The 54,129-nt window shown below is 69.3% G+C and carries 58 protein-coding genes, 1 tRNA gene and 1 pseudogene (2 of these 60 running past the window's edge); 36 read left to right on the top strand and 24 right to left on the bottom strand.

The annotated features are described in order from the left end of the window. Positions 1–1,334, top strand: partial view of a transglycosylase domain-containing protein gene (locus AB4Z18_RS13350; protein ID WP_441783221.1) — the 3' portion only. Its footprint begins 952 nt before the window's first position; 1,334 of the gene's 2,286 nt are visible here — the last part of the coding sequence; its start codon lies off the left edge, out of view; it ends in the stop codon at positions 1,332–1,334. An 85-nt stretch (positions 1,335–1,419) separates the two neighbouring features. Continuing rightward, positions 1,420–2,004 (top strand): TetR/AcrR family transcriptional regulator, encoded by a 585-nt coding sequence (locus AB4Z18_RS13345; RefSeq protein ID WP_441783220.1) that lies wholly within the window; start codon positions 1,420–1,422, stop codon positions 2,002–2,004. A gap of 19 nt (positions 2,005–2,023) precedes the next feature. On the opposite strand, the gene AB4Z18_RS13340 is transcribed toward AB4Z18_RS13345, so the two are convergent. From AB4Z18_RS13340 to AB4Z18_RS13325, 4 genes are read right to left on the bottom strand one after another with little or no spacing between them, the layout of a single operon-like run. Further along, a complete protein-coding gene (locus tag AB4Z18_RS13340; RefSeq protein ID WP_441783219.1) occupies positions 2,024–2,500 on the bottom strand; it encodes an SRPBCC family protein in 477 nt (158 codons plus the stop codon). Between the two features lie 41 nt (positions 2,501–2,541). After that, entirely contained in the window at positions 2,542–4,245 is a 1,704-nt protein-coding gene (locus AB4Z18_RS13335; RefSeq protein ID WP_441783218.1) for a glycoside hydrolase family 13 protein, read from the bottom strand. A gap of 9 nt (positions 4,246–4,254) precedes the next feature. Next, positions 4,255–5,163 carry a Gfo/Idh/MocA family protein gene (locus tag AB4Z18_RS13330; RefSeq protein ID WP_441783217.1) on the bottom strand — a complete coding sequence of 303 codons (909 nt, stop codon included), beginning with the start codon at positions 5,161–5,163 and terminating at the stop codon, positions 4,255–4,257. Continuing rightward, the gene (locus AB4Z18_RS13325; RefSeq protein ID WP_441783216.1) at positions 5,160–6,347 is read right to left on the bottom strand and encodes an ROK family protein; all 1,188 of its coding nucleotides are present in this window, start codon (positions 6,345–6,347) and stop codon (positions 5,160–5,162) included. Before AB4Z18_RS13325 ends, AB4Z18_RS13330 begins: the two co-directional genes overlap by 4 nt. Before the next feature lie 162 nt (positions 6,348–6,509). On the opposite strand from AB4Z18_RS13325, the gene AB4Z18_RS13320 reads away from it, so the two are divergent. The 13 genes from AB4Z18_RS13320 (at position 6,510) to AB4Z18_RS13260 (ending at position 18,989) form a co-directional block, all read left to right on the top strand. Continuing rightward, positions 6,510–7,262 (top strand): amino acid ABC transporter ATP-binding protein, encoded by a 753-nt coding sequence (locus AB4Z18_RS13320; protein WP_441783215.1) that lies wholly within the window; start codon positions 6,510–6,512, stop codon positions 7,260–7,262. Positions 7,263–7,356: 94 nt separating this feature from the next. Beyond that, positions 7,357–8,295, top strand: a complete 939-nt coding sequence (locus AB4Z18_RS13315; protein WP_441783214.1) for a glutamate ABC transporter substrate-binding protein — start codon at positions 7,357–7,359, stop codon at positions 8,293–8,295. A gap of 118 nt (positions 8,296–8,413) precedes the next feature. Continuing rightward, complete coding sequence (locus AB4Z18_RS13310; RefSeq protein ID WP_441783213.1) at positions 8,414–9,058, top strand: amino acid ABC transporter permease; 645 nt, start codon at positions 8,414–8,416, stop codon at positions 9,056–9,058. Continuing rightward, positions 9,055–10,023, top strand: coding sequence for an amino acid ABC transporter permease (locus AB4Z18_RS13305; RefSeq protein WP_441783212.1), 969 nt, complete (start codon positions 9,055–9,057; stop codon positions 10,021–10,023). Before AB4Z18_RS13310 ends, AB4Z18_RS13305 begins: the two co-directional genes overlap by 4 nt. After that, entirely contained in the window at positions 10,016–11,032 is a 1,017-nt protein-coding gene (locus tag AB4Z18_RS13300) for an asparaginase (RefSeq protein ID WP_441783211.1), read from the top strand. The genes AB4Z18_RS13305 and AB4Z18_RS13300 overlap by 8 nt, the downstream gene beginning before the upstream one ends. Continuing rightward, the gene (locus AB4Z18_RS13295; RefSeq protein WP_441783210.1) at positions 11,029–11,802 is read left to right on the top strand and encodes a copper homeostasis protein CutC; all 774 of its coding nucleotides are present in this window, start codon (positions 11,029–11,031) and stop codon (positions 11,800–11,802) included. The genes AB4Z18_RS13300 and AB4Z18_RS13295 overlap by 4 nt, the downstream gene beginning before the upstream one ends. Continuing rightward, positions 11,799–12,701 (top strand): ROK family protein, encoded by a 903-nt coding sequence (locus AB4Z18_RS13290; RefSeq protein WP_441783209.1) that lies wholly within the window; start codon positions 11,799–11,801, stop codon positions 12,699–12,701. The genes AB4Z18_RS13295 and AB4Z18_RS13290 overlap by 4 nt, the downstream gene beginning before the upstream one ends. 54 nt (positions 12,702–12,755) lie before the next feature. Next, positions 12,756–14,246 (top strand): FUSC family protein, encoded by a 1,491-nt coding sequence (locus AB4Z18_RS13285; protein WP_441783208.1) that lies wholly within the window; start codon positions 12,756–12,758, stop codon positions 14,244–14,246. A 61-nt stretch (positions 14,247–14,307) separates the two neighbouring features. Then, positions 14,308–14,763, top strand: coding sequence for a MarR family winged helix-turn-helix transcriptional regulator (locus AB4Z18_RS13280; protein ID WP_441783207.1), 456 nt, complete (start codon positions 14,308–14,310; stop codon positions 14,761–14,763). 20 nt (positions 14,764–14,783) lie between these two features. Next, entirely contained in the window at positions 14,784–15,206 is a 423-nt protein-coding gene (locus AB4Z18_RS13275; RefSeq protein WP_441783206.1) for an organic hydroperoxide resistance protein, read from the top strand. Between the two features lie 3 nt (positions 15,207–15,209). Then, positions 15,210–16,187, top strand: coding sequence for a zinc-binding dehydrogenase (locus tag AB4Z18_RS13270; protein WP_441783205.1), 978 nt, complete (start codon positions 15,210–15,212; stop codon positions 16,185–16,187). Positions 16,188–16,225: 38 nt separating this feature from the next. After that, on the top strand, positions 16,226–18,364 hold the full coding sequence (locus AB4Z18_RS13265; RefSeq protein ID WP_441783204.1) for a S9 family peptidase: 2,139 nt from the start codon (positions 16,226–16,228) through the stop codon (positions 18,362–18,364). A gap of 10 nt (positions 18,365–18,374) precedes the next feature. Continuing rightward, positions 18,375–18,989, top strand: coding sequence for a GyrI-like domain-containing protein (locus AB4Z18_RS13260; RefSeq protein ID WP_441783203.1), 615 nt, complete (start codon positions 18,375–18,377; stop codon positions 18,987–18,989). 18 nt (positions 18,990–19,007) lie between these two features. On the opposite strand, the gene AB4Z18_RS13255 is transcribed toward AB4Z18_RS13260, so the two are convergent. Beyond that, a complete protein-coding gene (locus AB4Z18_RS13255) occupies positions 19,008–19,832 on the bottom strand; it encodes an aldo/keto reductase (protein ID WP_441783202.1) in 825 nt (274 codons plus the stop codon). A gap of 124 nt (positions 19,833–19,956) precedes the next feature. On the opposite strand from AB4Z18_RS13255, the gene AB4Z18_RS13250 reads away from it, so the two are divergent. Further along, the gene (locus AB4Z18_RS13250) at positions 19,957–20,238 is read left to right on the top strand and encodes a Fe-S cluster assembly protein HesB (RefSeq protein ID WP_441783201.1); all 282 of its coding nucleotides are present in this window, start codon (positions 19,957–19,959) and stop codon (positions 20,236–20,238) included. Positions 20,239–20,300: 62 nt separating this feature from the next. Here the strand turns inward: AB4Z18_RS13250 and AB4Z18_RS13245 are convergent, their stop codons facing one another. After that, entirely contained in the window at positions 20,301–20,726 is a 426-nt protein-coding gene (locus tag AB4Z18_RS13245; RefSeq protein ID WP_441783200.1) for a hypothetical protein, read from the bottom strand. Between the two features lie 158 nt (positions 20,727–20,884). Between AB4Z18_RS13245 and AB4Z18_RS13240 the strand changes: the two genes are divergently transcribed. Both AB4Z18_RS13240 and AB4Z18_RS13235 read left to right on the top strand, forming a co-directional pair. Beyond that, the gene (locus AB4Z18_RS13240) at positions 20,885–22,033 is read left to right on the top strand and encodes a zinc-dependent alcohol dehydrogenase (protein ID WP_441783199.1); all 1,149 of its coding nucleotides are present in this window, start codon (positions 20,885–20,887) and stop codon (positions 22,031–22,033) included. Between the two features lie 13 nt (positions 22,034–22,046). Further along, complete coding sequence (locus AB4Z18_RS13235; RefSeq protein WP_441783198.1) at positions 22,047–22,613, top strand: hypothetical protein; 567 nt, start codon at positions 22,047–22,049, stop codon at positions 22,611–22,613. Positions 22,614–22,622: 9 nt separating this feature from the next. Here the strand turns inward: AB4Z18_RS13235 and AB4Z18_RS13230 are convergent, their stop codons facing one another. The 4 genes from AB4Z18_RS13230 to AB4Z18_RS13215 all read right to left on the bottom strand — a co-directional run bounded on the left by AB4Z18_RS13230 (position 22,623) and on the right by AB4Z18_RS13215 (position 28,085). Continuing rightward, positions 22,623–23,339, bottom strand: a complete 717-nt coding sequence (locus tag AB4Z18_RS13230) for a DUF4190 domain-containing protein (RefSeq protein WP_441784006.1) — start codon at positions 23,337–23,339, stop codon at positions 22,623–22,625. Between the two features lie 238 nt (positions 23,340–23,577). Further along, a complete protein-coding gene (locus AB4Z18_RS13225; RefSeq protein WP_441783197.1) occupies positions 23,578–25,671 on the bottom strand; it encodes an ABC transporter ATP-binding protein in 2,094 nt (697 codons plus the stop codon). Between the two features lies 1 nt (position 25,672). Further along, the gene (locus AB4Z18_RS13220) at positions 25,673–27,406 is read right to left on the bottom strand and encodes an ABC transporter ATP-binding protein (RefSeq protein ID WP_441783196.1); all 1,734 of its coding nucleotides are present in this window, start codon (positions 27,404–27,406) and stop codon (positions 25,673–25,675) included. A gap of 121 nt (positions 27,407–27,527) precedes the next feature. Next, the gene (locus AB4Z18_RS13215; RefSeq protein ID WP_441783195.1) at positions 27,528–28,085 is read right to left on the bottom strand and encodes a dihydrofolate reductase family protein; all 558 of its coding nucleotides are present in this window, start codon (positions 28,083–28,085) and stop codon (positions 27,528–27,530) included. Positions 28,086–28,387: 302 nt separating this feature from the next. Here AB4Z18_RS13215 and AB4Z18_RS13210 point away from each other — a divergent pair, with 302 nt between their 5' ends. Continuing rightward, complete coding sequence (locus AB4Z18_RS13210; protein ID WP_441783194.1) at positions 28,388–29,167, top strand: MBL fold metallo-hydrolase; 780 nt, start codon at positions 28,388–28,390, stop codon at positions 29,165–29,167. 9 nt (positions 29,168–29,176) lie between these two features. Here the strand turns inward: AB4Z18_RS13210 and AB4Z18_RS13205 are convergent, their stop codons facing one another. Both AB4Z18_RS13205 and AB4Z18_RS13200 read right to left on the bottom strand, forming a co-directional pair. Beyond that, positions 29,177–30,808 (bottom strand): RecQ family ATP-dependent DNA helicase, encoded by a 1,632-nt coding sequence (locus AB4Z18_RS13205; RefSeq protein WP_441783193.1) that lies wholly within the window; start codon positions 30,806–30,808, stop codon positions 29,177–29,179. Between the two features lie 23 nt (positions 30,809–30,831). Then, positions 30,832–31,347 carry a DUF2231 domain-containing protein gene (locus AB4Z18_RS13200; protein WP_441783192.1) on the bottom strand — a complete coding sequence of 172 codons (516 nt, stop codon included), beginning with the start codon at positions 31,345–31,347 and terminating at the stop codon, positions 30,832–30,834. Positions 31,348–31,505: 158 nt separating this feature from the next. Here AB4Z18_RS13200 and AB4Z18_RS13195 point away from each other — a divergent pair, with 158 nt between their 5' ends. Further along, entirely contained in the window at positions 31,506–32,513 is a 1,008-nt protein-coding gene (locus AB4Z18_RS13195; protein ID WP_441783191.1) for an SDR family NAD(P)-dependent oxidoreductase, read from the top strand. Here AB4Z18_RS13195 and AB4Z18_RS13190 read toward each other — a convergent pair. Beyond that, positions 32,507–33,517, bottom strand: coding sequence for an SDR family NAD(P)-dependent oxidoreductase (locus AB4Z18_RS13190; protein WP_441783190.1), 1,011 nt, complete (start codon positions 33,515–33,517; stop codon positions 32,507–32,509). The genes AB4Z18_RS13195 and AB4Z18_RS13190 overlap by 7 nt on opposite strands. A 174-nt stretch (positions 33,518–33,691) precedes the next feature. Between AB4Z18_RS13190 and AB4Z18_RS13185 the strand changes: the two genes are divergently transcribed. Next, a complete protein-coding gene (locus AB4Z18_RS13185; RefSeq protein ID WP_441783189.1) occupies positions 33,692–33,916 on the top strand; it encodes a hypothetical protein in 225 nt (74 codons plus the stop codon). Positions 33,917–33,995: 79 nt separating this feature from the next. After that, positions 33,996–34,361, top strand: coding sequence for a hypothetical protein (locus tag AB4Z18_RS13180; RefSeq protein WP_441783188.1), 366 nt, complete (start codon positions 33,996–33,998; stop codon positions 34,359–34,361). Positions 34,362–34,370: 9 nt separating this feature from the next. Here AB4Z18_RS13180 and AB4Z18_RS13175 read toward each other — a convergent pair whose 3' ends face one another. Together AB4Z18_RS13175 and AB4Z18_RS13170 are read right to left on the bottom strand one after the other, a co-directional pair. Further along, positions 34,371–35,369, bottom strand: a complete 999-nt coding sequence (locus AB4Z18_RS13175; RefSeq protein ID WP_441783187.1) for a quinone oxidoreductase family protein — start codon at positions 35,367–35,369, stop codon at positions 34,371–34,373. 7 nt (positions 35,370–35,376) lie between these two features. Continuing rightward, positions 35,377–35,670 (bottom strand): GNAT family N-acetyltransferase, encoded by a 294-nt coding sequence (locus tag AB4Z18_RS13170; protein WP_441783186.1) that lies wholly within the window; start codon positions 35,668–35,670, stop codon positions 35,377–35,379. Positions 35,671–35,841: 171 nt separating this feature from the next. Here AB4Z18_RS13170 and AB4Z18_RS13165 point away from each other — a divergent pair, with 171 nt between their 5' ends. The 3 genes from AB4Z18_RS13165 to AB4Z18_RS13155 all read left to right on the top strand — a co-directional run bounded on the left by AB4Z18_RS13165 (position 35,842) and on the right by AB4Z18_RS13155 (position 37,124). Beyond that, entirely contained in the window at positions 35,842–36,621 is a 780-nt protein-coding gene (locus tag AB4Z18_RS13165) for a dienelactone hydrolase family protein (protein ID WP_441783185.1), read from the top strand. 15 nt (positions 36,622–36,636) lie between these two features. Continuing rightward, positions 36,637–37,023 carry an MmcQ/YjbR family DNA-binding protein gene (locus AB4Z18_RS13160; RefSeq protein WP_441783184.1) on the top strand — a complete coding sequence of 129 codons (387 nt, stop codon included), beginning with the start codon at positions 36,637–36,639 and terminating at the stop codon, positions 37,021–37,023. A 28-nt stretch (positions 37,024–37,051) separates the two neighbouring features. Next, a tRNA-Arg gene (locus AB4Z18_RS13155) sits at positions 37,052–37,124 on the top strand. A gap of 207 nt (positions 37,125–37,331) precedes the next feature. Here the strand turns inward: AB4Z18_RS13155 and AB4Z18_RS13150 are convergent. Continuing rightward, positions 37,332–38,408: a LacI family DNA-binding transcriptional regulator gene (locus AB4Z18_RS13150; RefSeq protein WP_441783183.1), complete on the bottom strand. Its 1,077-nt coding sequence runs from the start codon at positions 38,406–38,408 to the stop codon at positions 37,332–37,334. Between the two features lie 116 nt (positions 38,409–38,524). Here AB4Z18_RS13150 and AB4Z18_RS13145 point away from each other — a divergent pair, with 116 nt between their 5' ends. The 4 genes from AB4Z18_RS13145 (at position 38,525) to AB4Z18_RS13130 (ending at position 43,624) form a co-directional block, all read left to right on the top strand. Beyond that, the gene (locus tag AB4Z18_RS13145; RefSeq protein WP_441783182.1) at positions 38,525–39,448 is read left to right on the top strand and encodes a carbohydrate ABC transporter permease; all 924 of its coding nucleotides are present in this window, start codon (positions 38,525–38,527) and stop codon (positions 39,446–39,448) included. Next, complete coding sequence (locus tag AB4Z18_RS13140) at positions 39,448–40,395, top strand: carbohydrate ABC transporter permease (protein ID WP_441783181.1); 948 nt, start codon at positions 39,448–39,450, stop codon at positions 40,393–40,395. The genes AB4Z18_RS13145 and AB4Z18_RS13140 overlap by 1 nt, the downstream gene beginning before the upstream one ends. Positions 40,396–40,433: 38 nt before the next feature. Continuing rightward, the gene (locus AB4Z18_RS13135) at positions 40,434–41,783 is read left to right on the top strand and encodes an ABC transporter substrate-binding protein (protein WP_441783180.1); all 1,350 of its coding nucleotides are present in this window, start codon (positions 40,434–40,436) and stop codon (positions 41,781–41,783) included. A 71-nt stretch (positions 41,784–41,854) separates the two neighbouring features. Further along, positions 41,855–43,624, top strand: coding sequence for a glycoside hydrolase family 35 protein (locus AB4Z18_RS13130; RefSeq protein WP_441783179.1), 1,770 nt, complete (start codon positions 41,855–41,857; stop codon positions 43,622–43,624). A 4-nt stretch (positions 43,625–43,628) separates the two neighbouring features. Here AB4Z18_RS13130 and AB4Z18_RS13125 read toward each other — a convergent pair whose 3' ends face one another. Then, positions 43,629–44,390 carry a COG4705 family protein gene (locus tag AB4Z18_RS13125; protein WP_441783178.1) on the bottom strand — a complete coding sequence of 254 codons (762 nt, stop codon included), beginning with the start codon at positions 44,388–44,390 and terminating at the stop codon, positions 43,629–43,631. Between the two features lie 64 nt (positions 44,391–44,454). Then, the gene (locus AB4Z18_RS13120; RefSeq protein WP_441783177.1) at positions 44,455–45,072 is read right to left on the bottom strand and encodes a TetR/AcrR family transcriptional regulator; all 618 of its coding nucleotides are present in this window, start codon (positions 45,070–45,072) and stop codon (positions 44,455–44,457) included. A 102-nt stretch (positions 45,073–45,174) separates the two neighbouring features. Here AB4Z18_RS13120 and AB4Z18_RS13115 point away from each other — a divergent pair, with 102 nt between their 5' ends. The 3 genes and pseudogenes from AB4Z18_RS13115 (at position 45,175) to AB4Z18_RS13105 (ending at position 48,486) form a co-directional block, all read left to right on the top strand. Beyond that, positions 45,175–46,173 (top strand): NADP-dependent oxidoreductase, encoded by a 999-nt coding sequence (locus AB4Z18_RS13115; protein WP_441783176.1) that lies wholly within the window; start codon positions 45,175–45,177, stop codon positions 46,171–46,173. A 57-nt stretch (positions 46,174–46,230) separates the two neighbouring features. Continuing rightward, positions 46,231–47,084 (top strand): annotated as a pseudogene (locus AB4Z18_RS13110) (alpha/beta fold hydrolase). Positions 47,085–47,121: 37 nt separating this feature from the next. Then, positions 47,122–48,486, top strand: a complete 1,365-nt coding sequence (locus tag AB4Z18_RS13105) for a GH1 family beta-glucosidase (RefSeq protein WP_441783175.1) — start codon at positions 47,122–47,124, stop codon at positions 48,484–48,486. 24 nt (positions 48,487–48,510) lie between these two features. Here AB4Z18_RS13105 and AB4Z18_RS13100 read toward each other — a convergent pair whose 3' ends face one another. Then, positions 48,511–48,765, bottom strand: a complete 255-nt coding sequence (locus AB4Z18_RS13100) for a DUF3072 domain-containing protein (protein WP_441783174.1) — start codon at positions 48,763–48,765, stop codon at positions 48,511–48,513. A gap of 109 nt (positions 48,766–48,874) precedes the next feature. Here AB4Z18_RS13100 and AB4Z18_RS13095 point away from each other — a divergent pair, with 109 nt between their 5' ends. Both AB4Z18_RS13095 and AB4Z18_RS13090 read left to right on the top strand, forming a co-directional pair. After that, positions 48,875–49,069, top strand: coding sequence for a hypothetical protein (locus tag AB4Z18_RS13095; RefSeq protein ID WP_441783173.1), 195 nt, complete (start codon positions 48,875–48,877; stop codon positions 49,067–49,069). Positions 49,070–49,148: 79 nt separating this feature from the next. Next, a complete protein-coding gene (locus tag AB4Z18_RS13090) occupies positions 49,149–49,586 on the top strand; it encodes a VOC family protein (protein ID WP_441783172.1) in 438 nt (145 codons plus the stop codon). A gap of 33 nt (positions 49,587–49,619) precedes the next feature. Here the strand turns inward: AB4Z18_RS13090 and AB4Z18_RS13085 are convergent, their stop codons facing one another. From AB4Z18_RS13085 to AB4Z18_RS13075, 3 genes are read right to left on the bottom strand one after another with little or no spacing between them, the layout of a single operon-like run. Further along, entirely contained in the window at positions 49,620–50,150 is a 531-nt protein-coding gene (locus AB4Z18_RS13085) for a hypothetical protein (protein ID WP_441783171.1), read from the bottom strand. Positions 50,151–50,200: 50 nt separating this feature from the next. Further along, complete coding sequence (locus AB4Z18_RS13080; RefSeq protein ID WP_441783170.1) at positions 50,201–50,476, bottom strand: hypothetical protein; 276 nt, start codon at positions 50,474–50,476, stop codon at positions 50,201–50,203. A gap of 39 nt (positions 50,477–50,515) precedes the next feature. After that, a complete protein-coding gene (locus AB4Z18_RS13075) occupies positions 50,516–51,133 on the bottom strand; it encodes a TetR/AcrR family transcriptional regulator (RefSeq protein WP_441783169.1) in 618 nt (205 codons plus the stop codon). A 73-nt stretch (positions 51,134–51,206) separates the two neighbouring features. Between AB4Z18_RS13075 and AB4Z18_RS13070 the strand changes: the two genes are divergently transcribed. Further along, positions 51,207–51,659, top strand: a complete 453-nt coding sequence (locus AB4Z18_RS13070; RefSeq protein WP_441783168.1) for an SRPBCC family protein — start codon at positions 51,207–51,209, stop codon at positions 51,657–51,659. Between the two features lie 4 nt (positions 51,660–51,663). On the opposite strand, the gene AB4Z18_RS13065 is transcribed toward AB4Z18_RS13070, so the two are convergent. Both AB4Z18_RS13065 and AB4Z18_RS13060 read right to left on the bottom strand, forming a co-directional pair. Further along, positions 51,664–52,536: a class I SAM-dependent methyltransferase gene (locus AB4Z18_RS13065; protein ID WP_441783167.1), complete on the bottom strand. Its 873-nt coding sequence runs from the start codon at positions 52,534–52,536 to the stop codon at positions 51,664–51,666. A gap of 38 nt (positions 52,537–52,574) precedes the next feature. Next, a complete protein-coding gene (locus tag AB4Z18_RS13060) occupies positions 52,575–53,543 on the bottom strand; it encodes a DMT family transporter (RefSeq protein WP_441783166.1) in 969 nt (322 codons plus the stop codon). A gap of 68 nt (positions 53,544–53,611) precedes the next feature. Between AB4Z18_RS13060 and AB4Z18_RS13055 the strand changes: the two genes are divergently transcribed. Continuing rightward, positions 53,612–54,129 carry the 5' portion of a CGNR zinc finger domain-containing protein gene (locus AB4Z18_RS13055; RefSeq protein ID WP_441783165.1) on the top strand. 37 nt of this gene lie beyond the right edge of the window, so the window shows 518 of its 555 coding nt (coding positions 1–518); the start codon lies at positions 53,612–53,614; the stop codon falls past the right edge of the window.

Here is a 54,129-nt window from a genome sequence, read left to right as displayed (position 1 = left end):
AGCAGTACAACGCAGCGTTCTTCTGTGATTACGTCGAGCGGATCATCGAGCAGGACGGCATCTTCGGAAAGACCGAGGACGACCGCTCGAACTTCCTCACCCGCGGCGGCCTGAAGATCTACACCACGCTCAACCTCGACCTGCAGAACCAAGCGCAGGCAGCGGTGAGCGCGTACATCCCGCCGGCTCACCCCAACCTCGACATCGGGTCGTCGAACGTCTCCGTCGAGGTTGGCACCGGCCGCGTCGTGACGATGGTGCAGAACAGACCGTACGACAACACGGCCGATCCGGCGCCGGCCACGACAGCGGTGAACTACAACACCGACTACGACTACGGCGGGTCGGAGGGCTTCCAGACCGGGTCGGCGTACAAGGCGTTCGATCTCCTGGAGTGGCTTCAGGAGGGCCACTCGCTCTACCAGACGGTGAGCGGGACGCAGCACCTCTTCCCGCAGACGCTCTTCCATGCCAGCGACCCGTGCAATGACATCGGCGGTGCTCCCTGGCCGGTCTCCAACGACGAGGGCGAATCCGTGACGGCGACGACGGTCATGAACGCCACCGCCCAATCGATCAATTCGATCTTCGCCAAGATGGCGACGCAGCTCGACCTCTGCGGTATCAAGCAGCGCGCGAAAGACCTGCTCGTGCACGGCGCCGACGAAGCGGCCAACCCGTTCATGGCGAACCCGTCCTCGGTGCTCGGCACCAACTACATCGCCCCGATCACGATGGCGACCGCCTATGCCGGGATTGCGAACAACGGTGTCGCGTGCAGCCCGATCGCGATCGACAAGATCGTGGACGCGAACGGCGCTGCGCGCGCCGTCCCCAAGACGCAGTGCTCGACGACACCGATCGACCCCCAGGTCGCGGCGGCGGCGATCTTCGCCCTGCAGGGCGTGCTCCGCGGTGGAGGGACGGCGGCCTCCGCCAACCCCGGTGACGGCATCCCCATCTTCGGCAAGACCGGAACGACCGACAACTCGGTCGAGAACTGGCTTGTCACCTCCACGACGAAGGTGGCCCAGGCCACTTGGGTCGGCAACGTCCAGGGAGGCGTGGCCCTGCGCAGTCAGAGCTTCCAGGGCATCGGCGGCGGCAACGTCAAGTTCGCGATCGCGAAACGCATCATCACCTCGCTCGACGCGGCGTACGGAGGCGGCGCATTCCCGTCACCGAGCGGCAAGTTCACCACAGCGCCTCCCGCGCCGAAGCCTGCCGCGCCGAAACCCGGTGCGCCGGCCGCCCCGGCGCCAGGAGCGGGTGCGGGAAACGGAAACGGAAACGGGAACGGAAACGGCGGTCCGGGCAATCCCAAGAAGCCCTGACGTTCGCGACAGGGCCCGAAACCATTAGGTCATGGCGCCATAAGTGTCTATCCATCTGGACCGATATTCGGACTAGTGTTATGCCGTGGGACGCACTCCAGATCCGAACCGAAAGCCGGAGCTCCTCGGCCGCATCATGGACCACGTCGCGACCGAGCCGCTCTCACGCATGACCTTCCGTTCTCTCGCGAGCGCGCTGGGCGTGAGCACCTACTCCTTCGTCTACCACTTCGGGTCGCGTCAGGAGATGATCGACGCCATCCTCGAAGAGGGCGTCCGTCAGCAGTCCGACTCCCTGGCCGGCATCGATGTGACGGCCTTCGACCGCGAGCAGTTCCGCGACTGGTACAAAGAGGCCTTCCGGCACTCCCTCCGCGAGAACAACCGCACCGGCCTGCGCCTCCAGTTCGAAGCGGGCGCCCTCGAACCGATTGACCCGGATATCGGCAAGCGCGTCACCACCGCGTTCACGCAGTGGCGCGACACGGTCAAGTCGTGGCTCAAGAAGCAGGGCGTCGAGTCCCGCCGCGCCGGAGTGCTCGCCCACTGGCTGGTCGACTCGGCGGCCGGTCTCCACTTCGGATTCCTGATGACCGGCGACCGGACCGCGACGGTGCAAGCCTTCGACGTCTTCCTCGGCGCGTTCCTGCGCGAAGCGTTCGGCGACTGACCGCTTACCGACCGACCCGCTACCGCAGCTCGCGGTCGCGCTCGGCCACCGTCTTCACGCCCTCGAGCATCTGGACCCAGTTGGCCCGGGAGTGCTCCGCCGCCTCCCGCGTCGGGTTGTTGTCCTGATCGAGGGTGACGCGTGTGCCGCCCGGGATCTCATCCAACTCGTAGCGCAGCGTGTGGTAGTTCTCGGGTACGTCGGGCTGCCCGCTGAGGGGACTGAAGTGGGTGAGGGCGATGCGCCACGGCTCCTGACGGTCGTCCAGTTCGATCACGCGACCGTGATCTTCGAACTGCTTGCCCTGCCATTCCCCGCGCCAGATCACCGCCGACCCGAGGCGCCAGTCGGAGACCAGCTCGGCGCCGAACAGGATTTCCGGATGCGACCCGTTGCTGGTGAGCACCTCCCACACGGTGCGCCGGGGCGCCGCGATGTCGATCTCCGCCCGCGCCACATAGTTGCCCATCGTCGCCTCCCGTATCGTGTCGCCCATCCCACACCCCACGGGCTCCGCGCACAAGACGGCGTTTCGGCTCAGTCGCGGGAGTAGACGACCGCCTCCCAGGGCCGCAGGATCCCGGATGCCGCGGCGGTCGCGCCGTCGAGGTTGGCGAGCACGAGCGTGGCGCCCGCCCAGCCAGGGAGGTCTGCGGGGTCGAAAGTGGCGGTCGACCCGCTCAGATTCGCGAGGACGAGGAGCGACTCCTCGCCGGCGCTGCGCGTGTAGGCGAAGACCTGGGGATGCTCGGCCAGCACCAGTGTGTAGTCACCGGTCGCCACGACCTCCGACCGGTGGCGCAGGTCGATGAGGGCACGGTAGTGCGCGAAGACCGAGTCGTCATCGGCGACCTCCGCTTCGGCGTTGATCTCGGCGGCGTTCGGGTTGAGCGTGATCCATGGGGTCCCGGTGGTGAACCCGGCATGCACTCCGGACGTCCACTGCATCGGCGTTCGCGCGTTGTCGCGGCTGGTCCGGCGGAGCGCCGCGAGCACCTTCTCCGCGGGCTCTCCGAGGATGTCGACCGCCTCGGCGTAGTGATTGAGCGACTCGATGTCTCGGTAGTCGTCGATGGACGCGAACGGCACGTTCGTCATCCCGAGCTCCTCGCCCTGGTACACGTAGGGCGTCCCGCGCATCAGGTGCAGCACGGTGCCGAGCGCCTTCGCCGAGGGGATGCGGTGCTCGCCGTCGTCGCCGAACCGGCTGACGACGCGGGGCTGGTCGTGATTGTTCCAGTACAGGCTGTTCCAGCCGACCTCGCTCAGGCCCTCCTGCCATTTGGACAGGTTGCGCTTGAGGTCGAGCACGGTGACCGGGCGGTAGTCCCACTTGCCGCCTGGGCCGTGGTCCAGGTCGACGTGCTCGAACTGGAACACCATGTCGAGCTCACGGTTGCGCGGGTCCGTGAACCGCTGGGCCTGCTCGATGTCGACCCCCGGCATCTCGCCGACGGTGAGGTAGCGGTCGCCGCGACCGGCGAACACCCGCTGGTGCATCTCGTGGATGAACTCGTGGATGCGCGGGCCGCGCGAGACGAGCGGGAAGGTGTCGCCGTACAGGCCGCCCGGCGGGATCACGCCGTCCGGCAGGTCGGTGACCTTGGAGATGAAGTTGATCACATCCATCCGGAAGCCGTCGACGCCGCGGTCGAGCCACCAGTTCATCATCTCGTAGACGGCGTCGCGCACCTCCGGGTTCTCCCAGTTGAGGTCCGGCTGCTTCCGCGAGAACAGGTGCAGATAGTACTCGCCGGTCTGCGGGTCGAGCTGCCAGGCGGGGCCGGAGAAAGCCGACCCCCAGTTGTTCGGCTCGGCTCCGTGCTCACGCGGCTGCAGGCCGTCGCGCGGGGGACGCCACCAGTACCAGTCGCGTTTCGGGTTGTCGGTCGAGGATGCGGACTCGATGAACCACGGATGCTCGTCGGAGGTGTGGTTGACGACGAGGTCCATCACCAGCTTCATCCCGCGCGCGTGCACTCCCGAGAGCAGCTCGTCGAAGTCGTCGAACGTGCCGAAGAGCGGGTCGATCGCGCGGTAGTCGCTGATGTCGTAGCCGTTGTCGTCGTGCGGCGACGCGTAGATCGGCGACAGCCAGATGACGTCGACGCCGAGCTCTTTCAGGTAGTCGAGGTGCTGGATGATGCCCTGCAGGTCACCGATCCCGTCACCGTCGCTGTCCGCGAAGCTGCGCGGATAGACCTGATAGACGACCGCCGACTGCCACCACTTGTCGCTCACGCGCCCACCCTACCGGGCGATGTGGACCCGTCGTCCGCTGCGCACCGACTCGCGGGCCGCCAGTGCGACGCGCAGCGCCTCGACCGCTGCGGACACAGGAGCACGGGAGGGTGCGGTGCCGGATGCGATGCACTCCAGCAGGTACCGCGCCTGCTCGGCGAATGCCTCCCCCGCCGCAGCCGACGCCGCATCCACTCCGGTGTCGCCGATCACCTCGAAGCCGGTTCGGAAGGGCTCACCCTCGGGCAGGTCGGAGACGCTGAGCAGCTGGGCTACCCCGCCCGCGGCGTACTCGATCGTCGTCGCGACCGGCGACCCGAAGCCGGCGCCGTCGAGCGCCACACTGGTCACGGCCACCGCGTCGCCCAGGTAGCCGGCCGCCTGGTCGATGTCGTGGATGGCGAAGTCGACGAGCATCCCGCCGGAGCGGGCGTCGTCGGCCAGCCAGTCGTATCCGACCGGCGCTGCCGAGATCCGCGAGGCGCGCACAACGCGCGGCCGCCCGACCGACCCGCCCGCGACGCGTTCGGCGAGCGCCGCGTAGCCCGGGAAGAACCGCACGACATGTGCGACCAGGAGGATCCCCGAGGCGCGGGATGCGGCTTCCTCGACGCGCACGGCGTCCTCAAGGGTCAGCGCGATCGGCTTCTCGAGCAGCACGCTGCGTCCCGCCTCCAGCGCCTGGATCGCGAGCTCGGCATGGGACGGCGTCGGCGTGCAGATCGAGACGATCGTGACGGCGGGATCGGCGAGCACCTCTTGGATCCGCGTGGCCCAGCGGGCCGCGGGCGCATCCACCAGGGAAGGCTCGCGCCGCGGCGACACCGCCCAGAGCACCGGGACGCCGTTGGCCGCCCACGCCGAGGCGTGCGCCTGCCCCATCCGCCCGGCGCCGACGATGGCGACCCCGTGCGTCATCGCACGACGAGGTCGACCCGCGACGGGTCGAACACCGAGTCGAGGATGAGCCTGCCTGCGCCGCGGATGCCCGCCTGCTCCTTGGCGACGCTCACGGCGATGTCCAGCTGGTCGGTGATCATCGGCAGGCAGTCGGAGTAGATCGCCGACCGCACTCCGGCGACGAACGCTTCAGCCTCGCCGAGGATGCCGCCGAGGACGAGCCGCTGCGGGTTGAAGAAGTTCATGATGGTCGCGAGGACCGCGCCGGTGCGCAGGCCCGCCTCCCGCAGCTCCTGCGTGGCACGGGGATGCGCATCCCGGGCGAGCGCCAGCACCTCGCGGGTGTCGGAGATGTCGAAGCCCGAGGAGCGGAGCGCCTGGACGATCGCGGCACCGCCGGCGACCGCATCCAGGCACCCGATGCGACCACACGAGCACAGCACCGCGGGCGCGCCCGGAACGGTGACGTGGCTGATGTCGCCGGCCATGCCGTGGTGGCCGTGGTAGACGCCGCCGAAGGCGACGATCCCGCAGCCGATGCTCGATCCGGCTTTGACGAAGACGAGTTCGCCGACGTCGGCACCGAGGGTGTCGTACTCGCCGAGCGCCATGAGGTTGGCGTCGTTGTCGGTCGCAGCGGGCAGCCCGGTGATCGCCGTGAGTTCGGCAGCGACGTCGACGCCGTTCCAGCCCGGCATGCGCGAGGGCGACACCATGCGACCGGTCGTCGAGTCCACGGGGCCGGGAAGGCCGATGCCGAAGCCGCGGAGCGTCTGGCCCGGCTGCGCGTGCGCCTCCGTCAGGTCGGCGGCGACCTCCGCGATCCAGCCGAGGACGGCCGCTGGGCCGGTGGCGATGTCCATCGGCTCGGTGCGGGACGCGAGCACGCGCCCGCTCAGATCGATGAGCCCGAAGGTGGCGTGGTGCGAGCCGAGGTCGGCGGCGCACACCACTCCGGTGGACGCATCCACTTCGAGCGCGCGCGGGCGGCGACCGCCGTGCGAGACGCCGGCACCGGCCTCGCGGAGGTAGCCCGCCGAGATCAGCGCATCCACCCGCTGGGAGACGGTGGACGGGGACAGTCCGGTACTGCGAGCGAGGTCGGCTCGCGAGCGGGAGCGGCCGGAACGCACGAGGTCGAGGATGCCACCCGGCGTTCCGGGGCCGGCAAGCGCCGACGTCCCCTCGATCGTGCTCGTCATCGCGGCGTCCCCTCCGGGCGGCGGGCTCCGTGCCCTCCGCTGCGTTGAGGATACTGTACCGACTTCGTTCGATATCGCATTAACTAAATTCGATATTGCGGTCAACCTGTATCACTTAGTACGCTCATCGGAACCTGCCCGACAACGATGCGAGGACCCCCGATGACAGCAACGGACGCCCGGCCGATGGTGAGCCTGCGCGCGGTCGACAAGCACTTCGGCGACCTCCACGTGCTGCAGAACATCGACCTCGACGTCGCCGAGCGCGAGGTCGTCGTCGTGGTCGGGCCCTCAGGCTCCGGCAAGTCGACGCTCTGCCGCTCCATCAACCGGCTCGAGACCATCGACTCCGGCGAGATCCGGGTCGACGGCGAACTGCTGCCCGAGGAGGGCGCTCCCCTCGCGAAGCTCCGCGCAGAGGTCGGGATGGTGTTCCAGTCGTTCAACCTCTTCGCGCACCGCACCATCCTCGAGAACGTCACGCTCGCTCCCCTGAAGGTGCGCAAGCTCGGCAAGGACGCGGCGCGAGTCCAGGCCATGCAGCTGCTCGACCGCGTCGGGATCGCCGACAAAGCGGACAGCCACCCGGCCCAGCTCTCCGGCGGGCAGCAGCAGCGCGCCGCCATCGCCCGCGCGCTCGCCATGCAGCCGAAGGTCATGCTGTTCGACGAGCCCACCAGCGCACTCGACCCCGAGATGGTCGGCGAAGTGCTCGACGTCATGACCTCGCTCGCCAAGGAGGGGATGACCATGATCGTGGTTACGCACGAGATGGGCTTCGCCCGCCGCGCAGCCGATCGCGTCGTCTTCATGGACCGCGGGCAGATCGTCGAACAGGCGCCCCCCGCACAATTCTTCGACTCGCCGGCTACCGCTCGTGCGCAGTCGTTCCTGGCCTCCGTGCTGTCGCACTGACACGCTCCCGCACGAGGACGCGCACCACCTGCTCCACATCACACCCCATCACACCCCCGCCCCACCGAAGTCCAATCAGAAAGGGATGCATCCCATGACCCGCAGCATCCGCAGGAAAGGCGCCGTCGCCGGCGTCCTGCTCGCGGCCGTGACGCTCGCCGTCACCGCCTGCTCCGGAAACACGGCACTGCCCGGCAACGACGCCAGCTCCACCGCGTCCGGTGACTCCGTGCTCTCCGGCGCTCCCGTCGCGAAGGCCGACCTCATCCTCTCCGGCTCCACCATGGAGAAGATCAAGAAGCGCGGCAAGCTGATCGTCGCCGAGGCCCTCGATGCCCCGCTGCTGTCGCAGCAGGACCCGACCGACCCGTCCCAGGTCAACGGCTTCGACGCCCAGCTCGCCAAGCTCCTCGCGACCTACATCATCGGCAAGCCGAACGTGGAGATCGTGCCGCCGGCGTCCGAGACCCGTGAGGCGATGCTGCAGAACGACACCGTCGACGTCGTCTTCAACACCTACACGATCACGGAGGAGCGGGCCAAGCAGGTCGACTTCGCCGGACCGTACTTCGAGTCGGGCCTGGCCGTCGCGGTCAAGAGCGACAACAAGGACATCAAGAGCTACAAGGACCTCGACGGCAAGAACGTGATCGTCGGCGCCAACACGCCAGCAGTCACCGAGGTGCCGAAGATCGCCCCGAAGGCGACCGTCACCGCGTTCGGCACCGACCCGGCCGCCGTGCAGGCGCTCATCCAGGGCCGCGGCGACGCCTACGTGCAGGACTACACCCTGCTCGCCAGCGACGCGGCCAGCGAGAAGCAGATCAAGGTCGTCGGCCAGCCGTTCACGAAGGAGCCGTACGGCATCGGGCTCAAGCACGGTGACGACGACTTCAAGAAGTTCGTCAACGAGTGGCTGAAGACCATCCAGAAGGGCGGCCAGTGGGGCAAGGCGTGGAAGACCACGCTCGGCACCGTGACCGACTCCGACGTGCCCACGCCGCCGGAGATCGGGTCGGTCCCCGGCTCCTGACGCTCGGGCTCCCAGCCCTTCTGCACCAGACCGGTCGGATGCGCGTGGAGGCGACCCCCACGCCCGCGCGCATCCGGCCTTTCCACCCCCACCATCCGGACCGTCGGACGAGAGAACGATGAACCCCCTGATCGACAACCTGGGACCGTTGCTCCAGGCACTCGGCACCACCCTGCTGATGGCCGTCGTGGCCGGCATCGGGTCCATCGTGCTCGGCGTCCTGGTGACGATCGCGCGCGTCAGCCCCATTCCGGTGCTGCGCGCCGCGGCCTTCCTCTACGTCCAGTTCTTCATCAACGTGCCGCTGCTGGCCCTGCTCCTGCTGGCGGTGTTCGCGCTCCCGGATGCCGGGATCCTGCTGCCGTTGACGCCGACCGCCATCATCGTGCTCACCGTGTACGAGGCGGCGTACGTCGCCGAAGCAGTCCGCTCGGGCGTCAACACGGTCGCCGTCGGTCAAGTCGAGGCCTCCCGTGCCCTCGGGCTGACCCTGTGGCAGTCGCTGCGGTACGTCGTCGTTCCGCAGGCGCTCCGCGCGGTCGTCCAGCCGATCGGAAACGTGATGATCGCCCTCGCCATGAACACCGCCCTCGCCGCGGCTGTCGGCGTCGTCGAACTCACCGCCGAGGTCAACAAGGTCAACCTCGTCGCGGCCCAGCCCATCCTGATCTTCTCCAGCGCGGGCCTGCTCTACATGGCCATCGCCCTCGCCATCGGGCTCACCGCCGGCTGGGTCGAGCGAAAGGTGGCGATCGCCCGATGACCGCACAACTCATCCCCGACGTCCCGGCGCCCGTCCGCGCGAGGCGCGCCAAGCGCCGCTACGACGCCGCCTTCATCTACGACGCACCCGGACCGCGCGGCCGTCGCCGCATCCTGCTCGGCTCGATCGTCAGCGTCGTGCTCTTCGCGCTGATCATCGGGCTGGGGCTCTGGCAGTTCGCCGCCCATGGCCAGCTGGATCCCGCGCGCTGGGCGCCGTTCACCGAATGGGCGATCTGGCAGTACCTGCTCGTCGGGCTGCTCGGCACGCTCGAGGCTGCGGCGATCGTCGCGGTCCTGGGCGCCGCGCTCGGCGTCCTCCTCGCGCTCGGTCGTGTCAGCCACGTGCGCTGGGTGCGTTTCGTGTGCGGCCTCTACATCGAGATCGCACGGACCGTGCCGGTGCTGCTCGTCATCTACCTGATGCTTTTCGGCCTGCCGCAAATCGGGATCAACCTCCCGACGCTGTGGAAGCTCGTCGTGCCGCTGACCATCGCCAACGCCGCCGTCTTCGCCGAGATCATCCGCGCCGGCATCCTGAGCCTGCCCCGCGGTCAGCGCGAGGCGGCTTTGAGCCTCGGGATGCGGCCGGTCCAGGCGATGACGTACGTGGTGCTCCCGCAGGCGTTCCGGAACGTCACGCCGTCGCTCGTCACCCAGTTCGTCAGCCTTCTCAAGGACACCTCCCTCGGCTACATCGTCGCGTTCACCGAGCTGCTGTACCGCGGCCAGGTGCTCGCCTCCTACCTGCACCTCCTCATCCCCACCTATGTCGCGGTGACCGTGATCTACCTGATCGTCAACGGCAGCCTGTCGGCGTTCGCGTCGCGGCTGCAGCGCGGATCGCGGCGGCGATCGTCGCCGCAGCCGATCCTGCCGACCCTGCCTGCCGTCGCCGCGGTCGAGCACGAGGGCGACCTGCCCCGAACCAACTCGACGGACCCCACGAAAGCCGACCATGCCTGACGCCGCTCCCACCGTCTCCCTGCGCACCTCCGAGCACGCCCAACTGGCCGAGCTCGCGATCGTGCGCCGCTCCGGCCTCATCGAGAGCCGTCACTTCGGAAGCCTCGTCGCGCTCGATCCCGCAGGTCTGCCGATCATCGAACTGGGCCAGCCGGATGCGGTGATCCTGCCGCGCAGCACGGTCAAGCCGTTGCAGGCGCTCGGCTGCCTGACGGCCGGCGCACCGCTCGCGGGCCCGGAGCTCGCGATCGCGGCGGGCAGCCACACCGGCGAGGACGAGCACGTCCGCCTGGTGCGCGAGTTGCTCGCCCGCGCGGGCGTCGACGAGTCGGCGCTCGGCTGCCCCGTCGACCGGCCGGAGGACGAGGCGACCTTCGAGCGGATGCTGCGCGCCGGCGAGGGCCGTTCCCGCGTTCGCATGAACTGCTCGGGCAAGCACGCCGCGATGCTCCTCGCCGCGGCGACGAACGGGTGGCCGACCGAGGGATACCTTGACCCGGCGCATCCCCTTCAGCAGCACATCCGGGACACCATGGCGGAGTTGACCGGCGTGCCCGTCGCCCACGACGCGATCGACGGCTGCGGCGCACCGCTGTTCGGCACGAGCGTCCGCGGGATCGCCCGTGCGTTCGGCCGCCTGGTGCAGGCGGGGGCCGGTACAGCGCCGCGCGAGGTGGCCGACGCGATGCGCGAGCACCCCTACTACGTGGGCGGATCGGGCCACCAGAACACGACGCTCATGGAGACCGTTCCCGGCGCTCTCGCCAAGGGCGGCGCCGAGGGCGTCATCGGTGTGGCGGCCGCTGACGGCACCGCGGTCGCCATGAAGATCGTGGACGGCAGCCCCCGCGCGACGACCCTCATCGCCCTTCGCGTCCTCGAAGCGCTCGGCACCCCCATCACCGACGCCCGCTCCCTGGTGGACCTCCCGGTGCTCGGCGGCGGCGCGCCGGTCGGCGCGATCGAGCTCGGCGCCGACCTGACGGCCGCGCTGGAGCGCCTCGCGTGACCCTCGTCGAGATCTGCCTGGACGACCTCGCCGGTGTCCGGGTCGCGGAAGACGCCGGCGCGGATCGCATCGAGTTGTGCGCCGCGCTCGGCGAAGGCGGCATCACGCCGTCAATCGGCACGGTGGGCGCTGCGCTCCGTGCGGCGAGCCGCATCGGCATCCAGGTGCTCATCCGCCAGCGGCCCGGCGACTTCGTCTATACGGAGGACGAGCTGCAGGCGATGGTCGACGACATCCACTCGATCAGGGCCCTCCCCAACCCGTCGGCCGTGACCCTCGGCTTCGTTATCGGTGCGCTGCGCAGCGACGACCGGATCAACGTGGATGCGACGCGCCGGCTCGTCGCCGCGTGCGGCGATGCGCCGGTGACCTTTCACAAGGCGTTCGACCAGGTGGCCGATCGCCCGGAGGCCCTCGAGCAGCTGGTGGACGTGGGCGTCGCGCGGGTGCTCACGTCGGCCGGGGCCGCGACGGCGCTCGAGGGTGCGGACGCGCTGCGGCGGCTGGTGGAGCTCGGCGGCGAGCGGATCAGCGTGCTGGCCGGAGGCGGCGTGCGACCTGTCAACGCGGCCGAGGTCGTGGAACGGACGGGAGTGCGCGAAGTGCACCTGCGGGCGGCGCGGCCGGTTGCGACCGCGGGCGCGGGTGCGCCGACGGCGTACGACTCGGGCGAGCGCGACGTCACCTCCGGCGAGGTGGTGCGGGCTGTCGTGGCGGCGGTGCGCGGCGCCGGCGCTGTCGTCGATGCGGATCGCGAGCCCGTCGCATGAGCGGCCTTCCGGTCGTCCTGGCCGTCGACCTCGGCGGCACCGCCATGAAGGGCGCCGTCGTCGCTGAGGACGGCGTGACCGTCGCCGAGTCGACACTCGCGACCCCCGCCGACGGCATCCTGACCGCGCTCGTCGCCCTGTTCGCCGACCTGCGCCGAACGGCATCCGAAGACGGGCACGACGTGGTGGGCGCCGGTGTCGCGACGCCCGGGATGCTGGACGAGCAGCGCGGGCTGGTGCACTACGCCTCCAACCTGGGTTGGCGCGACGTTCCCCTGCTCGACATCCTGCGGTCGGAGCTGAGCCTGCCGGTCGCCGTCGGGCACGACGTGCGTGCGGCGGGACTGGCGGAGCGCAACACCGGAGCTGCGCGCGGTTTCGGCGACTTCGCGCTGGTGCCGATCGGCACGGGGGTCGCCGCGGCCCTGGTCTCGTCCGGCGGCGCCGTCACCGGCGCGACCGGCGCCGCTGGCGAGTTCGGCCACATCCCCGTCGTCCCCAGAGGGGAGCCCTGCACCTGCGGCCAGCGCGGCTGCCTCGAGGTGTACATGTCCGGCGCGGGCGTCGCGCGGCGTTACCGCGCAGCGGGGGGCGAAGCCCTCAGCACGCGCCGCATCGTCTCACGGCTGGGGCAGGACCCGCTCGCCGACCGGATCTGGTCGGAGGCGCTCGATGTGCTCGCGCAGGGGCTCAACATCCTGACCCTGCTGCTCGACCCAGGACTCATCGTTCTCGGCGGCGGAGTCTCGCATGCGGGCGACGCGCTGTTCGGTCCGCTCGGCGAGCGCATGACCGCCGGGCTGGCGTGGCGGGAGCGGCCGCCCGTGGTCCGCAGCGCCTTGGGCGGCGACGCCGGGCGGGCGGGCGCGGCCCTGCTGGCTTTCGACGCCGCGCGATAGTCGCATCCGGCTGTTCCTCCATCGCTGGCGGCCACGCGGTGAGAGGATGTGGCGGTGAACACGCCACGCGCCGCATCCCTCGCGCGCGACGGCGTGGCCGCCCTGATCGTGACGCTCGCGGCGGCCGGGGCCTGCGCGACGACGTGGTGGATTGGGACAACGCTCGCCTCGACCGGTTCGGCGGCGGTCCTCGCCACGGTGGTGGCCCTGTCGCTCGGCCGGCGGACATTCGCCTCGCGTGCTGAGTTCACCCACTCGGCAGTTCTCCTCCCGGTGATCGGCCTGGCCGCCGGGGCGGTCGGCTGGCTCCTCCTGGTCGTACCGCCCGTGGGGGCAGCCCTCTTCGTCGCGGGGATGAGCGTGCCGATCTGGATGCGCCGGTTCGGCCCGCACGCAGCACGCCTCGGCGGTCTGATCGCCCTCCCGCTGACGGCCGTTCTGGTCGCGCCGGTCCCGCCGTCCCCGGGTGTCCCGGTATGGCTGTCGGCTGTGCTCGTGCTGATCGCCGGCGTCGTCGCCACGCTGTGGGTGGCCGTCGCCCGCGAGGTGCTCCGGCTGATCCCGGCGGAGCGCGGCCGGAGCGAACCCCCGGCCGCCGCCCCTGCCGCCGCCCCGACCGCCGGTCCAGGCGCCAGCCCGGCGGGCGCCCGCACCCGCCTCCCGGCCAGCACCCGCATGGCGCTGCAGATGGCGGTCGCCCTGATGGCCGCGTTCATCGTCGGCTGGGTGGTGTTCCCGGAGCATTTCATGTGGGTCGTGCTCACCGCCTTCCTGGTCTGCTCGGGCAACCGGGGGCGCGCGGACGTGCTGCACAAGAGCGCCCTCCGCGTGGTGGGTGCGCTGGGCGGAACCCTCGGCGCGGTCGCTCTGGTCGCCGTCCTCCCTCGCGCGACCGGCCCGGGCGTCGTGGTGGCGATCTTCGTCGCGTTGTTCGTCGGCACCTGGCTCCGCCCGGTGAGTTACGCCTTCTGGGCGGTCGCCGTCACCCTCGCGCTGTCGCTGCTGCAGGAGTTGACGGGAACGGCGACCCTCACAGGGGAAGCGGGTCTGCTGGCCGAACGCCTCGTCGCGATCATCGTCGGTGCCGCCCTCGGGATCGCCGCCAGCTGGTTCGTCCTGCCCGTGCGCAGCACAGACGTTCTGCGGCGGAGGCTGTCGCAGATGCTGGTCGCTCTCGGTGCCGTGTTCAGCGCCCCGGGCGGGGCCGGTACCGGGCCGGATCGGGACGAACTGGTGGCGGAGTTCCGAGCCGCCGTCGCGCGCGTCGAGCAGCTGGCGCCGGCTCATCGCGCGGCCCGGTTCGTCCGTGGTCGCCGACGCCGTAGCCCGATGGCGATCGACTGCATCGAACTGGCCGGCGAGCTGCCTGCGGCGCTCGAGCTCCGCCTCGCGCACGACGCGGACGCGCCCCGAGAGACGACCGGCCGGCTCCGCGCGGCCATCGGCGAGGCACGACGCAGCCTCGCGGCTCCGGCGGATCTCGGGCGCATCCACGGGGCGCTCTCGGCCCTCGTCGCGGTGCTGGGCGGCACGGCCGAGTCCTGAATACAGGACCGCGCATCCACGTTAAGTTGTGCACAATCTAATTGCGTGCAATGATCGGATCATGCCGGTGACCGATGAGATGGTGTGCTTCTCCCTCTATGCCGCCACGCGCGCCACAACGCAGGCGTACCGCACGCTCCTCGAACCGTGGGGGCTCACGTACCCGCAGTACCTGGTGCTGGTGACACTCTGGGTCGAGGGAGAGCAGACGGTCGGATCGCTGGGCGAGCACCTCCAGCTCGACTCGGGAACGCTCTCGCCGCTGCTGCGCCGCATGGAGCAGTCCGGTCTCGTCCGACGCGAACGCCGCCCCGGCGACGAGCGCGTCGTGACCGTGACCATCGGCGAGCGCGGGCATGAGCTGCGTCCGCAGTTGGCGCACATCCCTGGGCGCATCGCCGCAGGCACCGGCCTGCCGGACGAGCAGGCCGCGGCCGCCCTCATCGACACACTCCACCGGCTCACGGAGACCATGCACGCCGCTTCGGCGCAGCAGCCGGCCCCCGCGACGAACTGAAACACCCTCGAAAGGCACCGATGAACGTCCTCTACACCGCAGAAGCACTCTCCACGGGGGCGGGCCGCGACGGCCGCGTCGCCACCAGCGACGGCTCGTTCGCGCTCGACCTGGGCATCCCCCGTGAGATGGGCGGCTCCGGAGCGGGCACGAACCCTGAGCAGCTGTTCGCCGCCGGCTACGCGGCGTGCTTCCACTCGGCGCTGCAGGCGGTCGCCCGCAGCCAGAAGGTGAGGCTGGAGGACTCCTCGGTCGGCGGCCGCGTCCAGATCGGCCCGAACGGCGAGGGCGGCTTCCAGCTGTCCGTGCTGCTCGAGGTCGTCCTGCCCGGCATCGAGAAGGCGCAGGCGGAGGCCCTGGCCGAGGCGGCGCACCACGTGTGCCCCTACTCCAACGCCACGCGGGGCAACATCGACGTCACCATCACCGTCTCGGAGGACTGAGCCATGAAAGCACTCGTCCACAAGACGTTCGGCGACCCCGCCCAGGTTCTCGCCGTCGCGGAGCGCCCGCTTCCCGAGCCCGGACCGGGCGAGGTCCGCGTGCGGACCCTGCTCTCCCCCATCCACAACCACGACCTCTGGACCGTCCGCGGCACCTACGGCTTCAAGCCCGAGCTGCCCGCCCAGGCCGGCACCGAGGCGGTCGGAGTGGTGGATGCGCTCGGCGAGGGCGTCGAACAGCTAGCAGTCGGCCAGCGGGTCGTCACCGGCGGAACGTTCGGCGTCTGGTCCGAGTACTTCGTCGCCCGCGCCGCCGCCCTCGTACCCGTGCCTGAGGGGCTGCCGGACGAGTCCGCCGCTCAGCTCGTCTCGATGCCGTTCAGCGCGATCAGCCTGATCGACTCGCTGGGCTTGCGCGAGGGCGACTGGCTCATCCAGAACGCGGCGAACGGCGCGGTCGGGCGGATGGTCGCCCAGCTCGGCGCCGCGCGTGGTCTGAACGTCGTGGGCTTGGTCCGACGGTCTGCAGGCGTCGACGAACTGCGCGCACAGGGCATCGACCGGGTCGTCGCCACCGACGACGACGGCTGGCGCGAGCGTCTCGCGGAGATCACGCGCGGCGCCCCGATCACCGCGGGCGTGGACTCCGTCGGCGGTTCGTCCGCGGGCGACGTGCTCTCTACCCTGGCGGAGAACGGGACGCTCGTGGTGTTCGGCGCCATGGCATCCCCGACACTGGAGCTCGCCTCCGGCGACATCATCTTCAAGCAGGTCACCGTGAAGGGATTCTGGGGCAGCGTCGTCAGCCGCGAGATGCCGGCCGACCAGCGCGGCCGGCTCTTCCAGGAGCTGTTCGCCCGCCTGCTCGACGGCACGCTGACGCTGCCGGTCGCGGGCATCCACGACCTCGACGACATCGCTGCCGCGGTCGCGGCGAGCGGCGAGGCAGGACGCGTCGGCAAGGTGCTGCTGCGTCCCTGACCCGGCCCGGGGTGGGCGGCTCCCGGTAGCCTGAGGGCATGCTCACCCCGCCGGTCACGCCGAAGAAGCCTGTCGAACGCATCCACCACGGCGACGTCTACGTCGACGACTACGAGTGGCTGCGCGAGAAGGACGACCCGGCGGTCGTCGCCCACCTCCACGAGGAGAACGCGTTCACGAACGCGCGGACCGAGCACCTCGCGGTGCTGCGGGAGCAGATCTTCGACGAGATCAAGGCACGCACCCGCGAGACCGACATGAGCGTCCCCGTGCGCGAGGGCGACTGGTGGTACTACACCCGCACGGTCGAGGGGAAGCAGTACGGCATCCACTGCCGCGCCCCCATCGCCTCGGCGGACGACTGGGTGCCTCCGGAGCTCGATGAGGAGGCGCAGCGGAGCGGCCTGCCCGGCGAGCAGGTGCTGCTCGACGACAACGCCGAAGCCGAGGGCCACGACTTCTACTCTCTCGGCAGCTTCGACGTGAGCGCCGACGGCACGCGCCTCCTGTGGGCGGTCGACACCGAGGGCGACGAGCGGTACACGATCCGGGTGCGCTCGCTGGTGGATGACGGGGTCACCTTCCCCGACGAGATCGAGGGCACCGGAGGCGGCGCCCTCTTCGACCAGACCGGCGCGTATGTCTTCTACACGACCGTGGACGAGTCGTGGCGGCCCGACACCGTCTGGCGGCACCGGGTCGGCGACGCCCCGGGGACGACCGACGTCGAGGTGTTCCACGAGCCCGACGAGCGGTACTGGATCGGCGTGGGCCTCACCCGCAGCCGCCGGTTCCTGGTGATCGAGGCCGGATCCAACATCACGAGCGAGACGTGGCTGCTGCGCTCCGACGACCCCACCGGCGAATTCACGGTCGTCTGGCCGCGCGTGGAGGGCGTCGAGTACGACGTCGAGCACGCGGTCGTCGGCGGGCACGACCGCCTCCTCATCGTGCACAACGACGGCGCGGTCAACTTCGAGCTGGTCAGCGTCGCAGCCGAGGACCCGCAGGGGCAGCGCCGGATGCTCCTTCCCCACGACCCGGCCGTGCGGCTGGAGGGAGTGGATGCGTTCCGCGACTTCGTCAGCGTCGAGTACCGCCGCGACGGGATGACCCGGGTCGCCGTCGCCCACGTTCCCGACCCCCACAGCGACCGGCCCCGCGACGACACCCCGCATGAGCTGCACTTCGACGAGGAGCTGTTCACCGTGGGTGTCGGCGGCAACCCTGAATGGACCCAGCCGTTCCTGCGCCTCGGCTACGGAAGCTTTGTCACGCCGTCGACCGTGTACGACTACGACGTCCGCACCGGCGAGCTCGCCCTCCGCAAGCAGCAGCCCGTGCTCGGCGGGTTCGACCCGTCGCTGTTCGAGCAGCGCCGGGAGTGGGCGACCGCGGCCGACGGCGCGCGCATCCCGATCTCGCTGGTCTACCGCCGCGACCTGGTCACGCCCGGCGAGCCGGCACCGCTCGTGCTGTACGGCTACGGATCGTACGAGGCGAGCATGGACCCATCGTTCGGCATCCCGCGCCTGAGCCTGCTCGATCGCGGCGTCGTGTTCGCCATCGCGCACGTGCGCGGCGGCGGCGAACTCGGCCGGCTCTGGTACGAGAACGGCAAGAAGCTGCACAAGAAGAACACGTTCACCGACTTCGTCGCCGCCGCCCGGCACCTCGTCGACCGCGGCTGGACCGAGCCGGCACGGATGGCCGCACAGGGCGGCAGCGCCGGCGGCCTGCTGATGGGCGCGGTGGCGAACCTGGCTCCGCGCGACTTCGCAGGCATCCTTGCCGAGGTGCCGTTCGTCGACCCGCTGACGAGCATCCTCGACCCGTCCCTCCCTCTCACGGTGATCGAGTGGGATGAGTGGGGCGACCCGCTGCACGACCCGGAGGTCTACGACTACATGAAGTCGTACTCCCCGGTCGAGAACGTGCACTCGACGCACTACCCGCGCATCCTGGCGGTCACGAGCCTCAACGACACCCGTGTGCTCTACGTCGAGCCGGCCAAGTGGGTGGCGAAGCTCCGCGAGGCGGATGCGGACGCCCTGCTCAAGATCGAGATGGCCGCCGGTCACGGTGGCGTCTCAGGCCGGTACGCCGCCTGGCGCGAGCGGGCGTTCACGCTGGCGTGGCTGCTCGACGTGGTCGGGGCTCACCCGTCCGGCGAGTGAAAGGGAGCCGGTGAAGGTCGACCTGAAGAAGGAGCTCGCGACCTATCGTGCAAAGCGCGGGCGCTTCGACGTCGTGACCGTGCCGCCGCTGCGCTACCTCGCGATCGACGGCGAAGGCGACCCGAACACGGCCGAGGCCTATCGGGATGCGCTGCAGACCATCTATCCCGTGGCCTACGCCCTCAAGTTCCTCAGCAAGCGCGTCCTCGAACGCGACTACACGGTCATGCCGCTGGAGGCGCTGTGGTGGGCGGACAACCTGGAGTCGTTCACGAGCGCGCGCGACAAATCCCGGTGGCACTGGACCGCGCTGAACCTCGTGCCCGACTGGATCGATGACGAACACCTCGACTCCGCCCGCGACACCGTCGCACGCAAGGGCGAGGCGCCTGCCCTCGATCGCCTGCGGGTGGAGACCCTCGACGAAGGCCTGTGCATCCAGACGTTGCACGTCGGTTCGTACGACGACGAGGCGCCGGTGCTGGAGGCGATGCACAGCACCGTCATCCCCGAGTCAGGCCTGCGGATGACCGGACGCCACCACGAGATCTACCTCAGCGACGCGCGCCGCACCGCGTCCGAGAAGCTGCGCACCATCCTGCGCCAGCCGGTCGAGCGCGCCTGACCTCGGCGGCTGTCGCGCTCAGCCCAGGTCGTCGGGGTCCTTGCCCGTCCGCTCCCCCGACTCCAGGGAGGCGATGGCCGCGAGGTCGTCCGCATCCAACTCGAACCCGAACACGTCGATGTTGGCGCGGATGCGTTCGGGCGACGTCGACTTCGGGATGACCACGTTGCCGAGCTGCAGCTGCCAGCGGATGACGACCTGCGCCGGGCCGACCCCGTGTTTCGCCGCGAGCCGGTCGAGCGTCGGATCGCCCAGGATGCGTCCCCGCGCCAGCGGCGACCACGCCTCGGTCACGATCCCGTGCGCCGTGTCGTACGCGCGCACCTCCCGCTGCGGCAGCCACGGATGCAGCTCCACCTGGTTGACAGCGGGAACCGTCTCCGTCTCGCGCGCCAGCCGATCGAGGTGGTGCGTATGGAAGTTGGCGACCCCGATCGAGAGCGCCCGGCCCTCATCCCGCACCCGTTCGAGTGCACGCCAGGTCTCCACATACTTGTCGCTCTGCGGAGCCGGCCAGTGGATGAGGAACAGGTCGACCGCATCGAAGCCCAGCCGCTCGAGGCTGGCGTCGAACGAGCGCAGTGTCGAGTCGTACCCGTTCTCCGTCCACCACACCTTGCTGGTGACGAACACCTCCGCGCGTTCCAGGCCGCTGCGGCGAACGCCCTCGCCCACACCGCGCTCGTTCGCATAGAACGCCGCCGTGTCGATGTGGCGGTACCCCGCATCCAGCGCTGCCAGGACCGCATCCGCCGTCTCGGCATCCGGGATCTTGTAGACGCCGAAACCCAGCTGCGGGATGGTGCGGCCGTCGTTGAGGGTGCGCTGCGGGATGCTCGCCATGGCTTCATTCTGCCGCGCAGAGGGCGGTGAGCGTTCCCTGGCAATGGCCTCCATGGCGGTTGCGCCCCGGCGGCGCACGCGGGAATGTAGGCGACTCCTGGAACATCGAGAGGAAGGAGAGCGCATGCTCACCCTCACTGAGAACGCCAGCACGATCGTCAAGACCCTGACCGAGCAGTCCCCGGACGAGTCCGCCGGACTGCGCATCAGCAGCAACAACCCCGACAACACGGCTTTCGCCGCGGCGGTCGCGCCGGAGCCGGAGGCTTCCGATCAGGTGGTCGAGTCGGGAGGCGCCCGGATCTTCCTCGAGACGCAGGCGGCCGAGGTGCTCGACGACAAGGTGCTCGACGCCCAGGTCGACGACCAGGGCGCGGTCAGCTTCGCGATCGGCGTGGCCGCGTAGCGGACGCCGCTCGCCGAATGCGCGAAGGGCCCGGAGCCATCGGCTCCGGGCCCTTCTCCACGTCAGACCGCCCGTGTCGAGTCGGTTGGGCTGTCCTGTCCCTCGCGGCCGGGCGCCGACCCGTCCTCAGAATCGGGATCAGGATCGGGAAGCGCGTCCGCCACGATCGGTTGCGGGGCAGTCCGTTGCTCCGGGAGCCCCCACAGCGCTTCGCCCTGGCCCGCATCCAGCAGGAATTCGACCGCGAGCGTCCACAGCGGCACGATCTTCATCGGAGGAATCTCCTCCTCGCCGGGGAAGTGCGCCGCAAAGTGCACCTCCGGCTCCCCGTGGATGGGCTCGGCCGCCGTGACGAGCCCGTAGTAGTTGTCGTCGTCCACCACCCGCCAGCGCCCGGTGCGTCCGTGCTCCGGCTCCAGCCGCACGTTGTACCCGCCGTACGAGAACTCGGGTCCGGGTGGCAGCGAGGCGCGCGCATCGTTCGTCATGCTCCCGTTGTACGACCGAACCCCGCGGGAGACAACTCGTTCACTTGCCTAGCGAAACGGTGTACGGCTACACCCGCCTCCGCGGCTGTCAACGCCTCGACTGCCGGCGCTGTTCGGCATCGACTGGGCGGAGCGAAAAGGCGAAGGGAAGGATCCACATGCTGGCGATGACGTACCGCGGGCCGTACAAGATCCGCGTCGAGGAGAAGGACAGGCCCAAGATCGAGCATCCCGGCGATGCGATCGTCCGGGTGACCCTGGCCGCGATCTGCGGCTCGGACCTGCACCTGTATCACGGGATGATGCCGGACACCCGGATCGGCCACACGTTCGGTCACGAGTTCATCGGTGTGGTGGACGAGGTCGGCCCGGACGTGCAGAACCTCAAGGTCGGCGACCGGGTCATGGTGCCGTTCAACATTTTCTGCGGAAGCTGCTACTTCTGCGTCCGCGGCCTGTACTCGAACTGCCACAACGTCAACCCGAACGCGACCGCCGTCGGCGGCATCTACGGTTACTCGCACACCACCGGCGGCTACGACGGCGGACAGGCGGAGTACGTGCGCGTGCCGCTCGCGGACGTCGGGCCGACCATCATCCCCGATTGGATGTCGGACGAGGATGCGGTGCTCCTCACCGATGCCTTGCCCACCGGCTACTTCGGCGCCCAGCTCGGCGAGATCGCCGAAGGTGACACGGTCGTGGTGTTCGGCGCCGGCCCGATCGGCCTGTACGCGGCGAAGTCGTCGTGGCTCATGGGCGCCGGGCGGGTCATCGTGATCGACCACCTCGACTACCGGCTGGAAAAGGCGCGGCAGTTCGCTCAGGCCGAGACGTACAACTTCGTCGAGGTGGGCGACGTGGTGCGCACGCTCAAGTACGCCACCGACGGACTCGGCGCGGACGTCGTGATCGACGCGGTCGGCGCGGAAGCCGATGGTTCGGCGCTGCAGCACATCACGGCCTCCAAGCTGAAGCTGCAGGGCGGGTCGCCTGTCGCGCTCAACTGGGCGATCGACTCGGTCCGCAAGGGCGGGACGATCTCGGTGATGGGCGCCTACGGGCCGCTCTTCAGCGCCGTGAAGTTCGGCGACGCCATGAACAAGGGCTTGAGGATCAACACCAACCAGTGCCCGGTGAAGCGGCAATGGCCGCGCCTGTTCGAGCACGTCAGGAACGGGTACCTGAAGCCGAGCGAGATCGTCACCCACCGCATCCCGTTGGAGCACATCCAGGACGGCTACCACCTGTTCTCGACGAAGCTCGACGGGATCATCAAGCCGCTCGTCGTGCCGAGCGCAGCGTAGAGAGGACGCCGTCATGCCGTACGTCGCAAGCGACCACACGAAGAATTTGGACCGGGAGGCGCTCCGCCAGCGTATCCCCGGCTGGGGCGTCGACAGCGACCCCGCCGACCGTCCCTCCCACCCCCGGGAGCGGACCGTGCCGGAGGACACGGGCGCCCACTGGACCCTCCCCGTGCTCCAGGAGCCGCGGGAGGGCAGGGAGAAGTCGGTCGAGCACTCGATGCTGACGCCGGTGTTCGGAACGGCCCAGCCGCTCCACGGCGTCTCGGGCGCGATCCGCCGGTACGCCTACGACCGGTACAGCGAAGGTCAGACCGCGCACTGGCTGCTGCTGGTGGTCGGTGACCGGGTGGATGCGATCGGTGCCCACGTGAAATCGCTCGCCAGCCGCAGACCCGACGACCCGATCACCGAGTCGGGAGTGCTGTCGGAACTGGGACACCGTCCACTGTCTTCTCGGTTCGGCAATCAGCGGGCGGACGTCAAGCACAACTGGCTCGATCCGATCATCGTGCTCGGACCGTGGGTGCTCGCCGGGGTGGTCGCCGTCCGTGTCGTGGCGAAGGTCGTCAAGCACTGAGGCTGCAGGTCACTTGCCTGATGAACATGCTTTCTGGAAGCCATCAAACGCTTCGAGGATCGCCTCGACGTGCAGGAGGTACGTGTACTGCACGTCCGGCCCATCGGCCGTCGAGTTCGCCTGGATCACTTTGAGATAGGCCAGCATGTCGTTCAGTTCATCGGAGACGCCGTCGGCCGCAACAGCGACTTTGCTGTCGGTGACTTCTGCCGCGGACCTTTCGAACTGTGCGACGACCACGGAGACATCGTCGACCGCCGCCTCGGGGTCGCTGGCGAAGGTCGAAGACACGCCCTGAATCGATAGCACGGCCGCCTGGAAGTCGTTGCCGACCTGCGCGCACTGAAACGACTTACCTCCATCCAGGTTTTGCGGGAATTGGCCGAGGGCAAGTGCGGCGGACCCCGTCGTTCCCAGCAAGGCCCCCGCGGCGATCACGGCGATGGTCGCGATGACCGAGATCACGATCTGAACACCGCCTATCACGACGCCCGCGATCGCGAACCCGCGGCCCTTCTGGCCGGTGCGCTTGAGCTGCGTCAGTGAGATGATGCCGCAGATCACGCCGGCGAGGCCCACGAAGAAGGCGGCGACGAAGGCGACGATGGCGAGGACGTTCGTGGTGTTCGCCGGAGGTGCCGGCGGGGCGGGCGTTGCCGCATCGTCGGCGTAGGTTGTGGGCGCTCCCGTGTGCTGCTGCTGCGTCGGGTCGTTTTCGAAGGTCATCGGCACTCCATGGCGGGTCAGATCGCCAGGCGCGATTCGCCTGATCCCCTGCCTATGAAGACGAGCGATGCGTACATTCGTGACGCCGGGTTGACCGCCGACGCGGACGCATCGTTCTAGCCGCACCCCGCGGCGCCGGTGTCAATCGACTGGCGCCGGCGCCGGCGGGGTCGTTCGATGGTCCCCGGTGCGCGGGCCTCCGCAACCCCGCTAGGCGGCTCGCGCACCACCTTCGCGTTTACGGTGCCGCGACCTCTTCCGGGACACCCGGGTTCTGCTGCTGCCCAGCCTCGTGCTCGGCCTCCGCCTCGGCGTCGTCCCCGCGGAACTGCGTCATGTAGAGGTCGTAGTACGCACCGCGCCGCTCCAGCAGCGTGGCGTGGTCGCCCTGCTCGACGATCCGCCCCTGCTCCATCACCAGGATGGTGTGCGCATCCCGAATGGTGGAGAGCCGGTGCGCGATGACGAACGACGTCCGGTCGGTGCGCAGAGCCGCCATCGCGTGCTGCACGAGCAGCTCGGTACGCGTGTCGACGGACGACGTCGCCTCATCGAGGATGAGCAGCGACGGGTTCGCGATGAAGGCACGCGCGATCGTGAGGAGCTGCCGCTCACCGGCCGAGACGTTTCCGCCTTCGGCGTCGATGACCGTGTCGTAGCCGTCGGGCAGCTGGCGCACGAAACGGTCGACCATGGTCGCCTTCGCTGCGGCGATCACCTCGTCGTCCGTCGCGTCGAGCCGGCCGTAGCGGATGTTCTCGCGGATCGTGCCGGAGAACAGCCAGGCGTCCTGCAGCACCATGCCGACCTGGCCGCGCAGCTCGTCGCGCGACAGATGCGTGGTGTCGATCCCGTCGAGCCGGATCGTACCGCCGGTCAGCTCGTAGAACCGCATGATCAGGTTCACGAGGGTGGTCTTGCCCGCACCCGTCGGCCCGACGATGGCGACCGTGCTGCCCGGCTGGACGCTGAGCGACAGGTCGCGGATGAGCTCGTTTTCCGGGTCGTACGAGAAGTCGACGTGGTCGAGCTCCACGCGGCCGTCCGCCCGCTCCGGCAGGTGCTCGGTCGCCGTATCGGCCGTCTGCTCCTCCGAGTCGAGGAACTCGAAGGTCCGCTCGGCGGACGCGACACCGGACTGCAGCATGTTCGCCATACCGGCGATCTGGCCGATGGGCTGCGAGAACTCGCGGGAGTACTGGATGAAGGCGGTCGCGTCGCCGATCGTCAGCTGTCCGGCGGCCACCTTGAGTCCGCCGACCACGGCGATGAGCACATAAGAGAGGTAGGACACGAAGTTCATCGCCGGCATGATGCTGCCGGACACGAACTGTGCGCCGACCTGCGCCTGGTGCAGCTTCGAGTTGCGGGCGTCGAACTCGTCGAGCATCACCGCGTCCCGGCCGAAGGCCCGGACGAGGTCGAGGCCGGAGTACGACTCCTCGATGTGGCCGTTCAGCGATCCCGTGGAGGCCCACTGGGTCGTGAACAGCTTCTGGGAGCGCGAGCCGATGACACCGGCGATCACGCCGGAGAGCGGGATGGAGACCAGCGCGATCAGGGCGAGCTGCCACGACACGATGAACATCATGATCCCGATGCCGATCACCGTCAGCACGGACTGGATCAGCTGGGAGAACGCCTGCTGCAGTGCCGTCTGGATGTTGTCGACGTCGTTGGTCACCCGCGACATGAGGTCGCCGCGCTGACGGGTGTCGAAGTAGCTGAGCGGAAGGCGGTTGAGCTTGTCCTCGACGTCCTTGCGCAGCCCGTAGACGACCCGCATTACGAGTGCGTTGAGCAGGAAGCCCTGCCACCACTGCAGCAGCGAGGCCACCAGATACATCGTCAGCACGATCAAGAGCAACCGGCCGAGTTCGGTGAAGTCGATACCCTGCCCGGTGGTCACCCCGGAGCCGGCGATGACGTCGGCGAGCTGGCTCTGTCCGCTGTCGCGGAGCTGCTGGACGACCTGGTCGACGGGCACACCCGGGGGCAGCTGCGAGGAGATGACGCCCTGGAAAATCACGTTCGTCGCGTCGCCCAGGATCTTCGGCGCGATCACGACGAGCGTGACCGACACCACCGTCAGCAGCGTCACCCAGGCCATCCCGAGCCATTCAGGCTTGAGAAGGCCCAGCAGGCGCTTGAAGGAGGGCCAGAAGTTCTTGGCCTTCTTCGCGGGGGCGCCGCCGAACATGTCGCCGTCGGCCTCGCCAGGCGTGAAGTCGTACTCCTCCTCGAGTTCATCGAGGACGATGTCCTTCGCGGTCGGGTTCTGCCCCTCCTCGGGGCGGCCGCCGCGCTTCTTGCGGTCTGTGGTGCGTGCCATCTCAGGCCACCTCCAAGCTCAGCTGCGACTCGACGATCTCGCGGTACGTCTCGTTCGTCTCCAGCAGTTCGTCGTGCGTGCCGCGGCCGACCACCCGTCCGTCGTCCATGACGATGATCGTGTCGGCCTCGCGGATGGTGGAGACGCGCTGTGCGACGACGATCATCGCCGCATCCCCGGTGGAGTCGGCAAGCGCACGGCGGAGACGCGCGTCGGTCGCGACGTCCAGCGCCGAGAACGAGTCGTCGAACAGGAACACCTTCGGGTCGGAGACGAGCGCCCGGGCGATACAGAGCCGTTGGCGCTGCCCGCCGGAGACATTCGTGCCGCCCTGAGCGATGCGCTCCTCGAGCCCGTGCTCCTTGGCACGCACGAAGTCTTCCGCCTGGGCGATGCGCAACGCCTGCCACAGCTCTTCATCGGTGGCGTCCGGCCGGCCGAACCGCAGGTTCGACGCGATGGTCCCGGAGAAGAGGTACGGTCGCTGGGGCACGAGCCCCAGCACTCCGGCGATCTGCTGCCGGGTGAGCGCGTCGACGGCTACTCCCCCGATGAGGACGTGTCCGCTCTGCGGAGTGAACAGGTTGGCGATCACGGACACCAGGGTGGTCTTCCCGGAGCCGGTCGATCCGACGATCGCGGTCACTCGACCCGGCTCCGCCGTGAAGGACACATCGCTGAGCACCGGCTTCTCGGCGCCGGGGTAGCCGAAGGTCACATCCTGAACCTCGACGCGCCCGTCGGCGGGCACCGTGATGGAGGTGCCATCGGCCTGCTTTGTGCTGGGCTCGGCGCCGAGCACCTCCTGGATGCGCTCGGCGCAGACCATCGCGCGCGGGATCATCATCGCCATGAAGACGCCCATCATCACCGCGACGAGGATCTGCAGAAGGTACTGCAGGAACGCCGTCAGGGCTCCGATCTGGATGTCACCGGCATCCACCCGGTGACCGCCGAACCACAGCACCGCGACGGTCGCCACATTGAGGATGAGCATGATGATCGGGAACATCAGCACGAAGACGTTTCCGACCTTGACCGAGATGCGGGTCAGGGCCGCGTTCGCGTCGTCGTAGCGCTTGGTCTCGAACCGCTCCCGGACGAAGGCGCGGATCACGCGGATGCCCACGATCTGCTCGCGGATGACGCCGTTGACCCCGTCGATGCGCTCCTGCATGATGCGGAACATCGGGAGCAGCACCGCCACGAGGATGCCGACCACAACGAAGAGGACGGCCACCGACACCCAGATCAGCCAGGAGAGCCCCGCATCCACGCGCACCGCGAAGATGATTCCCGCGATGCACATGATCGGCGTCGACACCATGAAGTTGAACGTCATCAGCAGGAGCATCTGCACCTGCTGCACGTCGTTCGTGTTCCGGGTGATCAGCGTCGGAGTGCCCCAGCGGGCGAGGTCGAGCGAGGGCAGCGCATCCACCTTGCGGTAGAAGGAGCGCCGGATGTCCTTGCCGGCCGTCATGGAGGCCCGCGCACCGAAGTAGGTTGCGGCGACCGCGGCGATCACCTGGACGAAGCAGACGATCAGCATCATGCCGCCCGTGCGCCAGATGAAGTCGGTGTCGCCCTTGACCACGCCCTTGTCGATGATGTCAGCGTTGAGCGTCGGAAGGTAGAGCGCGGCCATGGTGGCGATCAGTTGCAGGATCACGACCGCCGTGACCGCGCGCCAGTAGGGGCGCACGAAGCGAAGAGAAAGACGAAGCAGAGTCACAAGAGTTCCCCGGTGTGCTGTGTTGTGTGGATGCCGACGCGAGCAACGAGCGGCACGTTCGACGTTATCGAGTAATGAGGACAGGAAACGTCCTCAATGAAGGGACGTCGCAGGCCGGTGGTCAGGCGGCCGTGTAGTGAAGATGCACCACGCCGTTGTCGTACGCGTCGTGGTGACGCAGCCGCAGTTTAGCGGGCGCGCTCCCCTCCGGGAACAGTCGCGCCCCGGTCCCGCGGACCACCGGATAGACGAAGAGGTGCAGTGAGCCGACCAGCCCGTCAGCGAGCAGGGAGCGAACCAGGGAGCCGGACCCGCTCACGTACACGCCGCCGCTGAACCCGTCGGCGAACTCGCGGATGCGGTCCGCATCGTACCCACCGAGGGCACGCGAGTTGTGCCAGGTGCTCTCGGCCGAGGCGTCGTCGAGCGAGCTGCTGACGACGCCTTTGGGGCTGTCGTTGAAGAACGGCGCTCCTGGGTCGTCTTCCGCAGTGCGCTGGGACCAGGCGGGGGCGAACATCTCGAAAGTGCGCCGACCCAGCAAGATCGCATCGGAGGAACGTGTGATTCGCCCGATGTCATCACCCATCTCGGGATCGAACCCGAACTCGGCCGTCCAACTCGGGTCTTCGTAGACACCATCCAGCGACACGAACTCGTGCACAGCGATCGCGCCCATGAGATTCCCCTTTCCCCCGCAACAGCATAGGGGCTGGCTCGCGATCACGGAACGGTCGCAGCGCAGCCTGAATGTACGTCTCGGCAGCGTGGCGGCGGTGTGACGAGCTTACCCGTACTACCCGCCACACCGCCTGAAGCAGTCCGGCCGTTCATCCAAACCCTTCATTTGGGAAGACGCGCGTCGACGGCATTCGTGACGCGATCCCGGCCGACCACGTCCTGCTGTCAACCCCTGACCGTCGCATAAGCCACGGCGTACACACGGAGCAGACCGACGGGAGGCCCTTCGTGAACCGGTCCATGACTCTCACCGCCGAGCGCCGGATGGGCGCGCCGCGGCTGACCCCGGAGGTGGTGCCCGGCGTCCACCGGCTGGAGCACGCATCCACCAACTGCTACCTGCTGGCCGACGGGGACGCGTGGACCCTGGTGGATGCCGCGTTCCCGAACACCTGGGGGGCCCTGATCAAGGCAGCGCATGAACTGGACCTGCGGATGCGAGACCTGCAGGGCATCGTGCTCACGCACGGGCACTTCGATCATGTGGGCTTCGCCGAGCGGGCCGTGGAGGAGCTCGGGGTCCCGGTCTTCGTGCATCCGGGCGACCGCCGGCTCGCCGCTCATCCGTATCGCTACCAGCGCGAGCACACTCCTTTTGTTTACCCCTTCCTCTACCCCCGCTCGCTCGGGCCGGTGGCCGGGATGCTGCGGGCGGGCGCCCTCAACGTGAAGGGCGTCGAGGAGGTGTCTGACCTTCCGGAATCCGGCACCGTGGAGCTTCCCGGTCGGCCCGAGGTCGTGTTCACGCCGGGGCACACGTTCGGGCACTGCGGGCTGCTGCTCCGCGACCGGGAGACGCTGCTCAGCGGCGACGCCATCGTCACCCTCGACCCGTACAAGGGCATCCCGGGGGCTCAGATCATCGCCGGCGCTGCGACGGCGGACTCCGATCAGGCGCTGGCGTCGCTGAACGTGATCGCGGCGACCGGCGCACGCGTGCTTCTTCCGGGGCACGGCGAGCCCTGGCGCGACGGTGCCGAGGCGGCTGTCGCGTCGGCGCGCGCCATCGGGCGGAGCTGAGCGCGGTCGTCAGGCTGCGGGTCCCAGCACCTCGAGCAGTCCGCCGTCGGTGACGGCGGCGAGCGACAGCACCTTGTACCCGGCCTCGTCGAAGAACACCGTGAGGCGGTCGGCTTCCGTGTGCATCACGATCCCCGGACCCCACGTCTCGTGCCTCACCCGGGCCGACAGCGGGAAGGCCTCCTCGATGCCGACGTCGTGCTCGTCTGCCCATCGCTGCGCGCTACCGGACGAGCAGGTGTCGCAGTTGCCGCACGGCGCGGGCAGCTCTTCACCGAAGTAGCCGAGGAGGAACTGCCGACGGCACATTCCCGTTTCGGCATACTCCTGCATCAGCTGGGCACGGGAGTGCTCGATGCGCTGTCGGGCGTCGGCTTCCGCGACCGCACGGGATGCGGCTTCGGCGGGCGTGAGATCGCCTGCATGGAGGTCGTCGTCGCTGCCAGACAGCACGTCGGCATCCCGGAGCAGCCCGAGCAGTCTGCCGAGGGACCGGACGCTGATGTCGACGCGTTCGGACAGCTCGGACCGGGTGATGCCCGGGGTGGATCGGACGGCGGCGACCACTCGGGCGAGCTCGTCCGCGTCGGGCCCGCCCCCGGAGAAGAACTTGGTGAGAGCGAAGTCCTCCGGACGGTAGTGGAGCGTGACCAGCGCAGGAGCACCGTCGCGCCCCGCGCGTCCCGCCTCCTGGTAGTAGCTGTCGAGGGAGTCGGTGACCGAGGCATGGACGACCGAGCGCACGTCGTGTTTGTCGATGCCCATCCCGAACGCGCTGGTCGCGGTGACGACGCGAGCGCGGCCGTCCATGAACCGCTCGTAGACGTCTTCGCGCTCGGCGCTGCGCAGACCCGCATGGTAGGCCGCCGCCGGGACGCCCGCCTTCTCGAGTTCCTCCGCGTACAGCTCGGCGTCCTTCCGCGTCGCGACATAGACGAGGCCCGAACCGTCCATCCCGAGAACCTGCTCGACGACGGCGCTTCGCTTCGCGGCGTCCTCTTCGTGCCGGACCACCTCGAGGCGCAGGTTCGGCCGGTCGAACCCGGTCGCGAAGAGCCGCGGCTTCCGCAGGCCCAGCCGCTCGCCGATCTCTGCGCGGACTGGTGGTGCACCGGTCGCGGTCATCGCGACGACCGGCGGATGCCCGAGCTCGTCGATGACGTCGCCCAGCAGGAGGTAGTCGGGACGGAAGTCGTGACCCCAGGAGGAGACGCAGTGCGCCTCATCCACCGCGAACAGCGTGACGTCGATGCCGCGCAGACGCTCGCGGACCTCCGGGTTCGCCAGCTGTTCCGGCGCGAGGAAGGCGAAACCGGCCTCGCCGGACTCGAGCGCCTCCCAGTCACGTTCCCGCTCGCGCTGGCCGGCCGACGAGTTGATGGCCACCGCGCGAGGGACGTCCTTCGCCTCAGTGAGGGCGCGCACCTGATCCTCCTGCAGGGAGATCAAGGGCGAGACCACGATGGTGACCCCCTCCAGGATCGTGCCTGTCACCTGGTACAGCGATGACTTGCCGTACCCCGTCGGCATGACGGCGAGCACGTCGCCGCCTGCGAGCAGAACCTCCATCGCCTCGCTCAGACGCGGGCGCAGCTCGTCCCAGCCGAACGACTCGCGGGCGACCTCCTGGATGCGCGACATGGCGCTACCGTAGCCGCTCCCGCTCACCGGGTGTACGCGCGCTCTTGGTCCTGCTCGTCCGCGACCCGGACGCCGTGCCGGTAGGCGAGCTCGCCGCCGAGGAAGCCGGAGACGCCGACAACCAGGATGCCGATCAGCGCCAGCACGAAGCCGGCGACACTCGGTTCGTCCGGATCGCCGGCCCGCACGATCGCGCTGACGATGAAGAGCACCAGCGCGGTGGAGTTGAACGCGAGGTGGTAGACCGCGGTGCGCCGCACCTTCGTGCCGGAGGGCAGCTGCGAGAAGTCGAGCAAGCCGAACACAGCGGCGACAAGTCCACCGATCACGCCGATGACGACCAGCCAGAGAGCGCCGACCGAGAGCGCGTCGGGCGCGGCACCGAGCAGCGCGGCGATGTCGAACACGACGGCTGCCGTCCATGCCCCGATGGGAATGGTGACGACGGTGGCGTGGAAGGGGTGGCCGTACGGGCCGGCGATCACGGAACGCGGCCGCTTGGCTCGGCGGAAACCGGGGTCGATGTCGGGGGCGGTCATGGGGTGCTCCTTTCCTCCCCTGCATCGTCGGACGATACCGGGCGGTACGGGAGGCCTTCCCCGGCGCGCGGCGGGCGCGTATGGTCGCGGCCCGCGCGTGCCGACGAACGACTGTCAAGGCCTGAATTCAGGACCTACGCACGCCTACCGTGCCGCGCATGAGCGCATCCCCTGTCGTCGTCATCACCGGAGCCTCCAGCGGCCTCGGCCGCGGTACCGCCCTCGCCTTCGCCAAGAGGCACGCCAGACTCGTCCTGGTCGCGCGGGGCGCGTCGTCGTTGAGGGAAGTCGCCGCCGAATGCACCGCGCACGGCGCTCGGGATGTGGCGACCGTCGCCGGCGATACGACCGACGAGGCCACCGCCGACCGCGCTGTGGACACCGCGATCGCCCGGCACGGACGGCTCGATGTCTGGATCAACGACGCCTCGGTCAGCAGCTACGGCGCCTTCTGGGAGCAGTCGTCCGACGACTTCCGGCGCATCCTCGACGTGAACATCACCGGCTACGCGAACGGCAGCCGCAGCGCACTCCGGGTGATGATCCCGCAGGGGTCCGGGCTGATCGTCAACGTCGCCTCCATCCTGGGCGAGGTGCCCCAGCCGTACACGGCGGCGTACTCGATGTCGAAGGCGGCCGTCATCGCGTTCGGTCGCAGCGTCCGCTCCGAGCTGTCGTTGGCGAAGTCGCCCGTGCACGTCGTCACGGTGCTGCCGCCGACGCTCGACACTCCCTTCTTCCACCACGCCGGTAACCGGACGGGACGCGCACTCCAGGCTCTGCCTCCCGTCTACCCGCCGACGGAGGCAGTGGATGAGATCCTCGCCGCGTGGAAGAACCCGGGGAAGCCGGAGCGCGGTCACCGCGTCGGGCAGAGCGCTGGTCCGGCAGCACCGGCGGCGGCCGCCGGTCGTGGAGGCGGCGATCGCCCGGCAGACAGAACTCGGGCAGTTCACGAAAGGGTCGGCCGCTCCGACGACAGGCAATCTGTATTCGCCGTCCGCCCCGCCGCTCGGCGTGACCGGCGGCTGGGGCGGCCGGAGCAAGCAGACGGGTCGCCTGCTTGCCGTCGCAGCACTCGCCGGCGCGGCGGCCTACGCCGTCCGTGCCGTGCGAGCGAAGCGCGACTGACCCGACTGCCCGCTCTCGTCCTGCAGCTCTACTGAACCGACCATCCACCGTCGCTCGGCAGCACGGCGCCGTTGATGTTCACGCCGTCATCGCTCAGCAGGAAGGTGATGGATGCGGCCAGCTGCTCCGCCGTCGCGATCGTCGGGATCTGCTGCTGGAACGGGGTGAGCCGCGCCATTCCGGACTCCGACGGGTGCGCGGGCATAGGGATGCCGGTGGCCACGCCACCCGGTGCGACGGCGTTGACGCGGATGCCCTGCGGCCCGTACATGAAGGCCGTGCTCCGGGTCAGGCCGACCACACCGTGCTTTGAGACGGTGTAGGCGGCGCCCGACGCGTTGCCGCGGAGCCCTGCCTCCGAGGCGACGTTCACGATGGATCCGGTCCCCGCCTGGAGCATCGCAGGCAGCACGGCGCGGGTGAGCTTGAAGCCGCCGGTCAGATTGATCCCGATGGTGCGGTCCCAGACCGCGTCGGAGGTCTCGTGCGCCGGCGAGAAGTCGTCGTTCACTCCCGCGATATTGGCGAGGGCGTCGATGCGGTCGCCTGCGGCGGCGACGATGCTGTCGATGTCCTCCTGCTTGGTGATGTCGCCGACCACGGTGGTGACGGCGCCATCCGGCAGGGATGCGGCCAGTTCGCCGAGGCGGTCAGCCGAGATGTCCACGGCGACGACGCGGCCGCCTTCGCGCGCGATCCGGGAGGCGGTGGCCCGCCCGATTCCGGAGGCCGCACCGGTGACGATCACCGTACGGCCGTCGAACCGGCCCGGCGTGACCTTCTCGACCCATCCCGTCTCCACGTCCTCCGGCATCACGCCGTCGTTGACCTGGAGCACGAGGCCGTCGACGACGGACTGGGGCATCTGGCCCTGGCTGAGCGCCACCAGCTGCTGCAGAGGGAGCCCGCGTACCGGCGCCAGCATCTCCTCGCCGACGCCGGACTGGGCGAGCAGCCCTTGGATTAGTGGTGCGCCCTTCGGGTGCTCCAGCCATTCGCCGATGGTGCTGTGTGCGGTCAGCGGCTTCGGATCGGTCATCGTCGTCCTTTCTCTGTGGAGTCGTCCTGTGGAGTCGTCGATCGATTATGGCACTTAGTGCCTTAAAGCCGCCTGGCTAATGCCCGAACGCGCGGGAGCACCGCAAGGGGTTGTCAGCGGGCCATTCGGGCGTATCCGTGGTCGTTACACGAAGTTGCAGGAAAGGGGGCCGCGATGGAGACGGTGCTCGCCGTGCTGGAACGCGACGACGACGCGTTCGAGATCGAGTTCGAGCGGACCAGCGAGCCGCCGTTCGAGCTGCGCCTCCCCTCCAACATCGGCGGGGCGGCCGTCATGGACGTCTTCGACCTCTGCGATTCGACCCTCTGGCCGGAGATCATCCGCTACCGGTTCTCGGAGTGCGTGCCGGTCGTGATCGGCTCGGTCGACGACTTCTGAGTTCGACCCGCGGCACTCGCGGTCTGACGTTTCGTCGCTGCATTCCCCGCGGAGCACCGCGCTGGCTATGCTGTGCCGCATGAGCACCAAGAGCCGTCAGGCCCCGCACCAGGAAGAGACGCTGCACGTCGGCGGGAGCCGGGGGCTGTGGGGCGCCTTCGCCGGCCTCATCACCGCCGTGCTCATCGCCTACCCGCTGTCCGCGTGCATCGCGTTCGCCACGCACCCGAGCACCCAGAAGCTCTTCGGAGGCCGCCTCGAGTCCGCGTCCGCCGGCGGCTTCGCCGCGTTCTGGTGGGTACTCGCGCTCGGCTGCCTCGCGCTCCCGTTCCTCGTTGGTTTCGGCATCGCCCGGCTGTCGTCGCGCGCCGTCGTCACTATCGGCGGCATCGTGGTGCTGTTCATCATCGCCGTGGTCGTGCTCGGGCAGATGTTCGCATTCTGACCGATCGCATCAGCGGAGGGCGAGGACGACCTTCCGCCCCGGCGGGGACGCTTCGGCGGCGCGGTGCGCATCCCACACGTCGGCGAGCGGGATGACATCCGGCTGGGCCGTGCGCAGTGCGCCCGACGCCGCGTCGGCAAGCAAGGAGGCGAGCGCCCGGCGGTAGTCGTTGCGGCGCGTGGCGATGAGGAACGGTGTGCTGCACACGCGCTCGGACCGGCTGCGGGCCGTCCGAGCGGCGCCCGCCAGCGCGTCGACGTGCTCGTGCCCCTGCCGCCCCGGGAACGCGGTGCGCACCACGACTCCGTCGGGGGTCAGCGCCTCACGCACGCGCTGCGACCCCGTGTGGTCGATCGCCGCATCCATCGGTCCCCCGGCCGCCTCGCGAACCTGCTGCGGCCAGTCCCGCGCCGAGTAGTCGACGACGGGGATGCCGAGCTCGGACACCGTGTCACGGCTCCGCTCGGAGGCGGTGCCGACGACGGTCCGGCCCGAGCGCTGAGCGACTTGCACGGCGAGCATCCCTACTGCTCCGGCCGCCCCCTGCACAAGGATGCGCGGGGCCGCACCGGCGAGTTCCAGCGCATACGCCGCGGTGATGCCGTCGAGTGGGAGGACGGCCGCGTGCGCCGGATCCATTCCGTCGGGGACGGCGACGAGCAGCGTTGGGGCGACGGTCAGGACGGTGGTGTGGGAGCCCATCCGGGGCAGCGCCCCGGCGACGACGGCACCGGTGCGCAAGCCCAGCGCGACCGAGACCGCCGACTCGGTCATCAGCTCGCCGACAAAGTCGTAACCCGTGACGAAGCCGGGCAGCGGCTGGAACACGTAGCCGCCCGCACGTGCGAGCACGTCCGTCGCGCCCAGCGACGCGTGGGTCACCCGCACGAGCACCTCGTTCCCACGCGGCGGTCTCACCGCTTCGCGCGCGAGCACCATCGCCGTCGGGTCCCCGAAGCGGGACACCCGGGCGACGACGCGAGAAGGGACGTCCCCCAGCCGACCCATCGGCCGCTCAGCCGGCGCGGCGCTGCAGCAGCGCGGCACGCTCGGGGTGGGCCTCGAACCAGTCGCCGACGTACCAGCACATCGGCACGATCTGCCGCGCGCCGTTCTTCTCGATGTCGTCGACGGCATACTCGACCAGCTGCGCGGCGTACCCCTTGCCGCGATGCTGGGGCACGGTGAAGGCCCTGGTCAGCGAGATGGAGTCGCCCAGGATGCGGTAGTCGAGCACGCCGACGAGCTCACCGTCGATGTGCATCGCGTAACGGCTGGCATCCTTCTGATCGCTGAACTCGGTGGCCATGCGCCCATGGTACGTCCCTGATACCCGCGCGTAACCCGCGGTAGGGTGAAGACGTGGGATCCCGACCCGCACCCGAGGGTTCCCGCGCGCATCCCGCGACCACGTCACAGCAGACCCGGCCGCCGGCGGCACCCGCCGACCGTGCGACGTGACGACCCTGGAGCACCCACCGTGACGTTCGACACCCCGTCGCCCGCACTCGCCCCCGCCTTTCAGGCCCTGCTCGAACAGGTGCCGATCGGTGAGCACTCGGTCATCGAGGGCGAGGTGATCTCGTACGAGCACGAAGGCCTGCCGATGGAGGGATACCTCGCGCGCGACGTGCAGGCGGACGAGCGCCGGCCGGGCATCCTGGTGCTGCACGACTGGGGCGGCGTCGGCGACAATGTCCGGATGCGGGCGCAGATGCTGGCCCGGAGGGGCTACGTCGCGTTCGCCGCAGACCTGTACGGCGCCGGCGTTCGGCCGACCGGCGACGCAGCGCCCGCGGAGGCCGGGAAGTACTACCGCGACCTCGGCCTGCTACGCGCCCGGGTCGCGGCGGGCTTCAGCTGGCTGCAGCAGCATCCCGCTGTGGACCCCGCGCGCCTCGCCGTGATCGGCTACTGCTTCGGCGGGACCGCCGCCCTCGAGTTCGCCCGCACCGGTGCGCCGGCGCGCGCGGTCGCGTCCTTCCACGGCGGCTTGATCGCGCACGACCCGTCGGACGCGTCGCAGATCGCGGCATCCCTGCTGATCCAGACCGGTGGCGACGACCCGGTCGTGCCCGACGAGGCAGTGGTCGCGTTCGAGCAGGAGCTGCGCGGCGCGCCGCACGTGGACTGGCAGGTCACCACGTATGCGGGCGCTCCCCATGCGTTCACGATTCCCGGCACCGACCGCTACCGGCCCGCGGCGGATGCGCGGAGCTGGCGTGCGCTGGTCTGCTTCCTGGATGAGATGTTCCGCTGAGGAGGGATGTGGACGATGGAGCACCCACTGCTGTTCGAGGAGGGCGACCCGCTCGTCGCGCGGGTGCGCGCGCTCTGCCTGGCGCTCCCCGAGGCCGTCGAGACACTGAACCACGGCCGGCCGTCGTGGAAGGCGGGCGAGAAGGGACGCGCGTTCGCCGTGCTCGGGGCCTCGATGGACCGCCCGGACACCCTCGTCTTCAAGCCCGATCCGGCCGAGGCGCCGGCGTGGCGAGAGGACGCCCGCGTCTTCGTCCCGAAGTATTGGGGACCGAGCGGATGGCTGGCGATCGACCTCGACCGCACGGTCCCTGACGGGACGGAAACGGCCGAACTGATCGAGACGTCGTACCGCCAGGTCGCACTCCGCCGCCAATTGGCGGTCCTGGATGCCGTCATGTAAGCTCGTATCCGGTCCGCGTGCGGATCATGCGCCACTAGCTCAACGGATAGAGCATCTGACTACGGATCAGAAGGTTGGGGGTTCGAATCCCTCGTGGCGCACACTGGTTGAGACAGTAGGAAAGCCCCGCCCGGCGTGACGCCGTGCGGGGCTTTTCGTTTGTGCGGGCTCTGTACGTCGGGCCGGCCGGCTTAGGTACGTCGGAGGATGCGCCCGAAATCTCCGACGCACCGCGGTGCCGACGGAGATCCTGACCGATCGGGTCAGGTTCTCCTACGGAAGGTGGCCGATCTCCGACGATGGCGGGGTCACTCGACGCGGGCGGCGGCGCCCGCGGCGTCCGGCGGCGGCGCCGTGCTCGCCCGCACCACCAGGCGGGTGTCCATCACCGAGGAGCGCACCGGCTCGGGGCGGCCCTCGATCTCCGCGATCAGGAGCTCCAGGGCGCGGCGGCCGATCGCCTCGAACTGCTGGTGGATGGTCGTCAGCGGCGGCCAGAAGGAGTCGGACTCCGCCATGTCGTCGAACCCGACGACGCTGACGTCCTCCGGAACCCGGCGACCGGCCTCGTGCAGCGCGCGGAGCACGCCGAGCGCCATCTGGTCGTTGCCCGCGAAGACCGCCGTGATCTCGGGCCGTGAGGCGATCTCCTGGCCGTGCCGGTATCCGGCGGCGGTCGACCAGTCGCCGGGGAAGACCTCGGGCACCGGCGCGCCGGCCTCCTCCAGTGTGCGCCGCCAGGAGGCCTCGCGGCGGGCGGCGGAGTACGAGTCCGCCGGACCCGAGATGTGCCACACGGTGCGGTGGCCGAGTTCGAGCAAGTGCTGCGTCGCCTGGCGCGCCCCCTCCGCCTGGTCTGTGTCGACCTGCGGGTAGTCGGAGCGCTCCGTGGAGTCGACGACGACGACGGACAGGCCCGGCGGGAGCTCGACGTCGGAGCGGTCGACGATGTGGGCCTCGATGACGACGATGATGCCGTCGACCGCCTGCTCCAGCAGGCGGCCGAGAGCGACGCTCACGTCCTGCTGGGTCGGGCGTTCGACCGGGACGACGGTGATCGAGTAGCCGGCCGTCGCGGCGGAGACGGCGATGGCATCCAGCGTGCGCATGTTGCCGTACGACGAGAGGGTGAACATGACGACGCCGATATTGCGGAACTGGCCCGAGCGGAGGGCGCGGGCGGCGCGGTTGGGGCGGTAGCCGAGCACCTGCATGGATGCGAGGACCCGCTGCTTGGTGGACTCCTCCACATTGGTGAGCCCGTTCGCGACGCGGGACACGGTCTGCGTGGAGACGCCGGCGTGGAGCGCCACGTCTCCCAGCGAGGGTCCGCGTTTGCGCTTCGCCGATGGAGCGGACGGCGTATCGGCGAGCGAGTCGGTCATGGTCTTCACATTCTCCGGGGGAACACGGCCTTGCGCCATGTTGACGTCAACATGTTAGAGTAGCCGACACGATGTTGACGTAAACATCGACACTCGATCTCCAACACGAGGAAGACATGACAACGACGTCTCTTACGCAGACGACCACGTCCGGCGCAGCACGCGGCCCCCGCCGCACCCGCCGCGACTGGCGCGGCTGGGCCTTCGTGGCACCCTTCATGGTCGTCTTCGCGGCGATGATCATCGCACCCGTGGTCTACGCGATCTACCTCAGCCTGTTCCGTCAGCAGCTGATCGGAGGCAACGCCTTCGTCGGTCTCGGCAACTACGTGGCCGTGCTTCAGGACGAGAAGTTCTGGGCATCCCTCGGCCGCGTCTCCCTCTTCCTGGTCGTCCAGGTACCCGTGATGCTGGCGCTGTCGCTCACCGCCGCTCTCGCCCTCGACAGCGCTCGCCTCCACGGCACCGGGTTCTTCCGGATCGCGCTCTTCCTGCCCTACGCCGTCCCTGGCGTGGTGGCCGCACTGATCTGGGGATTCATCTACGGCGACCAGTTCGGCCTCACCGCAAGCCTCAACCAGCTTCTCGGAACGGGGCTCGCGCCCCTCAGCGGCCAGTGGGTGCTCGCCTCCATCGGCAACATCGTCACCTGGGAGTTCATGGGCTACAACATGCTCATCTTCTACGCGGCGCTGCGCGTCATCCCCGGCGAGCTCTACGAGGCGGCCGAGATCGACGGCGCCGGCGCGTTCCGGACGGTGTTCAGCATCAAGCTGCCCGCCATCCGCGGCGCGCTGGTGATCGCCACGATCTTCTCGATCATCGGCAGCTTCCAGCTCTTCAACGAGCCGAACCTGCTCAAGCAGCTGGCCCCGAACGCGATCAGCAGCTACTTCACCCCGAACATGTACGCCTACAACCTCTCGTTCGCCGGCCAGCAGTTCAACTACGCCGCGACGGTCGCGATCGTGATGGGCGTCCTCACGGCGGTCATCGCCTATGTCGTGCAACTGCGCGGCACCAGGAAGGAGGTCCGCTGATGGCCGCGGTCACCGACACCAGAAGCACACCGACTCGCAAGTCGACCCGTAAACCGCCTTCGAGGGCCGCCGCGCGCGTCCGCGCAGGAGCCTCCTCCGAGCGCCGGGTGCGCAAGTCGCCCGTCCTCACGGCCGTGATGGTCCTGTTCGTCATCTACTCGTTCGTCCCGCTGATCTGGCTCTTGGTGAACGCGACGAAGAGCCAGCCGGACCTCTACTCGTCCTTCGGACTCTGGTTCGGCAAGGACTTCAACCTCTTCCAGAACATCGCGGATCTGTTCACCTACCGCGGCGGCATCTTCGTGCAGTGGCTCGGCAACACCCTCCTCTACGTCGTGGTCGGCGCGGGCGGGGCGACACTGCTCGCGACGGTCGCGGGCTACGGCCTCGCGAAGTACAACTTCCCGGGCAAGCGTGCCGTCTTCGCGGTCGTGCTCGGTGCGATCGCCGTCCCGGGGACGGCGCTGGCGGTGCCCACGTTCCTGATGTTCAGCCAGGCCGGGCTGACGAACACGCCGTGGGCGATCATCCTGCCGTCGCTGATCAGCCCGTTCGGGCTGTACCTGATCTGGACCTACACGACCGAAGCCGTCCCGACCGAGCTGCTGGAGGCGGCGCGGATGGATGGGGCCGGCGAGTTCCGCACGTTCTTCACGATCTCGCTGCGACTCCTCGCACCTGGGATCGTGACGGTCGCCCTGTTCGCGATCGTCGCCACCTGGAACAACTACTTCCTGCCGCTCATCATGCTCAGCGATCCGACCTGGTACCCCCTCACGGTCGGCCTCAGCCAGTGGAGCGCGCAGGCGACAGGGGTCGGCGCCCAGCCGATCTTCAACCTCGTGATCACCGGATCGCTCGTCACGATCGTCCCGATCGTGGCCGCGTTCCTGGTGCTCCAGCGCTACTGGCAGTCGGGCCTGGCCGCCGGAAGCGTCAAGCAGTAACCCGCAATCGCACTCCACAAAGAAGTGAAAGGAAGCTCATGAAGAGCACACTCGTGTCCCGGCGGATCGGCCGGATCGTCACGGCGGCGGTGGTCGGCGTCGTCGCCGCAGCCACGCTCGCCGCCTGCTCCGGCGGCGGCACCTCGTCGAGCGGCGGAAGCGCCAGCGACATCGACGCAGCCCTCAAGCAGGGCGGGACGATCACCTACTGGTCGTGGACGCCGTCGGCGGAGGCGCAGGTCGCCGCGTTCGAGAAGCAGTACCCGAAGGTGAAGGTGAAGCTGGTCAACGCCGGCACCAACACCACCGAGTACACCAAGCTGCAGAACGCGATCAAAGCCGGATCCGGCGCACCGGATGTGGCCCAGGTCGAGTACTACGCCATCCCGCAGTTCGCGCTCTCCGACTCGCTCGTCGACCTGTCGCAGTACGGCTTCGACAAGCTGAAGGGCGACTACACGCCCGGCCCCTGGGGTTCGGTGAACGTCGGCGGCAAGCTGGTCGGCCTCCCGCAGGACTCCGGCCCCATGGCGATGTTCTACAACAAGACGCTCTTCGACAAGTACGGCATCGCCGTCCCGAAGACCTGGGACGAGTACGTCGCCGCTGCGCAGAAGCTGCACGCCGCCGACCCGAACGCCTACATCACCAGCGACTCGGGTGACTCCGGCTTCACCACTTCAATGATCTGGCAGGCCGGCGGCCGGCCGTTCTCCGTCGACGGCACCAAGGCGACCATCAACCTCCAGGACGAGGGCACCAAGAAGTGGACGGCCACCTGGGACAAGCTAGTCGAGGGCAAGCTGCTCTCCACCGTCCCCGGCTGGAGCGACGACTGGTTCAAGGCGCTCGGCAACGGCTCGATCGCGACCCTCGTGACCGGCGCGTGGATGCCGGGCGTGCTGGAGTCCTCTGTGAAGGACGGCGCCGGCCAGTGGCGCGTGGCGCCCATCCCCACCTACGACGGGACCGCGACGAACGCCGAGAACGGCGGCGGCGGGCAGGTCGTGCTCAAGCAGAGCAAGAACCAGGCGCTCGCGGCCGGCTTCCTGAAGTGGCTGAACAACGACGAGGACAGCATCAAGGTCTTCCTGCAGTCCGGCGGTTTCCCGTCGACCACGAAGGACCTGAACTCGTCCGACTTCCTCGCAACGGCTCCCGACTACTTCGGCGGCCAGAAGATCAACGAGGTGCTGGTGGATGGCGCCAAGAACGTCTCCACCGGGTGGCAGTACCTGCCCTTCCAGGTCTACGCGAACAGCATCTACGGAGACACCGTCGGGCAGTCGTACACGTCGAACACCAGCCTGAACCCGGGCTTGCAGGCCTGGCAGAAGGCGCTGGTCGACTACGGCAACCAGCAGGGCTTCACCGTCACCGGCAAGTAGCACGACCGTGGCCGGCCGCGTATCGCGCGGCCGGCCACGCCGTTCCCTTCACCAGATTTTTACGGAGAACCATGACCACGTTCGAGATCGCGGGAGACGACTTCGTCCTCGACGGCGAGCCCCACCGCATCCTCTCGGGAGCGCTGCACTACTTCCGGGTGCACCCGGACGACTGGGCGGACCGCATCCACAAGGCGCGCCTGATGGGGCTCAACACGATCGAGACCTACGTGCCGTGGAACGCTCACGAACCGCAGCCGGGTCAGTGGCGAGCGGACGGGTGGCTCGACCTCGACCGGTTCCTGCGCGCGGTGGCCGACGAGGGGATGCACGCCATCGTGCGCCCCGGCCCGTACATCTGCGCCGAGTGGGACAACGGCGGACTTCCGGCGTGGCTGTTCACCGACCCGGAGGTCGGGATCCGGCGTTCGGAGCCGCACTTCTTCGCCGCGGTGACGCAGTACCTGCAGAACGTGCTCAACATCGTCCGGCCGCTGCAGGTCACGCAGGGCGGCCCGGTGATCCTGGTGCAGGTGGAGAACGAGTACGGCGCCTACGGCGACGACAAGGCGTACCTGCAGCACCTGGTCGACGCGATCCGGGATGCGGGCATCGACGTCCCCCTCACCACCGTCGACCAGCCGCAGGACGACATGCTCGAGAACGGGTCGCTCCCGGGCCTGCTGAAGACCGCCTCCTTCGGGTCCCGCTCGCGCGAGCGCCTGACGACGCTTCGCCGCCACCAGCCGACCGGGCCGCTGATGTGCTCGGAGTTCTGGGACGGCTGGTTCGACAGCTGGGGCGGCCACCACCACACGACGTCGGTGGAGGAGTCGGCGGCCGACCTGGATGCGCTGCTGGCGCTCGGCGCCTCGGTCAACCTCTACATGTTCCACGGCGGCACGAATTTCGGCTTCACGAACGGCGCCAACGACAAGGGCGTCTACCAGCCGATCGTGACCAGCTACGACTACGACGCTCCCTTGGATGAGGCCGGCGAGCCCACGGAGAAGTTCTGGGCGTTCCGCGACGTGATCGCGAAGTACGCGACCGTGCCTTCTCTTGAGCCCGTCGCCGTGGCTGCCGCGCCCGCGTTCACGGTGCCGTTCGATGCTGCCGTCCCGCTATGGGCGGTCGCCGACCGGCTGGGCGAGTGGTCGCACACCGACTCCCTCCCGAGCTTCGACGAGCTGGGCCACTACAGCGGTCTGGGCCTGTACAGTACGGAGATCGACACGACCGAACCGGCCGTGCTCGAATTCGGCGAGGTGCGCGACCGCGCCTACGTCTCGGTCGGCACGAGCCGCCTCGGCGTGCTCGCCCGCGACCACCACGACTCCGCGATCGCGCTCTCCCCCAGCCGCGGCAAGCTCACCGTCCTGGTCGAGGACCAGGGCCGCGTCGACTACGGCCCCCGCATCGGCGAGCCGAAGGGCCTGATCGGCCCGGTGCAGCTGAACGGCGAGGAGCTGCGCCGGTGGAGCGTCCTGCCGTTGGAGCTCTCCTCGATCGAGCCGGTGCGGGATGCGCTGGCCGCGGCCGCCGCGACCGGCCCTGCGCCCGAGCGCCTCGCGGGACCGGTGTTCGCGCGCGCCGTCTTCGACCTCGACGAGCCAGGAGTGCTGTTCCTCGACACGACGAGCTGGGGCAAGGGCGTCGCCTGGATCAACGGCTTCAACCTCGGCCGATACTGGACCCGCGGGCCGCAGGAGACCCTGTTCGTGCCGCGCGGAGTGCTGCAGCCGGGACGCAACGAGCTCATCGTGCTCGAGCTGGAGTCCGCCGCCGAGGCGGTCGCCGCGTTCGTCCCCGAGCCGCGGCTCGGCCACACCGAGGTCTAAGCGCTCAGGAGGCCGGCTCAGCCGCCTGCGGGAGCGCGGCGGCCGCGGCGCGATGGCGTCTGCTGAGCACCGCGACGCAGACGACGATCGCCGCCAGCAGCACCAGACTGACCGGACCCGTGCCCAGGGCGAGGCCACCGCGCTCATGCGACACCGCGAGGCCGTCGGCGACCGACGCCCCGAACGGCCGGGTGAGGACGTACGAGGTCCAGAAGGCTGCCGTGGCGCCGAGCCCCCACCACCGGTAGGCGACGCCCGGGAGAGCGAACAGGATGCCGAAGACCAGCGCCGACGCGAAGTAGCCCAGCCCGAAGGTCACGGCCGTCAGGTCGCCCAGCGCCGTTCCTAGCGCGAAGGTCCCGAGCACGGCGCACCAATAGAACGCCTGCCGCGCGCGGGTATCGATGCGATGCACCGAGAGGGTGCGCTGCGTCGCGTACCAGAGCACGAAGACCGCGGCGAGCGCCACCGCGAAGACGGCGGTCGACACCAGGTACGGGACGCCGAGCTCGACGTGCAGCACGTCGGCGACCATCGTCCCGAACACCGCCACCATCAGCACCGCGAACCAGTACACCCACGGCACGTAACGCCGCACGGCGAACTGCAGAGCGAGCGCGACCACGAGCAGCACGAAGGCGCCGCCGACCGCCACGAAGGGGTCGATCGTCTTCACCAGGAAATCGGAGGCCGTCTCACCCATCGCGGTCGTCAGCAGCTTGGTCACCCAGAACAGGGCGGTGACCGCCGGCACCGTGTTGCGCATCCCCTCAGCATCGCGGACGGGCGGGCCGCCACCCTGTGCGGTGGGGCCGAATGCGTGAGAGCCCTCAGAGGAACGACCGGTGGTCCAGGATCACCCGGACCTGCTCACGGATGTCGGCGCACACCTCCGCGTCGGTGGATTGCAGATGCAGCGGCGACGCCAGGCTGATGAACATCGCTGCCGAGATCGCTCGGGCGAGGAGGGCGGCATCCTCGGCAGGGATTCGTCCGTCGCGACGCAGGATTTCAACGTAGGCATCGTCCACCCGCTGAATGAGCTCCAGCCCTACGCGGTGGTACGGCTCTTCGGGGTCGCCGAACACGAGCTCGCGCAGGTAGATCCGGCCATTGTCGATCTGGCGACGGTTGCACTCGACGATGGGCTGCACGATGGCCATGACCGCGTCGATGGGCGACGTCTCCGTCGCGGCGGCGGTCACTCCGGCATCGATCGCTTCGGCGTAGTGGGTGTTCTGAACGAGCAGCAGAAGCTCGGCCTTGCTCTTGGCATAGAGGAACAGCGTGCCGGTGCCGATGTCGGCCGCGTCCGCAATCTGCTGCGTCGTGACCTCGTCGACGCCGTGGCGGTCGAACAGCTCGGCGGCCGCAGCGGTGATGCGGTCGAGTTTCTGCTGCTTGTTGCGCTCGCGGCGACCGAGCGGGGAGGGCTGTGTCGCGGTCATCAGAACCCCAGCGTACCGCATCCATGGTTCTAATCATTTGCGACCGTACTCAAAAGTGAGTACAGTCATATCTTGCAACTGAGGAGTGAGGCGCAAGGACGTATGAAGGCATTCAGGATCGACCGGTACAAGGGCGAGATCAGAGAGGCGGAGGCCCCCGAGCCCGTCGTGGGAGAGCGGGATGTGCTCGTGAACGTGCACGCGGCCGGGGTGAATCACCTCGACACCATGCTGGCGCGCGGCCAGTTCTCGGCGACACTCCCCTACGAACTGCCGCTCACCCTCGGCCACGACGTCGCCGGTGTGGTCGAGCGCGTGGGACCGGGAGTCACCCGCTTCGCGGTCGGCGACGAGGTGTTCGCCCGGCCCGCCGACCTCCGCATCGGCACGTTCGCCGAGCGCATCGCGATCGCCGAGCAGGACGTCGCGCTCAAGCCGACGACGCTCACCATGACCGAGGCAGCATCCCTGCCGCTTGTCGCCCTGACCGCGTGGCAGGCGTTGGTGGAGCGCGCGGACGTGAAAGCGGGGCAGCGCGTGCTGATCCACGGCGGAGCGGGTGGCTTCGGTTCGATCGCGATTCAGCTCGCGAAACATCTCGGAGCGTTCGTTGCCACGACCGCGAGCGGCTCGAACGTCGAGTGGCTGAAGCAGCTGGGTGCCGACGAGGTGATCGACTACCGCTCCGAGGACTTCGAATCTCGGCTGCACGGCTACGACCTGGTCATCGACACCGTCGGCGGCGCGAACCTCGAGAAGTCATTGCGCGTGCTGCGTCCGGGAGGCCGGGCGATCAGCCTCGTGGGTCCGCCCGACCCGGGCTTCGCGCGGCAGCTCGGACTGAACGCCGGCCTCCGACTGGCCATGCGCGGGCTCAGTGCGCAGATCCGCCGGCAGGCACGACGACTCGACGTCGACTACTCGTTCCTCTTCATGCGTGCGGACGGCGCGCAGCTCGCCCACATCGCGGCGCTCGTCGACTCGGGTGCGCTGCATCCGGTGATCGGCCGGGTCCTCCCGTTCGCCGAGACCCCCGCCGCCCTCGCCGCCGTCGAGGCCGGCGGCTTCCGCGGAAGAGTCGTCGTGAGCCTCGTCGGCTGACGACGGTACCGCCCGAACCGCAACCGCAACCGCATCCGCAACCGGAAAGGCGAACTCATGAGCACCGAAGAACCCGTCAACACCTCCTACGCGAAAGCTCCGAACCAGACCCTCACGACCGGAGGAACCTCCTTCGCCTACCGGGAACTCGGGCCGAGGGGCGGCGTGCCCGTCGTCTTCCTCGTGCATCTGGCCGGGACCCTCGACAACTGGGACCCCCGCATCATCGAGCCCATCGCCCGCAACCGCCACGTCGTCGCCTTCGACAACGTCGGCGTCGGCGCCTCGTCGGGGACCGTGCCACGGACCATGAAGAGGCCGCCGACGACGCCTACCGCTTCGTCACCGCTCTCGGCTTCACCACCATCGACGTCTTCTCGTTCTCCATGGGTGGGATGATCGCCCAGGATCTGGTGGTGAAGCACCCGGGACTGGTGCGGAAGCTCGTGCTCACGGGCACCGGCCCGCGGGGCGGCAAGGACATGGACAAGGTGGTCGGCGTCACCTACTACGACACCCTCCGGGCGGTGCTGGCCCGCTCCGATCCGAAAGAATTCCTCTTCTTCAACCGGGACGCCGTAGGCAAGCGCGCCGGCAAGGAGTTCATCGCACGGCTTCAGGAGCGCACCGTCGACCGCGACGCGCCCATGCACCTGAAAGGGTTCCAGACGCAGCTGCGCGCGATCCAGCGCTTCGGCCGGTCGGCGCCCTCCGACCTGTCCGTGTTCACGATGCCGACGCTGATCGCGAACGGTGACAACGACCGCATGGTGCCCTCAGTGCTCTCGCACGAGCTGCACAGCCGCATCCCCGGCTCGGAACTGATCATCTATCCGAACTCCGGACACGGCGCCATCTTCCAGTACCACGCCGACTTCGCACCCGTCGCTGTCGAGTTCCTCGGTCACTGAGCGGATACTCTCCAAGGAAACCCAAGGAGCAGTGACAATGCGCAGAAGCGACCTTCCCGACGGCTTCGTCGTCGGAACGGCCACCGCGTCGTACCAGATCGAGGGCGCCACGCGGGAGGACGGTCGCGGCGACAGCATCTGGGACACGTTCGCCCGGCGCCCAGGCGCGATCGCCGACGGCAGCACCGGCGACGTCGCCGACGACCACTACCACCGGTGGGCCGAGGACGTCGCGCTCATGGGCGACCTCGGCATGGACGCGTACCGGTTCTCGATCGCGTGGCCGCGAATCCAGGCCGACGGCCGGGGCGTGCCGAACAAGGCGGGCGTCGACTTCTACCGTCGGCTGGCTGAGTCCCTTCTCCAGCGCGGCGTCACCCCGTGGGCGACGCTGTACCACTGGGACCTCCCGCAGGCGCTTGAGGACCGCGGCGGGTGGCTCGACCGCGACACCGCGTTCCGCTTCGCCGACTACGCGCACGAGGTCGCCGACCGGCTCGGCGATGTGATCACCGACTGGATCACCCTCAACGAGCCGTGGTGCTCGGCGTTCCTCGGCTACGCCAGCGGGCACCATGCCCCCGGCCGCACTCTCGGCTCACGCGCGGCGCACGCGGGCCACCATCTACTCCTCGGTCACGGCCTCGCCCTCGAAGCGCTGCGCGACGCGCGACCGGAGGCGCGGGTCGGCACCACGCTCAACCTGTACTCGGTGCAGCCGGCCGGCGACTCGGACGGGGATGCCGATGCCGCCCGCCGCATCGACGGTCTCAGCAACCGGTTCTTCCTCGACCCGGTGCTGCGCGGCGCATACCCCGAGGACGTCCTCGAGGACCTCGGCGAGACCCGATGGTTCGCCGAGCACGCCACCGAGGAGGACCTGCGCCGCATCTCGGCGCCGATCGACTTCCTCGGGATCAACTACTACAGCCGCCACACGGTCGCGTCCGGCTCGGCTCCGGCGGAGGGCGCCCCGGCGAGCGCCTACCCGGGCAGCGAGCATGTGCGTTTCGTCGCGACCGGCGCCCCGGTGACCCAGATGGGCTGGGAGATCCACCCCGACGGGATGCTCGACGTGCTGCGCCAGGCGCACGAACTGGCACCCGACCTCCCGCTGTACATCACCGAGAACGGGGCCGCATATCCCGACCGCGTGGATGCGGACGGCGAGGTCGACGACCCGGCGCGCGTCGACTACCTCCAGGCGCACTTCGAGGCCGCGCGCGACGCGGTCGACGCCGGGCTGCCGCTGCGGGGCTACTTCATCTGGTCCCTGATGGACAACTGGGAGTGGGCGTGGGGATACTCGCGCCGGTTCGGGATCGTCCACGTCGACTACGCGACGCAGAAGCGCACTCCAAAGCGCAGCGCTCGATGGGTGGCCGACTTCCTCCGGTCCTGACCGCCGGTCGGCCGCCGAGGCCGCTCAGCTCTGGCCACGTCCGGTCTTCTGCTGCAAGCGGTCGATCTCGCTCGAGGCCTGCGCCTTGGTGAGGTCCGCGGGGAGCTCTTCGCCGGCCTCCCGGGCCAGGGTGTCCAGGTAGCTGCGCTGCGAGGCGGTCATCGGCTCGTCGCCGGTGACCCACTCGGACGGGTCCTTGCTCGCCGGGTTCGCCTCGTCTCCTCCGCGGGCGCCCAGCACGTCGTCGGGGCCGTTCGTGGTGTCGCTGGTGTCGGTCATGCCGGGCACAGTACGCCGGGCCGCCGACACTGTCATTGCCGCGGGAGCCGGGCATGCCGTAGCGTGCGGCGCAGATCGGCTCGCCGTCGAGCCGGGGAAGCAGGTTCCGATGTTGATCACGGGCTCCTCGCAGACCGATTTCGCCGCCGCCCTCCAGGACGCGATGGGCCAGCAGCCCACGCAGGGCGATGTCCCGCGCCGCTACGAGGTCGTGCGGGCGTGGGTCGACACCGGCGGGATCGTCGGCACCTGGTTCCGGTGCGAGGTCGCTGTGACCGGACCGGACGTCCCCGGCGACGACTGACACCGACCCCAACGGGCGCGCACGACATCAGCCGGGAACGGCGCGGACAGCCCGCCCTCCGTTACGATGGGAAGCACTGATGGCCATCAAACTGGACAACGTCGGCATCGCCGTCCGCGACATCGAAGAGGCGATCTCCTTCTTCACCGAACTCGGCCTCACCGTCCTCGGCCGCGACACCGTCAGCGGTGAGTGGGCGGATACTGCCGTCGGCCTCGACGGCAACCACGCCAAGATCGCGGTGCTGCAAACGCCAGACGGCAATGGTCGGCTCGAGTTCTTCGAGTACATCCATCCGGATGCCATCGAGACCGCGCCGACCCTTCCCAACGACGTCGGGATGCACCGCGTGGCGTTCAGTGTCGACGACATCGACGAGTCCCTCTCCATCGCAGCCAAGCATGGCTACTTTCCGCTTCGGGGCGTGGCCACCTACCAGGACTTCTACAAGCTCACCTACCTCCGGGGGCCCAGCGGGATCCTGGTGATGTTCGCTCAGCAACTGAGGCCGATGTGAGCGGCTGAGCCGCTCGTGCCGCTGGGGCGGCCGTCAGCGACGCAGCACGCTGGGGCGCGGCAGGTCGAGCTCCTCAAGCAGGTCGCCCAGCATCCGGTCGAGCTCGAACCCGGCCTGCGTGATCTTGTTGTTGCCGAAGCTGCCGAGCCGGCTGCTCGGCTGATCGACGCTGAGCACGGTGCCGCCGGCCTTCGTCGCGTGCAGCTCGACCCGGAGGGGCGTGTACAGCAGCGCACCGGGATCGTGGCGGAACATCCTGGCCGCGGTCGAGTAGTCGCCGATCAGGTAGACCGCGCTCGGGATGTCCGCGCCGCCCACCCGCATCACCGGTGTCGGGTGATCCGTCCAGAACCGGACGAACCGGTGGATGCCCGGGCCCGCGGTCTCCAGCGACAGCCGCCGCCAGTCCGCGCCGGACGACAGCAGCTCGCGCAGGCGAGCCACATCCAGCGGCGGCACCTCAGCCTCGAAGGCGCGACGCAGCGTGCCGAACGCGACCGCGGCCTCCAGCTCGATGCGATTCACCGAAACGGGGATGATGCGCTCAGTCGCGGGGACGGCCATTCGACCATTCTCGCCCCGCGCCGTCCGGCAAGGTGGTCAGCCCAGCCCGGTCACCCCAGCCCGGTCACGCCCCGCTTCGGCGGCACCTGCGGGAGGTCGTCCGACGACCCGTCCGCTCCCAGCTGGGCGACGTGCGCGCGTTCGCGCTCCAGCGTGTCGGTCTCGGCCGTGCCGTACCGGGAGGGATCGGGACGGTCCTCGTCCTCTTCGACGGTCAGCAGACCGTCCGGGTCCTTCGGGTCGCGGACGCCCGTCAGGCGCACATCCATCGTCGACTTGTCCTCATCGTGACCGCGCCGTTCGGCGTCTGCGCTCGTGGCATTCATGCACCCACCATCGGCGCGCGCCCGGCCGACGGCAAGGGGTCAGGCCGGACCGGTCCGGGGAATCAGGAGGGAGTCCACCGCCGCAAGCGCGCTCGCGCGAGCCGCGGCGACGATGTCCGAGCCGGCGAATCCACCCCCGGTGGAGGCCCCCAGCGCCGCATTGATGCTGAGTATCGCCATCCGCAGCCGCAGAGCCGTCTCTGCGTTTCGTTCGGGCAGGAGTTCGGCGAGAGCATCCGAGAGGTCCGTCAGCGCACTGCCGATGCGCCGGGGGCCACCGCCCTCCAGCGTCCGGGCCAGCAACGGGTTGGCGGCGAGGAAGCGTAGCCCGCGCAGCTTGTCCTCCGAGAAGGAGTCGATCCAGCGCAGCACGGCCGCACGCACCAGCTCGGGTGTCCGCGGTTGCTGCCGAACCCACTCCACGAGGTCTTCCGCCTCGTCGCCGCGTTGGTCGAACAGCGACCGCACGATCTCGGCCTTGCCGGAGAAGTGGTAGTACAGCGACGCCTTCTTGATCCCCAGCTCTTCGGCGATCTCCCGCATGGAGGTGGCCTCGTATCCGCGAGTAGTGAACAAGTCGAGAGCGACGCGACCGATCTGGGCGCGGGTCTCCTCTCCGGCTCGTCGCTGACCGGCGGCGGATGGTGCGGACGTCATGGCGGCAGCTTACCGCCCGTTGCCTACCTACCGGTAGGTAGGCTAGATTGACCGGGTCAGCCAAGGAGTCACCATGAGCGATTACTCGACCACACGCGTGTACCCGTACGCCATCCAGGAGGTGTGGACCGTCCTGACGGACCCCGAGTATGTGGCCCAATGGACCACCACCGGCCGCGGCGGACGCCCGGAAGGATTCGCCCCCATCCCCGGCACGGAGTTCGCCCTCGTCGGCAAGCCCACGATCGGATGGGCGGGCATCGTCTACTGCGAAGTGATCTCGGTCGACGCGCCCCGGTCGCTCAGCTACACCTGGAGAGGCGACAAGGACTCCGACGACCTCACCCGGGTGACGTATCGGCTGGAGGAGGTCCCCGACGGCACCCGCTTCACGTGGCAGCACACCGGCTTCACCGGTGTCGGCGGGTTCGCCATGTCCCGGCTGCTGTCGAGCGTCAGGGCGAAGATGCTCTCCGAAGGCGTTCCCCCGGTGCTCGCCGCGTACCGCGCACGCCGTACAGCCTGAGGAATCAGCCTGGAGATGAGGCCGGTTTCGTGGCTCGCAGGGTGTAGCTGAGCGGCGCCACCCCGTCGAGCGCCGCGAGGGCGAACTCGCCATCGGGCCGAGCGACCATCTGCCCGGGCAGCGCCTCCCACGGCACACTGTCGTGCTCCACGAGCAAGTCGATACGCAGCCCCGCAGCGATGAGAGCGGTGACGATCTCGCCGAGCGAATGGTTCCACTCGTACGTGCGGGTGGCGGTGATCGGCCGCCGGGCTTCCACGTACGTGGTGTCCGAATCCCACTCCAGAGGCTCCTGCTGCTCGAAGTACGGGAACCGCAGGTGCAGGTCGTCGCCGAGCCGCTCATCGGTCGACCAGAGGATGGGATGGCCCTCCCGCAGGAACAGCGAGCCGCCCGGCGCGAGCAGGTCGGCGACGACGGCAGCCCAGGGCTGGATGCGCGGCAGCCAGCACAGCGCGCCGACGCCCGTGTAGACGAGGTCGAACGACCCCGGCGTCAGCACCTCGGTGGCGTCGTAGACGTCGGAGACGACGAAGTCCACGTCGTCCCCGGTATCGGCGACGAGCCTGCGTGCCTCTTCGATCGAGACGGACGAGAAGTCGAGACCCGTGACCTGCGCACCAAGGCGGGCAAGCGACAGGGTGTCCGTGCCGATATGGCACTGCAGGTGGACCACCCGGAGGCCCTCGACCGAACCGAGCCGCGGCAGATCGAAGCGGACGACGCCGGAGATCGCCGCGCGGTCGTCGATGTAGTGCGACACCTGGTAGCCGTGCGGGCCGCGGTCGGCGTGCGCCGACGCCCGGTCGTCCCAGTTGGCCCGGTTCGCCTGCGCGTATTCGGACAGGCTGTGCTCGGATCTGCCGTGCTCGGACATGCTGCCGCCTTCCGCCCGGCGGCGCCGAGCCTGCCAGCCTAGCGCAGCGTCCGCTCGCGCTGGCGGGCGCGCGGCTCGGACGCAGCTCCTACTGCCGGGTCGCCGCGGTCGGCACGGACGAGCGCGATCCCGCCCAGGATGAGCACACCTCCGAACAACTGCAGCAGGGTGAGGCGTTCGCCGAGCAGCAGCCAGGCGTAGAGGGTCGCGGCCACTACCTCCAGCAGTCCCGTGAAGGACGCCAGCCGCGAACCGAGAAGCTCCGTCGCGGTGATGCTGGCGGCGTAGGCGATCGCGGTCGCGAACACCCCGACGATCGCGAGGGGCACCCACCAGGCCGTGTCCTGGCCGAAGAGCGGCACGTCCGCGAAGCTCACCGTCACCGGAAGCAGACCGGTCGCGCCCACCGCGGCAAGCGCGATCGCGCCGATCAGCAGGCCGCCGGACGCCAGCGCCACGGGCGGAAGTCGGTCGCTCGGCCGGGCGGCGATGACGTAGAAGGCGGCGCAGCCGACCATCGCGATCACCGCCAGAATCAGGCCGAGCGGATCGAGACCTCCGGACCCGTCGGGCGAGACGACGAGGACGAGCCCTCCGACCGCGACGACCGACCCGATCAGCACGACCGCGCGCGGCGCCTTCCTGCTGAGCGCCCAGGCCACGACGACCAGGAGCACCGGGGCGAGGTACTCGACGAGGATGCCGGTGCTGACCGGGATGCGCTGGATCGCCGCGAAGTACAGCACCTGCGTGCCGGCCACCCCGACCAGCGCCATCCCGAGCAGACGCCAGCGACCGCGCCACACCGCGGCCCAGCGTCCGCGGACGGCGACGAGAGCGAACGGAAGCAGCACGAGGCCGCCGATCAGGGCGCGCGCGGTGACCGCGGCGACCGGTGACCATCCACTTTCCAGCAGCGGTTTGATGAAGGCTCCCGACATCCCGAAGGTTGCGGCAGCCACCACCGCGATGAGAAGGCCGACGGAGGTCGGGTGCCGGTGCGTCATGGGGTCACCTGTCAGGGTTGAGAGGGATGATGGTCCTGACGCTACTGCGCCTCTAGTAAGGAGTCAACTTGCATTTTGCCCCTGACACAGTGGATGCGCTGGAGTTCGCCGTCAGGCTCTGCGACAGCGACCCGGGCGCGACCCGTAGCGGCGAGGACGAGCTCGTCACGACCGAACAGCTCGCGGCGCTGCTCACGGCGAGCCGCTACTCGGGTCGCGTCGACGGCGACGAGGCCGAACTGCGGGACGTGCGGGCAACCCGCGAACGCTTGCGGCTCACCTGGGCGCTCGACCGGGACGCGGCCGCGCTGGAGGTGAATGCGATGCTCGCCGAAGCCCGCGCGCTGCCCTACCTGATGCGGCACGACGGATTCGACTGGCACCTCCACGCGACTGCCCAGGATGCCCCGCTCGGCGAACGCATCCGCGTCGAGGTCGCGCTCGCCCTCGCCGACGTCATCCGCTCGGACCAGATGGACCGCCTGCGCGTCTGCGCCGCCGACGACTGCACTGGTCTGGTCTTGGACCTGTCCCGTAACGGCTCGAAGCGCTTCTGCAGCGTCCGCTGCGGGAACCGGGTGAACAT

This window comes from Leifsonia sp. 2TAF2, from assembly GCF_052115085.1.
Lineage (GTDB): Bacteria > Actinomycetota > Actinomycetes > Actinomycetales > Microbacteriaceae > Leifsonia.
This window is presented reverse-complemented; position numbering and strand designations above follow the sequence as displayed.

Bases quoted from the DNA above. Each gene is read 5' to 3' on its own strand.
- AB4Z18_RS13090 (WP_441783172.1), top strand. From the start codon at position 49,149: ATGGCCATCAAACTGGACAACGTCGGCATCGCCGTCCGCGACATCGAA.
- AB4Z18_RS13180 (WP_441783188.1), top strand. From the start codon at position 33,996: ATGAGCACCAAGAGCCGTCAGGCCCCGCACCAGGAAGAGACGCTGCAC.
- AB4Z18_RS13175 (WP_441783187.1), bottom strand. From the start codon at position 35,369: ATGGGTCGGCTGGGGGACGTCCCTTCTCGCGTCGTCGCCCGGGTGTCC.
- AB4Z18_RS13145 (WP_441783182.1), top strand. From the start codon at position 38,525: ATGACAACGACGTCTCTTACGCAGACGACCACGTCCGGCGCAGCACGC.
- AB4Z18_RS13135 (WP_441783180.1), top strand. From the start codon at position 40,434: ATGAAGAGCACACTCGTGTCCCGGCGGATCGGCCGGATCGTCACGGCG.
- AB4Z18_RS13290 (WP_441783209.1), top strand. From the start codon at position 11,799: ATGAGCGGCCTTCCGGTCGTCCTGGCCGTCGACCTCGGCGGCACCGCC.
- AB4Z18_RS13105 (WP_441783175.1), top strand. From the start codon at position 47,122: ATGCGCAGAAGCGACCTTCCCGACGGCTTCGTCGTCGGAACGGCCACC.
- AB4Z18_RS13340 (WP_441783219.1), bottom strand. From the start codon at position 2,500: ATGGGCGACACGATACGGGAGGCGACGATGGGCAACTATGTGGCGCGG.
- AB4Z18_RS13245 (WP_441783200.1), bottom strand. From the start codon at position 20,726: ATGACGAACGATGCGCGCGCCTCGCTGCCACCCGGACCCGAGTTCTCG.
- AB4Z18_RS13275 (WP_441783206.1), top strand. From the start codon at position 14,784: ATGAACGTCCTCTACACCGCAGAAGCACTCTCCACGGGGGCGGGCCGC.
- AB4Z18_RS13240 (WP_441783199.1), top strand. From the start codon at position 20,885: ATGCTGGCGATGACGTACCGCGGGCCGTACAAGATCCGCGTCGAGGAG.
- AB4Z18_RS13130 (WP_441783179.1), top strand. From the start codon at position 41,855: ATGACCACGTTCGAGATCGCGGGAGACGACTTCGTCCTCGACGGCGAG.
- AB4Z18_RS13125 (WP_441783178.1), bottom strand. From the start codon at position 44,390: ATGCGCAACACGGTGCCGGCGGTCACCGCCCTGTTCTGGGTGACCAAG.
- AB4Z18_RS13230 (WP_441784006.1), bottom strand. From the start codon at position 23,339: ATGACCTTCGAAAACGACCCGACGCAGCAGCAGCACACGGGAGCGCCC.
- AB4Z18_RS13320 (WP_441783215.1), top strand. From the start codon at position 6,510: ATGACAGCAACGGACGCCCGGCCGATGGTGAGCCTGCGCGCGGTCGAC.
- AB4Z18_RS13195 (WP_441783191.1), top strand. From the start codon at position 31,506: ATGAGCGCATCCCCTGTCGTCGTCATCACCGGAGCCTCCAGCGGCCTC.
- AB4Z18_RS13065 (WP_441783167.1), bottom strand. From the start codon at position 52,536: ATGTCCGAGCACGGCAGATCCGAGCACAGCCTGTCCGAATACGCGCAG.
- AB4Z18_RS13330 (WP_441783217.1), bottom strand. From the start codon at position 5,163: ATGACGCACGGGGTCGCCATCGTCGGCGCCGGGCGGATGGGGCAGGCG.
- AB4Z18_RS13170 (WP_441783186.1), bottom strand. From the start codon at position 35,670: ATGGCCACCGAGTTCAGCGATCAGAAGGATGCCAGCCGTTACGCGATG.
- AB4Z18_RS13305 (WP_441783212.1), top strand. From the start codon at position 9,055: ATGACCGCACAACTCATCCCCGACGTCCCGGCGCCCGTCCGCGCGAGG.
- AB4Z18_RS13325 (WP_441783216.1), bottom strand. From the start codon at position 6,347: ATGACGAGCACGATCGAGGGGACGTCGGCGCTTGCCGGCCCCGGAACG.
- AB4Z18_RS13100 (WP_441783174.1), bottom strand. From the start codon at position 48,765: ATGACCGACACCAGCGACACCACGAACGGCCCCGACGACGTGCTGGGC.
- AB4Z18_RS13120 (WP_441783177.1), bottom strand. From the start codon at position 45,072: ATGACCGCGACACAGCCCTCCCCGCTCGGTCGCCGCGAGCGCAACAAG.
- AB4Z18_RS13225 (WP_441783197.1), bottom strand. From the start codon at position 25,671: ATGGCACGCACCACAGACCGCAAGAAGCGCGGCGGCCGCCCCGAGGAG.
- AB4Z18_RS13115 (WP_441783176.1), top strand. From the start codon at position 45,175: ATGAAGGCATTCAGGATCGACCGGTACAAGGGCGAGATCAGAGAGGCG.
- AB4Z18_RS13310 (WP_441783213.1), top strand. From the start codon at position 8,414: ATGAACCCCCTGATCGACAACCTGGGACCGTTGCTCCAGGCACTCGGC.
- AB4Z18_RS13255 (WP_441783202.1), bottom strand. From the start codon at position 19,832: ATGGCGAGCATCCCGCAGCGCACCCTCAACGACGGCCGCACCATCCCG.
- AB4Z18_RS13280 (WP_441783207.1), top strand. From the start codon at position 14,308: ATGCCGGTGACCGATGAGATGGTGTGCTTCTCCCTCTATGCCGCCACG.
- AB4Z18_RS13160 (WP_441783184.1), top strand. From the start codon at position 36,637: ATGGAGCACCCACTGCTGTTCGAGGAGGGCGACCCGCTCGTCGCGCGG.
- AB4Z18_RS13150 (WP_441783183.1), bottom strand. From the start codon at position 38,408: ATGACCGACTCGCTCGCCGATACGCCGTCCGCTCCATCGGCGAAGCGC.
- AB4Z18_RS13075 (WP_441783169.1), bottom strand. From the start codon at position 51,133: ATGACGTCCGCACCATCCGCCGCCGGTCAGCGACGAGCCGGAGAGGAG.
- AB4Z18_RS13095 (WP_441783173.1), top strand. From the start codon at position 48,875: ATGTTGATCACGGGCTCCTCGCAGACCGATTTCGCCGCCGCCCTCCAG.
- AB4Z18_RS13300 (WP_441783211.1), top strand. From the start codon at position 10,016: ATGCCTGACGCCGCTCCCACCGTCTCCCTGCGCACCTCCGAGCACGCC.
- AB4Z18_RS13210 (WP_441783194.1), top strand. From the start codon at position 28,388: ATGACTCTCACCGCCGAGCGCCGGATGGGCGCGCCGCGGCTGACCCCG.
- AB4Z18_RS13205 (WP_441783193.1), bottom strand. From the start codon at position 30,808: ATGTCGCGCATCCAGGAGGTCGCCCGCGAGTCGTTCGGCTGGGACGAG.
- AB4Z18_RS13070 (WP_441783168.1), top strand. From the start codon at position 51,207: ATGAGCGATTACTCGACCACACGCGTGTACCCGTACGCCATCCAGGAG.
- AB4Z18_RS13270 (WP_441783205.1), top strand. From the start codon at position 15,210: ATGAAAGCACTCGTCCACAAGACGTTCGGCGACCCCGCCCAGGTTCTC.
- AB4Z18_RS13200 (WP_441783192.1), bottom strand. From the start codon at position 31,347: ATGACCGCCCCCGACATCGACCCCGGTTTCCGCCGAGCCAAGCGGCCG.
- AB4Z18_RS13085 (WP_441783171.1), bottom strand. From the start codon at position 50,150: ATGGCCGTCCCCGCGACTGAGCGCATCATCCCCGTTTCGGTGAATCGC.
- AB4Z18_RS13080 (WP_441783170.1), bottom strand. From the start codon at position 50,476: ATGAATGCCACGAGCGCAGACGCCGAACGGCGCGGTCACGATGAGGAC.
- AB4Z18_RS13060 (WP_441783166.1), bottom strand. From the start codon at position 53,543: ATGACGCACCGGCACCCGACCTCCGTCGGCCTTCTCATCGCGGTGGTG.
- AB4Z18_RS13265 (WP_441783204.1), top strand. From the start codon at position 16,226: ATGCTCACCCCGCCGGTCACGCCGAAGAAGCCTGTCGAACGCATCCAC.
- AB4Z18_RS13185 (WP_441783189.1), top strand. From the start codon at position 33,692: ATGGAGACGGTGCTCGCCGTGCTGGAACGCGACGACGACGCGTTCGAG.
- AB4Z18_RS13190 (WP_441783190.1), bottom strand. From the start codon at position 33,517: ATGACCGATCCGAAGCCGCTGACCGCACACAGCACCATCGGCGAATGG.
- AB4Z18_RS13235 (WP_441783198.1), top strand. From the start codon at position 22,047: ATGCCGTACGTCGCAAGCGACCACACGAAGAATTTGGACCGGGAGGCG.
- AB4Z18_RS13315 (WP_441783214.1), top strand. From the start codon at position 7,357: ATGACCCGCAGCATCCGCAGGAAAGGCGCCGTCGCCGGCGTCCTGCTC.
- AB4Z18_RS13215 (WP_441783195.1), bottom strand. From the start codon at position 28,085: ATGGGCGCGATCGCTGTGCACGAGTTCGTGTCGCTGGATGGTGTCTAC.
- AB4Z18_RS13140 (WP_441783181.1), top strand. From the start codon at position 39,448: ATGGCCGCGGTCACCGACACCAGAAGCACACCGACTCGCAAGTCGACC.
- AB4Z18_RS13250 (WP_441783201.1), top strand. From the start codon at position 19,957: ATGCTCACCCTCACTGAGAACGCCAGCACGATCGTCAAGACCCTGACC.